The sequence below is a fragment of the Streptococcus sobrinus DSM 20742 = ATCC 33478 genome (genome assembly GCF_000686605.1).
In the GTDB taxonomy this organism is placed as follows: Bacteria; Bacillota; Bacilli; order Lactobacillales; family Streptococcaceae; genus Streptococcus; species Streptococcus sobrinus.
In genome coordinates, this window is record NZ_JMLC01000015.1 from 1 (window position 1) to 49,063 (window position 49,063).

Consider the following 49,063-nt stretch of genomic DNA (forward strand, 5'->3'; position numbering starts at 1 on the left):
CCTCAATTTCCTTTTTCAACTTTGGTGTCAAACGAGACTTCCGACCTTTTTGCTTAGCCCTGTGGTCGTACTGTTCCTGTGCTAAGGCTGCGGAATAACCATTTTGGCATCGTCTTAACTCTCTTGAAATAGTAGACTTATGGACGCCAAGTTTATTTGCAATTTGGCAAGGTTTCAAACCTAATTCTAAGTAGGTTTCTATCTTTATTCGGTCGGTTATGGTAAGATGGGAGTAGCTCATAGTTTTTCCTCGGGTTCTGTTTGTGTGGTTACTTACAGTTTACACCAATGAAACGCTATGAGTTTTTTTGTTGCACTATATTTTACAATTTATCAAATAAATTATTTATCACTCTTATGGGCTTCGTTGTTCTATTGATTGATGGTCAGTTATCAGATCTGATAACGACATTAGCGGGACGAACAGTATTATTACAAGTTCATCTGCTCTTGATTTTTTCCTTTCTCCTACTAAGGTTTTTAGACACAGACTTTTTTACCTATCTCTTGGCCTTAGTCTTAGGCTTAATCTATGATAGCTACTATCTTAATTTTATTGGGGTTGCCTTCTTTATGCTGCCTATCTTCGTCTACCTACTTAAACGGGGGAGAAGTTTTTTTATAACGCCAACAAGAAGTGCTCTGGGCTTTTTCCTCCTTATCTTTGTTTATGAAGTTGGTGCTTACGGTTTAGCATATTTATTCCATTTAACGACCTATAACCCACTTTCCTTTGTTACTTATCAGTTGGTCATCACTTTAGTTTTTAATACACTTTTATTTATATTTTTGGATAAAATAGTACATAAAATTGGTTCAAAATAATCACATAACTGTAATATATACGTAACACTAGAAGATTTAATTTCTGATATAATATAAAAGTCTTATCAATATGGGAGTAGTTTAATTATCATGAAAAAACGTATTTTATCAACAGTATTGCTTAGTGGTGTTGCTCTTACAACAACAGCTGGAACTATAAAAGCTGATGATTATGATGCAGCAATTGCGAATCAAGATTCTGTAATCAGTAACTTGTCAGCTCAGTCACAAGCAGCTCAAGCGCAATCAGCAGTTATCCAGAATCAATCAGCTGTACTTGCAGGACAAAATGCAGAACTAGAAGCTCAAAATAATGAACTTCAGGCGCAGTCTAATACACTTGCAGGTGAAATTCAGGAATTGTCAGCTAAGATTGTTGCTCGTAACGCATCAATTCAAGCACAAGCTCAAAATGCACAAAAGAACAATACAGCTACTAGCTACATCAATACGATTTTGAATTCAAAATCAATTTCAGATGCTATTAGCCGTATCGTTGCTGTTCATGAAGTTGTTTCTGCAAGTCAAAGTCAATTGGCTCAACAGCAAGCTGATCAGGCTGCTCTTGAAACAAAACAAGCAGAAAATCAAGCGGCTATGAATCAAGTTGCTGCTAACCAAGCCTCTATTCAAGCTAACCAATCAGCTCTTGCTCAACAACAAGCAGCTGTTGAATCTGCTCAACAAGCTATCACAGCTGAAATTGCTACAGCACAGGCTAACAAACAAGCGCTTGTTTCTGCTAAGTCTACTGCCGAAGCACAAGCTGCAAGTGCGGCGGCTTCCGCTTCAGCTGCAAGTTCAGAATCGGAAGCTGTAGCTGCATCTCAAGCTACTGCTCAATCAGAAGCTGCTACACAAGATCAGCAACAACAAGCAGACAATCAATCTGCTTCGGCTGAAACATCAGCTTCAGAGGCTGCGAGTGATGCACCAACTACTGAATCTTCAGAAGCTCCTGCACAAGATCAAAATCAGGATCAACAACAGCAAGATCAATCTGCTACTCAACAAGCACCAGCTGCCGATGATTCTGCTAACCAAGATTCACAATCTACTACTACTTCAGCAGCGGCTGCACCAGTTGATGGTACAAACACTTATCCAGCTGGACAATGTACTTGGGGTGTTAAATCATTAGCATCTTGGGTTGGTAACTACTGGGGTAATGCAAATCAATGGGGTTCTAGTGCAGTAGCTGCTGGTCATACAACTGGTTCAACTCCGCAAGTTGGTTCTGTTGTTGTTTGGCCAAATGATGGTGGTGGCTATGGTCACGTTGCCTATGTAACGTCAGTAAATGGTTCTACTGTTACTGTTAATGAAGCTAACTATGCTGGTAACCAATCAATTGGTGACTATCGTGGAAGCTTTGATATTAATTCTTCAGGTGAACACTACTTCATCTATCAATAATGAAATAATTCTATTGGGGAGGTCCTTAGGGTCCTCTCTTTTTCTTTTCTATTTTGCATTGAAAATGGGAATGAAAAACGTTAAAATAATAGAGGATAAAATCTTTGGAGGAAGTCATGTCGTTTAATAATTTGAAGCTTTTTGCCCTCTCTTCTAATCAAGAGTTAGCTGAAAAAGTGGCAGATTCTATCGGAATCCCTTTGGGAAAGTCTACCATTCGGCAATTCTCTGATGGTGAGATTCAAGTCAATATTGAAGAGTCTATTCGCGGTCATCATGTCTTTATTCTTCAATCAACGAGTTCACCAGTCAACAACAACCTGATGGAAATTTTGATTATGGTGGATGCTCTTAAACGGGCGAGTGCTGAGACGGTTAGCGTGGTTATGCCTTACTATGGCTACGCACGGCAGGACCGCAAGGCACGTTCTCGTGAACCAATCACTTCTAAGTTGGTTGCTAATATGCTTGAAGTAGCTGGCGTTGACCGCCTTCTGACGGTCGATTTACATGCAGCTCAGATTCAGGGCTTCTTTGATATTCCTGTTGATCATTTGATGGGGGCTCCTCTGATTGCCGATTACTTTATTCGCCATGGCTTTGTCGGTAAGGATGTCGTTGTTGTCAGTCCGGACCATGGAGGAGTAACGCGGGCCCGTAAGTTGGCTCAATGTCTCAAGACACCAATTGCCATTATTGACAAACGTCGCAGTGTTGATAAGATGAATACCAGTGAAGTTATGAATATCATTGGGAATGTTAAGGGAAAGACCTGTATCATAATTGATGACATGATTGATACAGCTGGGACCATTTGTCATGCGGCAGATGCCTTGGCAGAAGCAGGGGCAACAGAGGTTTATGCCTCTTGTACTCACCCAGTTCTTTCAGGGCCTGCGCTTGATAATATTGACAAGTCAGCCATCAAGAAGTTAGTCGTTTTGGATACGATTTATCTACCAGAAGAACGCCTCATTGATAAAATTGAACAGATTTCAATTGCTGATTTGATAGGTGAAGCTATCATTCGTATTCACGAAAAACGTCCACTTTCTCCACTTTTTGAATTTGAAGTTACTAAATAATTGAAGCCCGTAAAATTCGGGCTTTTTCTTTGTCCTTTAGACTTGGCTGGAATTTTTTAAGATTTCCTGTATAATAAAGATAATATTTTATAAGGGGTGTTCCTATGGATTTAACAAAGCGCTTCAACAAGAATTTAGAAAAAATCGAAATTTCCCTAATTCGTCAATTTGACCAGTCTATCTCATCGGTACCTGGGATTTTGAAAATGACTTTAGGGGAACCGGATTTTAAAACACCAGATCATGTTAAGGAGGCTGCTAAGGCCGCCATTGATGCGAATCAGAGCCATTACACAGGAATGGCTGGGCTACTGGAATTACGACAAGCAGCTTCGGACTTTGTCAAAGAAAAGTACAATTTGACCTATGCTCCTGAGTCAGAGATTCTCGTAACAATTGGGGCGACTGAAGCTCTGTCAGCAACCATGGCGACAATTTTAGAACCTGGCGACAAGGTCCTCCTGCCTGCACCTGCCTACCCTGGTTATGAACCTATCGTTAATCTTTTAGGGGCGGAAATTGTCGAGATTGACACAACAGCTAATGATTTTGTTTTGACGCCAGAGCAATTGGAAGCGGCAATTTTAGAACAGGGACCAGAGCTCAAAGCGGTTTTGCTCAACTATCCAAGCAATCCTACCGGTGTGACCTATTCTCGCCAACAGATTAAAGACCTAGTAGCTGTTCTGAAAAAATATGAGATTTTTGTGGTCTGCGACGAGGTTTATTCTGAGCTAACCTACACTGAGGAAGGCCATGTTTCTCTGGCAGAATATCTCCGGGACCAAACCATTGTGGTCAACGGTCTTTCTAAATCTCATGCTATGACAGGTTGGCGGATTGGCTTTATCTTCGCTCCTGAGAAAATGACCGCTCAGCTGATTAAGAGTCACCAATATCTAGTGACTGCAGCGACGACTAATGCCCAATTTGCTGGTATTGAGGCCTTGACAGTTGGTAAGGATGATGCTCTACCGATGAAGGCTGAATATATCAAGCGTCGGGATTATATTATTGATAAAATGAATGAGATGAATTTCAAAATCGTCAAACCGACTGGAGCCTTTTATATTTTTGCTAAAATACCTGTAAAAGAAGGTCAAGATTCCTTCCAATTTTTGAAGGATTTTGCTAAACAAAAGGCTGTGGCTATGATTCCAGGGGTAGCCTTTGGTAAGTATGGCGAAGGCTACTTACGGATTTCTTATGCAGCCAGTATGGAGACTATCCAGGAAGCTATGAAGCGATTGAAGGAATTTATGGAGCAGTATGCAGACTAAGGAATCACGTGGTCTGGTCCTCTTTAACCGCAACTATCGTGAGGATGATAAGCTGGTTAAGATCTTTACAGAGACAGCAGGCAAACGAATGTTTTTCGTGAAACATATCAGCCACTCTAAGTTGGCATCAGTCATCCAGCCCTTGACCCTTGCGGATTTTTTCATGAAAATCAATGATTCTGGGCTTTCTTATATTGATGATGTTAAGGAGGTCCAGACCTTCAAGACCATCAATGCGGATATTTTTCGCTTATCCTATGCCTCTTATATCGTTGCTCTGGCGGACGCTGCTATTGAAGATGGTCGTCATGACGCTCCCCTTTTTGCCTTCTTGGTTAAAACTTTAGAATTGATGGAGCAGGGGTTGGATTATGAGATTTTGACCAATATTTTTGAAATTCAAATTTTGGACCGCTTTGGGATTCAATTGAATTTTCATGACTGTGCTCTTTGTCACTGCGCTGGTCTTCCTTTTGATTTTTCTTACAAGTATTCGGGACTTCTCTGTCCACAACACTATGAAAAAGATAGCTATCGCAGTCATTTGGATCCCAATGTTCCTTATCTTCTAGATCGTTTTCAATCGATTTCTTTTGAGGATTTACAGACGATTTCAGTCAAACCTGAGATGAAGCAGAGGTTGCGGAGATTTATTGATGGTATTTATGATAATTATCTCGGCCTACATTTGAGGTCCAAAAAATTTATTGATGACTTGTCTAAATGGGGAGATATTATGAAATAGGAAGGGGACCCAGGGCCACTACTAGGCCTAGGTCTTTTTGTTTGGCTTTATAAACTTGATGACCTTCACGAAGTAGTTTTGGGATACCTTGCATAGCGAGATTGGCTTGGAAAATTTAACCTTGGTTTATCGGTTTGACTGTTAGGTACTTGTCACTAACTGGGGATGAAAAGCGAGTTGAATTATGCTATAATACTGACACTAAAGAGACGAAAAAGGGGATTGATAATGAAGACAATTGCTATGGATGCTATGGGCGGAGACAACGCCCCCCAGGCTATTGTAGAAGGGGTTAACCAAGCCCTTGCAGAATTTAGCGACATCAAAATCAAGCTTTATGGTCATGAAGAAAAAATCAAGCAATATTTGAAAGCTAACGAGCGTGTTTCTATTGTCCATACTGATGTAAAAATCAATTCAGATGATGAACCTGTCAAGTCCATTCGTAAAAAGAAAGAGGCTTCTATGGTCTTAGGGGCTCAGGCTGTTAAGGATGGTAAAGCCGATGCTGTTATCTCTGCTGGCAATACGGGGGCCCTTTTAGCGGCTGGTCTATTTGTGGTCGGCCGCATTAAGGGAATTGATCGACCAGCCCTCCTATCGACCCTGCCAACCATTGATGGGAGGAATTTTGTCATGTTGGATTTGGGGGCCAATGCTGAAAATACAGCTCATCACCTGCATCAGTACGCTATTCTTGGTTCCTTTTATTCAGAAGCTGTCCAAGGAGTTGCTAAACCTCGGGTTGGTCTTTTAAATAATGGAACCGAAAGCAGCAAAGGTGATCCTTTGCGCAAGGAAGTGTACGAGCTCCTATCGCAGGAACCCGCCGTCAATTTTATCGGTAATATTGAAGCGCGTGAACTTCTTAATGGAGTAGCTGATGTTGTCGTCACCGATGGCTTTACTGGTAATGCTGTCTTGAAGACCATTGAAGGTACAGGACTTTCTATTTTTTCTGCTTTGAAGTCTGCAATTAAGGACGGTGGAACAAAGGCAAAATTGGGAGCCTTCTTTCTCAAGGATTCTCTTTATGGCCTACGCGATCTTATGGATTATTCATCAGCTGGGGGTGCTGTCCTGATTGGCCTGCAGGCTCCTGTTGTGAAGTGTCATGGTTCTAGTGATGCTAAATCTGTTTATTATACCATCAAGCAAGTTCGTACTATGTTAGAAAATCAAGTTGTGGACAAGATTGTGGATGAATTTTCTAAGAAAAATCATTGATAAGAAAGGAGAAGGATAGAAGTCTTGTAAAAGAAAATTGAATATAACTCCTATAATACCCCTTACTAAAATAGTTTATGAATCTTCTCGAAAGGAGAGCAAATGACCAGAAGTGAAATTTTTGATAAGATTAGTCAGATGATTAAGGAACAAATGCATCATGAGGATATGGAGGTGACGGAAGAGACCTCTTTAAAAGATGAACTTGGTGTTGATTCTATTGATTTAATGGAATTTGTCGTCAATCTTGAAGATGAGTTTTCTATTGAGATTCCTGATGATGATATTGAGACTATCGAGCAATTGGGGGATATGTTGGACTATCTGGAAGGTCGTCTGGTTAAATAAGATAAGTTAAGCTCTTAACCCGAGTAGGGTGAGAGCTTTTTAATTATTTAGAAGTAGCTAATCGCAAATTGTTGATAGTAGGCTCGTGACGATTGGTTCTAGGCTAGGTCGAAGATTTAGTTTAGAGTAGAGGGTTTGAGAGCGATAGAAAAGGAGCTGTTATTAAAGATGCGACATTAATGTCAGGTGACACTAATGTCTCTAGTTTTTTTAGATAGCTTTTTCTATAATAAGACCATAGCGATAGAGGAAACGCTATCGCTACTAATTTCGAAATTAAATTATAACTGAAAGGGGATAAGCATGCTTAAGAAAAAGAAAGGTTCAGAAGCGCTGGTAGGCCAAGAACTTGCTAAAGTTTAAGGAGATAATTTTTTGGAGACTTAGGTTGGTAGAGGCTTCTAGGCCCCCAATATCCTAAGTGCTTTCGGAAAATTTAATAAGGTCTTTGATTTTATTGCTGCCAGGGTAATGATTATTTAGGAAACTCTTATCAAAAGGAAACTTTTGTAAGGCAGTCCTTAATCTATAGGTTTAGGACTAAAGTAAAACTGAAAAAGGAAAAAGGTGAAAATTATGAATTATGTTGAATTGACAACTGACGAATTGGCAGCTATTGAAGGAGGAAACATCCTTCATTCTATCGGAAATGCTTTCAGCAGTGCTTATCATGGTCTTGTTGATGGCTGGAACAACCACTAATTAGAAGCAATTAAGAAAGGATTAATAACATGGATACAACAGTAGAATATAGTACATTAACAGTAGAAGAATTGTCTGAACTTATCGGTGGTAACGTTTTTTATGATGCTGCTTACCAAGTTGGTAGCTTTGCTCGTGGCGTTTGGGACGCATTCTAATTAAATTAATTTTATAAAATTAAATTATCAAATCATTTTATTGGAGGAAAAATCATGGAAACTAAGACTTTTGAAAAATATGAAACAGTAAATGTTGAAGAACTTGCAGAACTTGTTGGTGGTAACACTGCATATGATGCTGGTAAAGTAGTAGGAAAAGTTGGCCAGATCGCTGCTGTAATTGCTGCATTTTTCTAATGAGAAGGCTAGCTATAATCGTTGCCTTCCTAGTAGTTGTTAGTGTTTTGCTAGTAAAGTTACTATGGGGACAAGCAATAAACCCAGCGAAAATCGTTGTATTGGTTTTTGCTGGTATAGGGTTAGGTAAACAGGTCTTCAAGCCTCAAGCTTAATTATAAGCCGATTCCGTCGGCTTTAATATCCAAGGGAGAAGACTCTCTTGGATATTAAAGCTTATTGTCAAGCTTTACCACTACTTTTAAACCCGAAAGGAAAATCATGAGTGTTTTAGAGGTCAACCAGCTTTATTTTAAGTATGGTAAAAAAACGATTTTGGAGGATGTGACCTTTTCTTTAGATAAGGGAGATATTGCCGGTCTTGTCGGTAGCAACGGTGCTGGTAAGACGACTTTGATGAAAATTATCTCAGGGATTCTTCCAGGTGCTATAGGTAAGGTAACTCTCAAAGCATCTAGTGTGGGAGCTTTGATTGAAGAACCAGCTCTCTATCCCCATATCAGTGTTTTAAGAAATTTACAGTTTTACTGTCGTCTTTATGGACAGGACTATGATATTATTGATAAATTCAAGGACGACCTGGATGTGGCAGGTTATCTAAATAAAAAGGCCTCTAAACTCTCACTTGGGATGCGGCAGAGGGTCGGGCTTTTTATTGCCCTCATTGCCTCAAATGAATTTATTCTTCTGGATGAACCAACCAATGGGTTGGATCCTAAAGGGATTAATAATCTCTTGAATTTGATTAAGGATTTGGCTCACAAGTATGGGATTACCTTTGTTGTCTCCAGTCATATTTTGGCCAACTTGGATCAAGTCTGTAACAAGAACTTTATGATTGCTAATCAGAGGCTGACTAGTCTTGATGACGGACAACATGCTAAATATAGCCTTTATAGCTTTGACACTAGTCCCAAGGATTTACTAGGCTTATTAGATCAGTATCAGCTGACTTATGAACATAAGGGTCGGGATATTTTGGTAACTGATCCTGCTGCTATTGAGGCTGGTTTAGCTAGTCAAGGAATTGATTTACAGTTTGAAAAAGTTGGACTGAGTGAGGTGATTTTTAATGAAGACTAAGTTACGGCCGATTTTTTTGAGGCAAGAACTTTTTACAAAGGGTAGTTTCGTCCTGTTAGCTATTACTCTATTAGCAGGTGGAGCAATCATTTTTTCAGATGTTTATGCTGATACTCATATGGGAGCCCAAGCCATCGTTGCTGCCTATACTACCTTGGCTGATATCTATCTTATTTACTTTGGTGTTGTTAGCTTTGGAAAAGAATTTCAATATCGAACGATTAATATGATTCGGTCAAGTCGTTTGTCCGGTTCGGAAGTTATTATTCGAAAGGTTTTAGACGGTGTAGTATTATCTGTGGCTTTAGCAACATTCCTTTTGGGAGAATTGGCGCTTTACAAATACGTCTTCCATCACCCAGAGGTAGATTTTCGGCACTTTGCTAAATTCCTTTATGCAAACTTTATTATTTACGGTGTCTTCATTTATGCTCTTGCTAACTTAGTTATTTTCTTTGTTAAAAACATCTTAGGTTCCTTCTTATCAGTTTACTTCGGTTTACCACTTTTGACGTTTTTGACAGCCTATTTCCATGATTTTGATAATGTTTTTGGAAAGGCCATGAAATATGTTCCTTTTGAATATGTACACGGCAAGTTTGATCATGGTCTAGTTTACACGAGTCATGAGTTCTGGGTATTGCTTGTTTGGACAGTTGGTCTGGTAGCTTTGTTACCTCTTGTCTATAAGAAGAAAGGCTTTGTTTAAAAAACTTGGAATGTGAGTGATGCAAGAACTCCAATCAATTATCCGATTGGAGTTTCGTTTTGTTTTCTGCAGAAGATGGACCTCTTGATAAAGCGTGTTTCTTATGAAGGGGGACATTAATGTCAGGGTGACATCAATGTCACTAGTCTTTTTCATTGACTTCTCCTATAATGTAACAATAGTGATAAAGAAAACATATCACTAATTTATTTAAATTAAGTATAGTGGAAAGGAGATTGTTATGTCGAAAGAAAATAAGAATCCACAGACATTGACAGATCAGGACCTTGCGAAAGTGCAAGGAGGTAATTGGATCAATGTTTTTAAATCTGTTGTTGACATCGCTCGTCGGGGTGTTATTGTTTATTAGGTATTCTCTGGTAGATAGATTACTGGTTTTAAAATCAGTTTCTAGTTAGTAGAAGGTTGAAATAAAATTAGAGAAGGGAAAGGCTGAGAGAAAGAAAGTCCCATCAGAGCAGCTAATCATATCTGTGCAAATGATGGTATTGATTATTTTCTCCGAGAGGATAGTGGTTTCTTCCTTGGCCTCAGGTTTTATAATGAAAAAAATGGGTAGTGTTATTGCTTTCTTATTGGTAGCGATAATGGCAGTATTGTTAACGTTAAAATTCTTTTCTGGACAAGTGAGTCATTCAGCTCCTTTAGTTTTAGTGCTTATAGCGCTAATAGTTTTAGGGAAAAAAGCTTTGGCAAACATCAAATCCTAGTTGTGGGACATTCAGACTTTGTCTTGAAAAGTCAGCTGAGTTTGTTCAGTTAATCCTTAGAATCCCCAATTGTACTTTATTCAGTTGGGGATTTTGTTATGACATTAAATTGGTTTTGGAAGTGAAATGTTGAAGCTCCTAGAGGTTGTTCGTCCGATAAAAGGAAAGGGGTGACATTGATGTCGTTCCTCTTTTGGATAATATCTTTTATAATAAGGCCATAAAAAAGGTTATCTTATACCGAATTAATTGGAAGGAAAATAATGAAGTACACATTACACAAGGTAAAAAAACAATGGCTTACGATTACTCTAACGGCTATGGCAGGGGTTGTCCTACTAGTAGGAGGAGCAAATACTGTCAGTGCGGATGACCAATCGGTTACTGACCAGCCGACTCAGACCCTAGAACAGGTTCAAGATGATGAAGCTACTGTTACTTCGGACCAGTCAGGAGCAAATGAATCTCAACTTCAACAAACAGGTGTTCCTCAGGCTGATTCTGCTACTGTCAGCCAAGAGCAACAGACTGCTGGCCAAGATACGACAGAAGCTTCTCAAAATTTACAAGCATCTACTACGGTAACTGATGTCACTAAGACTAGTGATCAGTCAGTGAAACAAGTGGAAGTTACGCCGGTATCACAGGTATCTGTTCAACTTGCTACTGACGGAGCTGTTGTTGAGTCAGCTCCATCTCAAACAGCTCCTACTCAAGAAGGACAGAATGACTCTGAAGCGGACCTTGTTCAAGGGGTTAATAATCTTGATTCACAAGCGATTGTTACTACAGCCTTGCCTCAGGATATCAACAAGGTCATTGATGGACATTCGTCAGGTATTTCAACTCTTGATGCTGCAGCCTTGACTCTTGAGTTTGAAAAGGCTCGTCTCAGAGGAGCGACTGATGCTACTATTTTAGAGGAAATTCAGAAGGATGGTCGGGCGGTTCCTAATAATCTGACCTATCTTAGCGACTTTTATGATGCTCGTACAGGAACTAGTGGAGCAGCCTTCAGAGATAAGGCTAGTCAGAAGGTCATCGTCGCTTATACAGGGACAAATAACGATGGTAATGAATTACAGGATGCCCTTGGAGCAGATCTGATAGGAATTGGCTTAGCGCGTGGACAACACTACCAACCGGCTTATGATTTCTATGACAAGATAGCCCGTCAATACGGTGCTGAAAATATTGTCGTTACCGGGCACTCATTGGGAGGAAATGTTGCTCAACGGGTTGCTCTAAAAAAGAATGTTGCAACGACGGTTGTCTATAATGCAGCTCCGCTTTACATCCCATCAGTTGCTTCTGTTGGAAATAAAATTTATGATTCGCTGCGAAAAGTGTTTGATTTGCCATCAAATAGGGAAGAGGCGAAGCAAACAATTGCTGATATTAAGGCTGATATGAAGACCTTTACAGGTCAGGTCACTCGAATCACAACCCAGAAAGACTGGCTCAATAATGCTATGCGCTTATTGGGGGCCGTTTATCTGGGTACGGAATATATTATTCCAAATTCTGGAAATCATGATTTACAGGCGATAGCCAACGATAGCCAACAAGTCGCTAGTGTAAAAGCGCAAGTTAGTCTTTAAAGATATAAAAAGGAAGGATAAAAAGATGAAAACCAAAGAATTACTTTTTTCAGAACTAAACGAGGAAGACTTAGCGGCCATTCGAGGTGGTTCCCTCTGGGATTTCAAAGGGATTATTATTGGCGATTCTTGGTGGTATCCACGTATTGGAATTCCAGAACATCCAATTCTTCTAGATAAATAAGTAAAGCAGCTTGATCTGAGAAGATCAGGCTTTTTTTTTTGCTTTTTGAAAGTGACCAAGTGCAAATTCATTGCTTGATATGTCATTAAACTGTTATTTTTTTGATATTGCACAGATATAGTATAGAAAGGTATAATTAACAGGGGACTAATTTGGAGGGGCCAGTATGACAATAAAAGCAGATTTAGGACGACGGATTAAGGCCGAAAGAAACCAGAAAAAAATATCGCAGAGTTCATTTTGCGGGGACGAAGAAAAGCTAACGATTCGTCAGTTGCAGCGGATTGAGCATGGCCAATCCCTACCAACTCTAGAAAAGTTGGAATTTATCGCTGATCGTTTGGACATTAAAATGTCTGACCTTCTGGAAGGTAGGGATATCCAATTACCGGATGACTATTGGGAAATGAAAGCACGGATTGTTAAATTTCCTACCTATGGAGATGAGGAAAGAATCCAGCAAAAACAGAATCTCATTGATGAAATTTATGATAAATACTTTGACAGTCTACCTGAGGATGAACTGCTCTTTTTGGACCTTTCAGAAAATATTCTAGGGGGTATTCATGACAAGAATATTCCTGATATTGAAGAAATTTATGATGATGCCTTCGATCAGGTTCTTAAAAAGGAGAGGTTTGATTTTAACGATTACCTTTATTTGGGCTATTTTTTGCAACAGTGTCGCAAGGATTCCGATTATGATTATAAGACTTTTAAAAAAATTGAGCAGAAATTACTAAAGCAGGAGCTATTGGCAGATGATCTCTATAATATTGAACTTTTAGCGACAGTAATGGATGCTGCTACTGTCTATGCTTTTCATGATGATTATGGAAATATCATGCCCTTGTTAGAAAAGCTGAATCGTATTATTGAGAAAGCTCAACTCCCCACCTACAAGGTAGGACTTTTAGAACTTGAGGCCAAGTACTATATTAAGGTTGTTGAAGATAAAGAAAAAGCCAAAGAACTTTACCAGCGCGCTCTGATGCTGGGAGATATTCTAGATGATCCCACCATTATTGCTGATGTTAAGATGGAAATGAAAAATGATGGGATAGATGAATAAAGTTTCTACGGAGCTTCATTGTATAGAGAAGAGTGATTTCTTTTAAGAGATTACTTTTTTAGTTTTTGGAAAAGGTGACATAAATGTCGTTTTGTTTTGAGCTGAATGGGTGTAGAATAGGTTTATAAAATGAAAGGGGGGTTAATAATGAACTTGAAAAAGATTATTGAATTAGCAATCACGCTTGTAGCTTTAATGTGTACAATTGTACGTTAATAATGAATGATTTAGATTAGAAGATATTTCGAAAGGGGCTATTTTGAAAAAGTATACCTATATTGCCCAGGTAGATGAGCGCGATTGTGGGGTAGCGGCCTTGGCCATGGTCCTTAAGCATTATGGATCGACCTATAGTTTGGCCTACCTTAGGGAACTGGCTCAGACCTCTCGGGAAGGAACCTCTGCCTTGGGCTTGATAAGGGCGGCCCAAGGTTTAGGACTTAAAACCAAGGCTATCCGAGCGCAATTAGATCTTTTTGATGATGAGCATTTGACCTATCCCTTTATCGTTCATGTTGTTAAGGATGAGAGTCTGCAACACTACTACACGGTCTTTGGGCAAGATGGAGATAAGATTATTATCGGCGATCCTGATCCTGGGAAGAAGGTTGTTAAGTTGCCACGTTCGCAATTTGAAAAAGAATGGACAGGTGTTGCTCTTTTCTTTGAACCGAGCGAGACTTATACAGTTCACAAGGAGAAGCTCAAAGGGCTCTGGTCTTTTGTACCAATCTTACTGAAAAAGAAGACCTTGATTGCCGTTATTGTTGCCATGAGTTTTATGGTGACCGTAATTAATATCGTTGGGTCATACTATTTGCAAGGGATGTTGGATAGCTTGATTCCAAGAGCCATGTACTCATTTTTGACGATTGTCTCCTTAGGGCTCTGTCTTGCTTATCTGGCTCAACAGGTCTTCCAATTTTTCCAGACCTACTTGCTCTCTCGTCTCAGCAATTATCTAGCTGCACAGGTCATCCTTCCTTATATTAAGCATGTCCTGTCTCTGCCGATGAGCTTCTTTACCTCTCGGCGGACTGGTGAGATTACTTCACGTTTTGGCGATGCTAGCACAATTATTGATGCCTTAGCTTCAACGATTTTGTCACTCTTCTTGGATTTGACGATTGTTATTACCTTGGCTGTGACCCTCTTTGTACAAAGTACACAGCTCTTTAGTTTGACTTTACTGGTGGTTCCTCTCTATGCCTTGGTGATTCTATCCTTCCTCAAATTTTTTGATCATCAGAACTATCAGGTAATGGAAGCTAATAGTAAGGTTAACACCGCTATCATTGATGATTTGCGGGGGATTGAAACGCTTAAATCCCTACGAGTTGAAAAGCGGCGTTACTCTTCAATTGAAGGTAAGTTCTCAGATTATTTGACTAAGTCTCTGAAGCGGAGTCAGTGGGAGGCTATTCAAACGAGCTTGAAGACGATTGTCCAGCTTGTCTTTAATGTCTTGATTCTTTGGTATGGGGCTAATTTGGTGATGCGTGGTCAACTCTCAATAGGGCAGTTGATTACCTATAACATGCTGCTGACTTATTTTACAACCCCCCTGACCAATATTATTAATTTGCAAGGAAAACTCCAACAAGCGCGTGTTGCTAACAACCGCCTCCAAGAAGTATATGTGGTTGATAAGGAAGAAGAGGCTAAAAATGATGTGAAAGACTTTACCAGCCTTCAGCTATCGGGTGTGGGCCATCGCTTTAGCTACCAACAAGAAACCTTAAAGGATATTGACTTATCAATTGAGCGCGGTGATAAGATTGCCCTGATGGGTAAGAGTGGTTCTGGTAAGACAACTTTGGCTAAGATTTTAGCGGGTTACTATACTGTAAACCAAGGTAAAACTCTGATTGATGAGCGGTCTGTTGGTTATCCTGAATTGAGGAGTTTGGTTACCTATGTTCCCCAACAATCCTATGTGTTCACAGGAACCATTTTGGAAAACCTCCTGCTTGGAGTGTCCGGTGATGTTGATGAGAAACGTTTGATAGAAGCTTGTACTACAGCTGAAATTTTAGAAGATATTCAAGCTATGCCGCTAGGCTTTCAATCTCAAGTTTCCGAAGATGGTGGCCTGTCGGGTGGGCAAAAGCAACGGTTAGCCATTGCTCGGGCTCTGCTTTCAGACCAGCCAATTTTAGTCTTTGACGAAGCCACAAGTGGACTTGATGGTGATACGGAAGAAAAAGTTATTAAAAATCTCAATAGTATCGATCGGACCATGATTTTTGTTGCCCACCGAGGTAGCATCTCAAATTATGCTAACCGAATTGTTAAGATTGAGGCTGGTAAAAAAATTAGCGATCAACCCAACCAAAAACTCAGGTGGTCACGTTTAGGTTTAGGCCATGTTGTTTAATGATAAAATAGCTCCTTATAGATAAGACAAGCACTCTCAACAACTTAAGATTGAGGGTGTTTTATTATCACTTTTTAAGTCACTCAATTATCATTAGTTAGTTGTGTCTGCGCTGTCATCAAACTGTTATTTTTTTGATATTGTATAGGGGCCAAAAAGGACGGTATAATGAACCAAGAATTGGAGGACGATTATGACGATGAAAGAAGTTCTAGGGCAGCGGATTAAGGAAGAAAGAGAAAGCAAGCAGATCTCACAGAAGCTCCTATGCGGGAATGGGGCAGCTCTGACTGTCCGTCAGCTGCAAAGGATTGAGCATGGCCAGTCCCTGCCGACGCTGGAAAAACTGGAGTTTATCGCCCGGCGCTTGGATTTGAAAACGTCAGACCTTTTGGAGAGCGTTGATGTCCAATTGCCAGAGGATTATTGGGCTATGAAGGCTTGAATCGTTAAGTTCCCCACCTATGGGGAGAAAGAGCGGATTCAACGTAAGCTGGACCTGATTAACGAAATTTTGGTCAAGTACTTTGATCGTCTGCCTGAGGATGAGTTGCTCTTTTTGGACCTGTCAGAAAATATCTTGGATAGGATCCACGATAAACGTATCCCCAATATCGAGGAAATCTATGATGATGCTTTCGAGCAGGTGCTCAAGAAGAAAACCTTTACTTTTAATGACTACCTTTATTTGAGTTATTTTTTACAAAAGTGTCGCAATGAAGCTAGTTATGATCGAAAGATCTTCAAACAGATTGAGCAAAAATTACTCCAACAAGAACTGAGTTCAGACGAGTTTTATAATATTGAATTTTTGGCAGCAGTTATGGACGCGGCTGCTGTCTATGCTTTTCATGATGATTATAAGGATATCATGCCATTGTTGAAGAAAATACATTGGATTATTGAGCAAGCCCAACTCCACACCTATAAGGCAGGGGTTCTAGAATTAGAAGCTAAATACTATGTTAAAATCGCTAAGGATAAGGATAGGGCCAAGAAACTTTATCAACAAGCTCTAAAGTTAGGGGAAATCTTGGAGGATCCTGCTATTATTGCAGATATTAAGATGGAAATGAAAAACGATGGGATTGAGTAAGAGCGAGTTTCTTTTATTATTTAAGTTGATTGTCAGTTTATTTACTTTGTTATTAGATAAAGGATTTCAATTCTTTGCATTGGTTAATCCTGTCAGAAAAAGACCGAACTTTTGTTCGATCTTTTTTATTTAGTCTTGAATAATGGTCAGCTCACTCTTGATACCATTGAGCTCGATTGTGTTATCTGCTTCTGGATTTGAAAAGTCGCTAGTTGGTTGACCATTTTTTTCAAAGGTCATTTTAGTGGTAAGACATCTTTTTTTGCTGGCAAACTGAAAATCTTTTGGAACATAGAGTTTGGAGCTGCAGGAAACTTGGTTGAGATCAAGTTTGCCCTTGAAATGACTTAGAAAGATTCGACTATCTAAGTTATTGTTCAGTTCAATATGACCTTGGCAGTCCTTGATGGTAAACTCTGAGGCTCGCCCATCAAACTCAATATTAACCGTTTTTATTCCAAGTAAATCTATCTTTTGGCAGTTAGCAGCAATCTCACAATTTTCTAGATATTTTTCTGGCAACTTGACTAGAATGGTTAGATCTTCTTTGGCTTGGTTCTGACTCAAGTCTTGAGATTGTTTCAGGTTCACATCAAGAGCTTTTTTTTGATCGTCAAGTTTAAGCTTACAAATCTGTTCTAGTTTTTCAATAGTATTTGATTTGAGATAGACCTCAATTTTTTCATTCTCAGCTATTTGCAGCCGGATTTCATGAGCAACTCCTAGCTTGAGATCAAATCGTTTGGGTCTGTCAATATCATAACTGGTGTAGCTTTGATAGAGAAAATCTTTGGTCGGTTGAGCAATATTTTCTTGGAGTAGTTGATCTAGAGAAATCTCAAAGAGATTAGCTAAGGCTTGCAGGTTGCCGATATCAGGCAGACCACCACCAGTTTCCCACTTGGTGATGGCTTGACGGGAAACATTAAGGTTTTCAGCTAGTTTTTCCTGAGAGAGCCCCAGCTCTTTGCGATAGTGACGAAGGGTTTGTTCAAGTGCCATAATATTATTTCCTTATTTCTAATAGTTCTGTGAATAGCTTGAGGTCTAATTTTCTGGTCTCAGCCTATTCACTCTTTTACTCTACCTTGAGTGAGACTGGAGAACCAGCAAGTTTGTTTGTCATTTAATAAAATTTTGCTACTTTTCGTAGCATAGCACTATTATAACCTATTTAGCAGGTTGAGTCAGGGTTGTTTTCGTATCAAAGAATTGCGCTACAAAGCGTAGCAAAAATAGATAATTTGTTAATCATAGTTGCTGGTCGCGATTCTATTTTCTCGTTATAGTATGAGCGACCTAGTTAAAAGGAGGATACTTATGATTAAACAGGTTATCATTTCGGCCCATCAGCTTGGAAAAAGTTTTGGTGAAAAAAATAATCAAGAGACGATCTTTTCTCATTTAAATCTTGAGATTTATCAAGGAGATTTTACAGTTATTATGGGAGCTTCGGGAGCAGGAAAATCCACCCTGCTCTATTCTTTGTCGGGAATGGACAAACCAACAGAAGGAGAAATTTATATTGATGGTACTAATATCACCCAAATGACCAGCGATCAACTGGCCAAATTTCGTAGGAAACAATGTGGCTTTGTTTTTCAGCAAATTTATCTCATGCAAGAGCAGAATCTTATGGATAATGTGCTAATAGCAGGAACCTTACTGACAAGAAAGCGAAAGGAATTGCTAGCCCAAGCCAAGAATTTGTTTGCGCAAGTGGCTATTTCAGAGCAAACTCAAGCCAAACTCCCTTCGCAAGTTTCGGGAGGGGAGGCCCAGCGGGCAGGAATCGTTCGAGCAATTATTAATCAGCCCAATATTTTATTTGCGGATGAGCCAACAGGGGCTTTGAATTCAGCAAATTCAGATGCTGTTTTAGATGTTTTCTCTTCGCTTCATCAAGGAGGGCAAAGCATTGTGATGGTGACGCACGATAAAAAGTCGGCCTTACGAGGAAACCGGATTATCTATCTCAAAGATGGCAAGATTTTTGGTGAATGTCAGTTTGATGAGGCATTAGGTGACAAGGAGCGTCAGAAAAAATTTGATCAGTTTCTTTTAGAAATGGGGTGGTAAGTATGTTTCTTGCTTTTCAAAATCTCAGGAAGCAAAAGCGTCACTATTTTTCTTTCGCTTTGATGCTCTTTTTGACAGCGGTCATTGTCAATCTATCCCTCGTTCTCTCTTTTCAAACATCAAAAGCCTATGATCAGAACTTTAACAGATTAAAGACTGCTCAGTTGAATGTTTTGATTTCCCAGAAACAAGACAGTAAAGACCTATTAAAAGAGATTGATAAAATTCAGGGGGTGACTCTTGTAGAGCGTCATCAAGGGATTTTTACCAAGGCTAAGGTTCATCATTTTGCAGGGACAGACTTTGAAATGACAACAGTTTTCTACGACAGTAGTCAGAAAAGGAATTTGAATCGCTTTGAGTTGTCAAAATCTAGTAAAGTGGCCAGTCAGAGTGTCTATATCCCTAATTATATCTCCAAACTAGGAGGCTTTCCCCTTGGTTCTAAAATACGCTACACTATAGGCAAAAAGGACTACACCTATTCTGTCGCTGGGACCGTGGAAGAGATGCAGTACGGCAATTACGGTACTAATGTTATTGGGATCTATCTTCCCCATAATGCTTATCAGTCTCTATTCAAGGAAGAAGAGGCACATTCAGTTGCGGAATATTCTCTAAAGGTAAGTTCGTCATCAGATCTTAGTGTGGTGAAGAAAAAACTGACTTCGCTCTTGTCTGACAAAGGTATTGCAGCTGTGCTTATTAAAGATAGTAAAACCGTCAAGCAGGCGAGAACCATGATGAGCACCTTATTGATTGCTATTTTTATAGCAGTAGCTGGGATAGTTTTTATCATTAGCTTATTCTTGAGTGCTTTTCGAATTCAAAATCACCTTAAATCAGAAGTGGTTAATATGGGGGTGCTTAAGGCAATGGGTTATACCAGTGCTAAGATTATCTTTTCAGAAGTGCTTCCTTATCTATTGGTGGCTATGATAGCTACGGTTACGGGGGTTCTAACCTCCTATCTGGTTCTTCCTTTTCTCGCTTCCTTTTTAGCAGTTCAATCGGGATTCTCCTTTCAGCCGACCTTTGATAGCTATGCTCTGTGTCTGATTGTGGTGTTTGTGACTGGAGTAGCAGGTGGGTTAACTTATCTTTGTGCTAGAAAAATTCATCGCTTCAACCCTATTGATGCTGTTAGGAGAACAGACTCTACTCGGCGATTCTCGAATCATTTTTCCCTAGCAAATTCTAAGCTAGGAATCTCGGGGGCTTTAATCTTAAAGCAAGTATTTGCGTCTTTTTGGCAAAATATGCTACTGTTTGTTTTAACCGTAGGACTCATGATGTTACTCGCTTTCTCAGGGACACTGCTTTATAATACCGCCGGTAAGCCCGACAATTTTTTAAGAACCCTTTCAGAAGAGCTCCCTTCTGCTATTTTTACTGTAGACAAACCTCAAGAGTTACAAAATATAAAAAAGGAGCTTAAAAGCGACTCCAGAGTTAAACAAGTTTTAGACTATTCTACTCAGTCTGTCAATGGTCCTGATGGAGGTCTAACAGCATTTGTAACACCAGACTTCTCTAAGTTGACTAATGATATTATTTATAAAGGTAGAAACCCCTCGACCAGTGATGAGGTGGCAATTGGCAGTGCCTTAGCTCATCATTATAAAATTGGTGATTGGATTAGACTGGATAATAATGGCAGGTCTCACACCTATAAAGTTACAGGCTATGTCCAAAGTGTCAACAATCAAGGACAGGTTTGTGAATTGACGGCGGCAGGCTATCATAAGATTACTGAAACGAGACTGAATCATTTGAATGTTTATCTGAAGAAAGGAGCGTCTGTCAGGCGTTTCATAAAAGAATACAGGAAGAACCATTCGAATAGTTCTTTAAAGGTTACTAATTACGATCAAGTTATTAAGACTGGTAGTAGGCTCTATACGGGAGTTATTGCTCTTGTCTTAGGTGCTGTCTTTACACTTTCCATATTTATGATTAGCTTAGTTTTGTTTGTGGTTATTAATTCACTGATTACCAGACGCAAGCAGGAGCTAGGCATCTATAAGGCTCTAGGTTGGTCCAATAAGCAACTGATTTTCCAGTTAATTTTTGGCTTTATTCCTGTTATAATACTGGCCGCATTTTTATCCATTCTGCTAGCTATCTCTCTCATTCCCTTACTAAATCAGGAAGTTTTAGGTCTGGTTGGAGTTTATAAAAACCATTTTCAAGTTTCATTAGGAGTTTTGTTTCTTCTTGCTTTAGCTTTTGTTGGGTTAAATTTTGCAATTAGTTTGTTTTTATCTCGGTCAATAAAAACGATTGTCCCTTATTCTCTTTTAACAGAATAGCAAAACAAAAATAGTTCGTGAATAGCGAACTATTTTTGTTTTTGTTTTTTGTATTGTCTGTAAAACATTGAACCTTCTTCCTATATATGTTAAAATTTAGGAGAACAAAAAGGGAAGGCGAACATTTTCATGAAAAAAGAACTCATTTACACTGGTAAAGCCAAGGATATTTATACGACTGAGGATGAGAACGAGATTGTATCGGTCTACAAGGACCAGGCAACCATGCTCAATGGGGCTCGCAAGGAGACCATCAAGGGCAAGGGCGTGCTGAACAATCAAATCTCATCCTTAATTTTTGAAAAGTTAAATGCGGCTGGTGTGGCGACCCACTTTCTTAAGCAGTTGTCGCAGACAGAACAACTCAATAAAAAGGTCAAAATCATTCCTTTGGAAGTGGTCCTGCGGAACTATACGGCGGGCTCTTTCGCCAAGCGTTTCGGTCTGGAAGAGGGCATCAAGTTTGAGACGCCGATTGTTGAGTTTTACTATAAAAATGATGAGCTGGATGATCCTTTTATCAATGATGATCACGTCAAGTTTTTGGATATTGCCGATGATCAGCAGATTGCCTTTCTTAAGGAAGAAACTCGTCGGATCAACGGTCTTTTGAGCGACTGGTTCAGTCAAATTGGTCTCAAGTTGATTGACTTCAAGTTGGAATTTGGTTTCGACAAGGATGGCAAGATTATTTTGGCGGATGAATTTTCACCAGACAACTGTCGCCTTTGGGACAAGGAAGGCCATCACATGGACAAGGATGTTTTCCGCAGAGACTTGGGTAATCTGACCGATGTCTACGAAGTTGTTTTGGAAAAACTGCAAGGGGTAGACTAAGGAAATTAATTGTCGTTGAAAATCAAAAGTGGGCGGGAGCAGAAACTCCGCCCATCTCACAAAGATGGCAAAACCAACCGACCTCGCAAGGCATGGCCGTGCAAGGAGTGGATGGCGGAAGCTTTTGATTTTTGAAGAGTATGCGTTAAGAAATTAAGACAAAGGAAATAAAGCATGAATAAGCGAATTTTTGTGGAGAAGAAGGCCGATTTTCAGGTTAAGGCTAGCTCTCTGGTGGCGGAATTGAGGCATAATTTACAGTTGTCAAGCTTGAAAGACTTGCGTCTAATCCAGGTCTATGATGTGTTCAATATCCCAGCAGACCTTTTGGAAAAGGCCCAGGCTCACATCTTTTCTGAACGGGTGACCGATCAGGTCTTGGACCAGATCGACATTGAAAAGACCTTGGCAGCTTCTGCCTATTTTGCTATCGAAGCTCTGCCTGGCCAGTTCGACCAAAGGGCGGCCAGTGCCAAGGAAGCCCTCCTGCTCCTTGGGGGCAGTTCAGATGTTCAGGTCAACACAGCCCAGCTTTATCTGGTCAATCAGGATATTGCCCAGGATGAATTGGCGGCCCTCAAGCACTACCTGCTGAATCCGGTTGATTCTCGCTTTAAGGATATTGATGCAATCTTGGCTCCTCAGGCCTTTGCAGCTTCTGACAAGACCATTCCCAATCTCGACTTCTTTGCCAGCTACTCAGCTGAAGATTTCAAGGCCTATAAGGCCAAGGAAGGTCTGGCTATGGAAGTGGATGACCTGGTTTTCATTCAGGACTACTTTAAAAAATTGGGGCGGGTGCCAACAGAAACCGAGCTCAAGGTCTTGGATACTTATTGGTCTGACCACTGTCGTCACACGACCTTTGAAACTGAGCTTAGAAATCTTGACTTTTCTCAGTCCAAATTTCAGGAGCAGTTGCAGGCAACCTATGATAAGTATTTGGCCATGCGACACGAATTGGGGCGTGATGATAAGCCTCAGACCTTGATGGATATGGCAACGATTTTCGGTCGTTATGAGCGGGCCAATGGCCGTCTGGACGACCTGGAGGTTTCTGATGAAATCAATGCTTGCTCGGTAGAAATCCAGGTGGATGTCAATGGGGTTAAGGAGCCTTGGCTCCTCATGTTCAAGAATGAGACCCACAATCACCCAACAGAAATCGAACCTTTTGGTGGAGCGGCAACCTGTATCGGTGGTGCCATTCGTGACCCACTTTCAGGTCGTTCTTATGTTTATCAGGCCATGCGGATTTCAGGAGCGGGTGATATTACGACTCCGATTGCTGATACCAGAGCTGGGAAGTTGCCGCAACAGGTTATTTCGAAAACGGCTGCCCATGGTTATTCCTCCTACGGGAACCAAATCGGCTTAGCGACGACCTATGTTAAAGAATACTTCCACCCAGGCTTTGTTGCTAAACGGATGGAGCTGGGAGCAGTTGTCGGTGCAGCTCCTAAGGAAAATGTTGTCCGTGAAAAACCAGAGGCTGGCGATGTTGTCATCTTGCTTGGTGGTAAAACCGGACGTGACGGCGTCGGTGGTGCGACGGGTTCTTCCAAGGTGCAGACGGTTGAGTCCGTTGAAACCGCTGGTGCAGAAGTACAAAAGGGGAATGCCCTTGAGGAACGTAAGATTCAACGCCTCTTCCGCAAGAAGGAAGTAACCCGCCTGATTAAGAAGTCTAACGACTTTGGAGCTGGCGGTGTCTGCGTGGCAATCGGTGAGCTGGCGGATGGTCTGGAAATTGATCTGGATAAGGTTCCGCTCAAGTATGCTGGTCTTAACGGTACCGAAATCGCTATCTCTGAAAGTCAAGAGCGGATGGCTGTTGTCGTTCGTCCAGAAGATGTGGACACCTTCATTGCTCAATCCGCCCAAGAAAATATTCAAGCTGTCGTTGTGGCGACAGTTACGGAAAAACCAAACCTCATCATGACCTGGAATGGTAATACTATTGTCAATATTGAACGCTCCTTCCTCGATACCAACGGTGTTCGGGTCGTAGTGGATGCCAAGGTTGTCGATAAAGAGCTGGACCTGCCTGAGGTTCGTCAGACTTCGCCAGCCAGCTTGGAAGCTGATACCCTGGCAGTTCTTGCCGACCTCAACCACGCTAGTCAAAAGGGTCTGCAGACCATCTTTGATAGTTCGGTTGGTCGCTCAACTGTCAATCATCCTCTAGGAGGTCGTTACCAAATCACGCCGACAGAAAGTTCTGTGCAAAAATTGCCGGTTGAACATGGTCTTACCAAGACGGCCTCGGTTATGGCTCAGGGCTACAACCCTTACTTGGCTGAATGGTCTCCCTACCACGGAGCAGCCTATGCTGTTATCGAAGCGACCGCTCGCCTAGTGGCGACTGGTGCCGATTGGTCTAAGGCAAGATTTTCTTACCAAGAGTATTTCGAGCGGATGGACAAACAGGCCGACCGCTTCGGCCAACCGCTAGCAGCCTTGCTGGGTTCTATTGAGGCTCAGAGCCAATTAGGCCTACCATCTATCGGTGGTAAGGACTCCATGTCTGGTACCTTTGAAGAATTGACGGTTCCGCCAACCCTGGTAGCCTTTGGGGTAACCACAACTGATAGCGATAAGGTTCTCTCACCTGAATTTAAGGCAGCTGGAGAAAATATCTACTATATTCCTGGTCAAGCCCTCAGTCAAACCATTGATTTTGATCTAATTAAGAGTAACTTTGCTAGCTTTGCCAGCCTCCAGGATAAGCATCAGATTACAGCGGCCTCTGCTGTTAAATATGGCGGCCTGCTGGAAAGCCTAGCCTTGATGACCTTCGGTAATCATATCGGGGCAGAAGTTGAACTTGACAAGCTTGACACCAGCTTGACAGGTCAACTGGGAGGCTTTGTCTTTAGCTCTCCTGCTGAGATTGACGGACTTGTCAAGTTGGGTCAAACTAGCGATAACTTTACACTTCTTGTCAATGGTGTCAAGTTATCTGGCGACAAGCTTCTGTCAGCCTTTGAAGGCAAACTTGGGGAAGTTTACCCAACAGAATTTAAGCAAGAAACCAACCTTGAGAGTGTTCCAGCCGTCTCGACAGATGCTGTCAAAGAAGCGAAAGTCAAGGTTGCAAAACCTCTGGTTTACATTCCAGTCTTCCCAGGTACCAATTCCGAATACGATTCGGCCAAGGCCTTTGAGGCAGCTGGTGCCCAAGTTGAATTAGTGCCTTTCGTCACCTTAGATGCGGCAGCTATTGAAGCTTCTGTTGACACCATGGTTGACAAGATTGACAAGGCTAATATCATCTTCTTTGCCGGTGGCTTCTCGGCCGCCGATGAACCAGATGGTTCTGCCAAGTTTATTGTTAACATTCTGCTCAATCAAAAGGTTCGCCAAGCAATTGACAGCTTTGTTGAACGAGGCGGCCTCATCATCGGCATCTGTAATGGTTTCCAAGCCTTGGTTAAATCCGGACTGCTTCCTTATGGTAATTTTGAAGAAGCTGATGAAGACAGTCCTACCCTCTTCTACAACGATGCCAACCAGCATGTGGCTAAAATGGTAGAAACACGGATTGCCAATACCAATTCACCATGGCTGGCGGATCTTGAGGTTGGCGACATTCACGCTATCCCTGTTTCCCACGGGGAAGGGAAGTTCGTTGTCAGCGACCAAGAGTTCAAGGAGCTGCGGGACAATGGCCAAATTTGGAGCCAATATGTTGACTTTGACGGGCAACCAAGTATGGATTCCAAATACAATCCAAATGGCTCTAGCCATGCTATTGAAGGTATTACCAGCAAGAATGGCCAAATTATTGGTAAGATGGGTCACTCAGAACGCTGGGAAGCCGGACTTTTCCAAAACATCCCTGGTAACAAGGACCAAAAGCTCTTTGAATCAGCGGTTCGCTACTTTACTGGCAAATAATACTCTTCGAAATCAAAACGATCTAACGGACAGGCAAGCCCATAATTTTTACAACTGAGCCTGCTACAAGAACTGCCATGCAGCTCTTTATGTCCCTTACTAATTTCGTACAAGCCATAGTATCGACAGTTTGTACGAAATGTCGCATCGGTAACTCACCTTACCCTATCTCAGTACTGCCTGTGGTTCGTTTTATGGGGGATACCTCACAAAGCTGGTCGGTTTCATCAACTTTGCTCCCTCCAATTTTGTCAGGCATTTTCAGCTGGCGATGGCAAAACCAGTAAGTTTGTTGCAAGTGCTTTCCGCCCTGATCAACCGTCTAAAACTGAGACTGTATGTTTGCTTTTCGTGATAGAAGGCAGGTAAGGACTTGCGTCCGCTAGCACTTAAAGAGGATAGCATAAAAGAAACGTTAGGAAAAACAATGACGTACGAAGTAAAATCTTTAAATGAAGAATGTGGAATTTTTGGAATTTGGGGACATCCTCAAGCTGCCCAAGTGACCTATTTTGGTCTCCACAGTCTACAACATAGAGGTCAGGAAGGGGCTGGAATTCTGGTCAATGATGCGGGCAACCTCAAACGTCACCGCGATGTTGGCCTGGTTTCAGAAGTCTTTCGAAACCCTGATGACCTAGCAAAATTAAAAGGAACGAGTGCCATCGGTCACGTTCGCTATGCGACAGCTGGTGAAGCGACCATTGATAATATCCAACCCTTTCATTTCCGCTTTCACGACGGCCATTTAGGTCTGGCCCACAATGGGAATCTGACCAATGCCCAGACTTTGAGGGCTGAGTTGGAAGATAAGGGGGCTATTTTCTCCAGCACCTCGGATAGTGAAATTCTCATGCACCTGATTCGCCACATCCGCAAGAGCAACTTTATTGACAAGGTCAAGGAGGCCCTCAATACCGTTAAGGGTGGCTTTGCCTATCTGCTCATGGCTGAGGATAAGCTGATTGCTGCTCTGGACCCCAATGGTTTCCGGCCCCTCTCCATCGGCAAGATGAAAAATGGATCCTGGGTGGTTTCTAGTGAAACCTGTGCCTTTGAGGTGGTCGGAGCCCAATGGGTCCAAGATGTTGAGCCTGGACAGCTGGTTATCATTGATGACAGCGGGATTCAGTTTGATAATTACACGACTGACACTCAGCTTGCCATCTGTTCTATGGAATATATCTATTTTGCCCGGCCCGATTCCACTATTCACGGGGTCAATGTTCATACGGCCCGCAAGAATATGGGACGTTGCCTGGCTCAGGAATTCAATCACGAGGCTGACATTGTGGTCGGCGTGCCTAATTCCTCCCTATCAGCAGCCATGGGCTTTGCTGAAGAATCTGGCCTGCCCAATGAAATGGGCCTGATTAAAAATCAATACACCCAAAGGACCTTCATTCAACCGACCCAAGAATTGCGGGAGCAAGGGGTCCGGATGAAGCTCTCGGCCGTCTCGGGCGTGGTCAAGGACAAGCGAGTAGTCATGATTGACGACTCCATTGTTCGAGGAACGACCAGTCGGCGGATTGTCCAGCTTCTGCGGGAAGCAGGGGCCAAGGAAGTCCATGTGGCTATCGGTAGCCCTGAGCTCAAGTATCCTTGCTTTTACGGCATTGACATCCAGAGCCGCAGGGAATTGATTTCGGCCAACCACGATGTGGAAGAGGTCCGGCAGATTATTGGTGCGGATAGCCTGACCTACCTGTCCAAGGAAGGCCTGATTGAGTCGGTTGGTCTGGAGACCGATGCCCAAAATGGTGGTCTCTGTGTCGCCTACTTCGATGGCGATTACCCAACCCCTCTCTACGACTATGAAGAACGCTACCTGCAAAGTCTTAAGGAGAAAACCTCTTTCTTTAGAAACTAAGCGATTAACTTGTAGGCTTTGAGAAAAGTCAAATCTCTTCTTATACAATAGAAAAAAAGGAAAATCTTATGTCTAAAAATGCTTATGCCCAATCGGGTGTTGATGTTGAAGCCGGCTACGAGGTTGTCGAGCGAATTAAAAAACACGTAGCCAGGACTGAACGTCTGGGTGTCATGGGAGCCCTGGGTGGCTTCGGTGGCATGTTTGATCTGAGTCAAACTGGCATCAAGGAACCTGTCTTGATTTCAGGAACGGACGGCGTTGGCACCAAGCTCATGCTGGCCATCAAGTACGACAAACACGACACCATCGGTCAGGATTGTGTGGCCATGTGTGTCAATGACATCATCGCTGCTGGAGCAGAGCCCCTTTATTTCCTCGACTATGTGGCGACTGGTAAAAACGAACCGGCCAAACTGGAGCAGGTTGTCGCTGGCGTGGCCGAAGGCTGTGTCCAAGCCGGTGCTGCCCTGATTGGTGGTGAAACCGCTGAAATGCCTGGTATGTATGGTCAGGATGACTATGACCTGGCTGGTTTTGCGGTCGGTATCGCCGAAAAATCTCAGATTATTGATGGGTCCAAGGTGCAGGCTGGCGATGTCCTCTTGGGTCTGGCTTCCTCAGGTATTCATTCCAATGGCTATTCCTTGGTCCGCAAGGTTTTCGCCGATTATACGGGTGACGAAGTTCTGCCGGAATTGGAAGGCAAGCCCCTCAAGGGGGCCCTGCTGGAGCCAACTAGGATTTATGTCAAGGCTGTCCTGCCTTTGGTTAAGGAAGGTCTGGTCAACGGCATTGCCCACATCACCGGTGGTGGTTTTGTGGAAAATGTCCCTCGCATGTTTGCGGACAATTTGGCAGCTGAAATCCAAGAAGACCAGGTGCCAGTGCTACCAATTTTCAAGGCTCTGGAAAAATACGGCCAAATCAAGCACCAAGAAATGTTTGAAATCTTCAACATGGGTATTGGTCTTATGCTGGCGGTCAGTCCTGACAAGGTTGAACGAGTCAAGGAAATCTCGGATGAGCCGGTTTATGAGCTGGGTCGCATTGTCGAAAAGACCGAGGCTAGTGTGGTGATTAAGTAATGGGCAAAAAGATTGCAGTTTTTGCTTCGGGCAACGGCTCAAATTTTCAGGTCATCGCGGAAAATTTCCCTGTAGACCTGCTCTTTAGTGACCATCGGGATGCCCATGTTCTTGAACGGGCGAAAAAGCTGGGCGTGGCCAGTTTCGCTTTTGAGCTCAAGGAATTTGCCAGCAAAGCTGACTACGAGCAGGCTCTGGTTGACCTTCTGGTCGAGCACCAGATTGACCTAGTTGTCCTGGCGGGTTATATGAAAATTATTGGCCCGACCTTGCTTGCAGCCTATCAGGGACGAATTATCAACATTCACCCCGCCTACCTGCCTGAATTTCCTGGTGCTCACGGTATCGAAGATGCCTGGAATGCAGGCGTTGACCAGTCGGGGGTGACCGTGCACTATGTAGATAGCGGTGTCGATACTGGCCAAGTCATTCAGCAAGTTCGTGTTCCCCGCCTAGCTGATGACACCATCGACAGCTTTGAAGCAAGGATTCACCAACATGAGTACCAACTCTACCCCCAAGTCCTAGAAAGCCTGGGAGTGGAGAGGAAATGATGAATGATAACGAATTAGATGGTTATAAACTTTTTTTGAAAAAGTCTTTCCAAGTATGTCTGATACAGATATCTTAAATGAGCTGTGGAATTTTGCAAATACTTCGCTTTATAAAATTGAGTATCCAGAGGCAGAGGAAGCTTGGAAAGATTTAAAACAGTCAATTGATGAAAGAAGTAAAGGCATAAACAAGCGAGGCAATACTGTTTATGTTCGTACATTTGGTAATAAGAAAGATAGAGAATCTGAGGAATTGCTGAGGTGTTTTTATAAGCACGTTTATGGTATTGACTTTATTAAAATAGATAAAAGCAATAACCAAAAGCCAACTTCTGTTTTACAAAAATACACGGACTATAGTAAAAAGAATAGTAATAAGAAAAAGAAATTAGTAAATTACCAAATATCACATATATTTGGTAAAACACTTAATTGCTACGCATTCGCTGCCCCATGGAATGTCATCTATTTGCCCAAAATTTTAGATCCACTTACTGGCCATGAAAGCAAAGGTATTTTCACTAGAAAATTCACAAAAAATGATGCTCGAAAATTATAAGGACATGATTGTAGAATACAATGAAAAAATGGAATATACTTTTATGGACAAAATTAAGAGTTTTAAGTTTCAAAAGGAAGGTTTAATCACTGAATTTGGGGAAGATAGAGTGGAAAAATTTTTTGGCGAAATAGATAAAAACTTTTCAAAAATTGAACTACCAAAGGAGAAATCATGACAAAACGTGCACTGATTAGTGTTTCCGATAAAACTGGCCTTGTTGAATTTGCCACAGCCCTTAAAGACTTAGGTTGGGAAATCATCTCAACCGGTGGGACTAAGAAGGCCTTGGACCAGGCAGGTCTTGCCACCATTGCTATTGACGATGTGACAGGCTTCCCAGAAATGATGGACGGCCGGGTCAAGACCCTTCATCCAGCTATTCACGGTGGCCTTTTGGCCCGTCGCGACTTGGACAGCCATCTTGAAGCTGCAAAGGCCAATGGTATTGAGCTGATTGATTTGGTGGTGGTTAACCTCTATCCTTTCAAGGAAACCATTCTCAAACCTGATGTGACCTATGCTGATGCTGTGGAAAATATCGACATCGGTGGACCATCTATGTTGCGCTCAGCAGCTAAGAATCACGCCAGCGTGACCGTGGTCGTTGACCCTGCCGACTATACCAAGGTCCTAGAAGAGTTGCAAGCAGATGGTCAAACCAGCTATCCAACTCGCCAAGCCTTGGCTGCCAAGGTTTATCGCCATACAGCTGCCTATGATGCCTTGATTGCAGACTACTTCACCAAGCAAGTTGGCGAAAGCAAGCCGGAAAAACTGACTATCACCTACGACCTCAAGCAGGCTATGCGTTATGGGGAAAATCCGCAACAGGATGCTGATTTCTACCAAAAGGGTCTGCCAACCGATTACTCTATCGCTTCTGCCAAGCAACTCAATGGTAAGGAACTTTCCTTCAATAATATCCGCGATGCCGATGCAGCCATCCGGATTATTCGCGACTTCAAGACCCGTCCAACTGTCGTCGCTCTCAAGCACATGAACCCTTGTGGCATCGGTCAGGCCGATGACATTGAGACAGCCTGGGATTACGCCTTTGAAGCCGATTCCGTTTCCATTTTTGGCGGCATCGTTGTCCTCAACCGTCAGGTCGATGCAGCGACGGCTGAGAAAATGCACGCCATCTTCTTGGAAATCATCATTGCCCCAAGCTATTCTCCAGAGGCTTTGGAAATTTTGACCACCAAGAAGAAAAATCTGCGGATTTTGGAGCTAGCATTTGATGCCCAAGATCAAAGTGAAGTTGAAGCAGAATACACGGGCGTGGTCGGCGGCCTTCTGGTGCAAAACCAAGACACCATCAAGGAAAATCCAGCCGACTGGCAGGTCGTGACCGAGCGTCAACCGAACCAACAAGAAAAAGAAGCCTTGGAATTCGCCTGGAAGGCGATCAAGTATGTCAAATCTAACGGTATCCTTGTTGCTAATGACCACATGACCCTGGGTGTCGGCCCTGGTCAAACCAATCGGGTTGGTGCCGTCAAGATCGCTTTGGAACATGCAGCTGGTCGCCTGGACGGAGCAGTCCTAGCCAGCGATGCCTTCTTCCCCTTTGCCGATAATGTGGAAGAAATCGCAGCCAGCGGTATCAAGGCCATCGTTCAACCAGGTGGCTCCATCCGTGACCAAGAAGTCATTGACGCCGCCAACAAGCATGGCCTGGCCATGGTCTTCACCGGCGTTCGCCACTTTAGACATTGATGAAAAGGGGAGTAGAACAAACTTGGTAAGGTTTGACTCTAGAGTTAGCTCACCCATAATGGTGTTTGCCGTTAATCATCAACTGCTGCATAAAATTGTTTATTGATAAAAGAAGAGATTGGAGTTTTCCCCAATCTCTTCTTTTATCGTCATTTTAATGCAATCGGTCCAGTGCTGAGTGTTTTGTAGGTCTAATTTTCATGTCACCGCATCCGTTTGCTGGCATTGAGGGCTAATCTGGTGATTTCCTCAACGCCCATTTCTGGGTAGTCCTCCCGCAGCCATTCATCTAGGATACTGTAGAGGCCACCCACCAGATAGCGACTGTCGTAGAGTAGTTGCTTTTGGTCTTGCTTGGCGGGATGCCAAGGGGCTGTCTTGATAATATCTCGGAATCTTGGCAGGGACTTGTAAAACTGGTTGGGAACCAGGCCCAGCAAATTCGCCTCTTGTAAAACCTTCATTCGTTCGGCTTCTCTGGTCCAATAGCCGATGAAAAAGCGGATAAGGTCTTCAGGACTTGCAAGTTCTATGGTCTGGATCTGTCTAAAGTAATCGTCCATCAAGCGGTCGATATAAGCCCTTAGAACCTGCTCCTTGGACCTGTAGTAGCGGTAAAAGGTTCGTCGTGAAACCTGAGCATGCTCGCTGAGTTCAGCGATACTGATGGCCTTGAGTGATTTTCTAATAGCCAATAAGTCAAACAGGGCTTCCTCAATTTCTTGCTTAATGTCTAATGGCATCATCTCATCTCCTTTGCTTGCTGGCAGCTGTCACACTTTGCTGCAAACTGTGTCAAATGCTTTAAACCTCTTGTTTTTGCCGGGTCATTTTTCTATACTACAGTCAACTTATTTCTATTATAAGTTAATTTAGTTCAAGTAAAGGAGAAAAAATGTCTTTAATTATGACCTACTGGTTTCTACCAATTTTATTTATTATCCATGATTTTGAGGAAATCATCATGATGCCCTTGTGGAAACAACGAGAAGCTCGCAAATTGGAAAAATTCAAGATCCGTTTCTTTGGTGCTGTCACGGATGGCTCAGCATTTTCTATTGGGGTGCTGGAGGAATTGCTCCTTCTAGTACTGGTTGCTCTCTATTGTCAGGCCAGTGGGAATCAACTTTTTTATCTAGCTGTTCTAGCGGGATACAGTCTCCATTTTATTCCCCACTATCTTATCTGTTTTAGCTTTAAGGGTTATGTCCCAGGTGTCGTCACTGCTCTCATAGAATTACCCTTGGTAATCCCTATGCTGCTTCATTATGGACAGGCGGTAACAAGCCCTGGGCTATTTCTTCTCTACCTAGTGATAGTGGTGCCCCTCATTTTCCTTAATGTTATTTGGCTCCATGGCCTCATGCCAAAAATTCAAGTTTTCTTTGAACAGTATAAGCAGGGGCCAAGCGACTAAACCTGCTATCAGACAGAGTCTCGTCCGAGAGGTCGGGTCTTTTTGTTAGCTGTTTTTTAATCCTGCTACCCAACAGAAGCTTCCCCCCAGCCAGTAAAAGTTAATATTTTTAGGCGATTCAAAACAGGGGGGTGGTTTAGTTGCAAATGTTACTAACTAGTACTGTGTAACGAATATTACAGCCAGACTAATCTTTTGTTAAAGTGAGCCGATGGGATGGATTTTCCAAAAATCTATGATAGGATGGATACCATATTGAAAAATATATTGAGAGTGACGGCTGATTTAGCCGAAGATTTTGTTTAAAATAAGAAGGGACTATAACATGAAACTCAACAAGAAAATGCTACTAGCCTCAACCCTTGCCTTATCTGTCTTTGCAGCAACTCAAGTGCAAGCTGAAGAAGCAAATGCCAACCAAAACTGGACACCTCGTTCAGTTGAAGAAGTTAAGGCTGACTTGGCTAACCAAGGTGATACCACAACTTATACCGTTAAATCGGGCGATACCCTCAGCACGATTGCTCAAGCAATGGGGATCGATGTTAACGTTTTGGCCAAGGTTAATGCCATTGCTGATATCAATGTGATTTACCCTGATACAGTCATCACAGCTACCTACGATGCTAACCACAATGCTACTGGCGTGACCATTCAAGCGGCCGATCAATCAGCACCGCAAGCTTCTGTTGACCTGTCTAACAACCAAGTAACCGTTGGTGATACAACCACATCCTTAGATGCCATCGAAACACCTGCTTCTAGCGAAGCTCCAGCTACTGATAATAGCCAAGCAATGCCAGCTCCTGAGGCGCCGGCATCTGAAGGAGCTCAAACCTCTGAAGTAAGTGATCAAGCTGCAGCAACATCAGAAGTAGCTGACCAAGGTCAAGCGCAATCAGCAACAGCTGAACAAGTTGCACCAGTAGCGGACCAAGGCCAAGGAGCCCAAGCCGCTCCTCAAGCTGCTCCTCAAGCAAACGACCAAGCAGCAAGTTCAGAACTGCCAGCTGCTTCATCAGAAGACAATCAATCTGGGGCTCCAGCACCAGCATCTGAGAGTCAGGCTCAGGCAGTAGAAGCAACTCCAGTCGAAGCTGAGTCGGTTCAAGCAGACCAAGCCCCTGCAGCTCAAGAAGCAGAGCAACCGTCAGCAACCGAGCAAGCGGCGCCACAAAATTCATCAGTCAACACAGATGGTATGTCTCCGTCAGCCGCTAACTTTGCTAATAACGTAGCTAACCAATATGGAACAACTGACATCGGAGGCTACCGTGAAGGTGATTCAGGCGACCACGGTACAGGTAATGCTGTCGATGTTATGACTTACGATAACACCCAACTCGGTCAAGAAGTCGCTGATTACGCTACTTCAAACATGGAAGCTAATAACATCTCTTACGTGATTTATCAGCAAAAATTCTATGCTCCAACTGATAACAAATACGGACCAGCTTATACTTGGAATGAAATGCCAGACCGCGGGGATGCCACAGCCAACCACATGGACCACGTCCACGTTTCCTTCAACAACTAAGAAAATCATAACACCCAGCCAGCCGGTTGGGTGTTTTTGGCATAAAATACGAATAAGGAGATGGTCAGAGGTTGACTATCTGCCATAAATGTATTACAATGAAATACAAAGAAGAGGAGGAAGATATTATGGCTGTTGTATCATTACGTTTAAATCAAGAGGAGGAAAGTTTCTTTAAAAATTATGCTGATTTTACAGGTAAAAGTCTATCTAGCTTGTTTAAAGAAGCTCTTGCTCAAGAAATTGAAGATGAGTTAGATTATAAACTGGGTGTTGAAGGTGTTAGAGCCTTTGAAGCTGACGGTGGACAAGGATACTCTATTGCAGAAGCTCGCAAGGAATTGGGGCTAGAGAATGTATAGGTTAGTTCTCTCGAAGCGATTTATCAAACAAATAAAAAAATTTGATAAATATACTGTTAATTCTATTCTTGTTTGGTTAGAAAAGAATATTGATGGTTCAGATAATCCTAGACAACATGGTAAGGCTCTTGTAGGAAATCTAAAGGGACTATGGCGTTATCGTATTGGAAATTATCGAGTAGTTTGTCGCATTCAAGATGAAGAATTAGTTGTTGTTGCAGTATCAGGTGGTCATCGAAGAGATATTTATAAGAGGTGAGGAGAAAATCTTTCATAAAGACCATCCAAATAATTTTTGGATGGTTTTTTGCGGATTCTTAATAAACTTATTGCTTACCGGCTAGTAATTCTCGGAATAAAGCGTTCTCAACTTTTGAATAGTTGTTAGACCAAATTGATGTATTTTTCCCAGCATCCTGAGGATTATTTCTTGAACTCTCTAAGGTATTCTTGACCAATTCAGAACCGATTTTATTCCACAACTCAAATGGATTGCTCTTCCAGGTGAGTGTATCTTTGTCTAATAAAACTCGAAATGCTGCGAAAACGGGGAGTATATATCCAACTGATACTTTGTATTCCATGTCTTCTTCGAGGTATAAACTTTTGAATGGTTTTTTTCCATCCTTTCTTTTTTCGATACCTCGTACAGCTCCAAACCTTCCCGAAGGTGAATATTCCAGATATTTATTTTTATATTCAGTTTCAACAGTGTTATAGAGCCGAACTAATTCTGGTAGAAGTTTCGCTAAATTAAAGTAGTCATTTTTCTTGCTTTCGAGATCCTTTTTAAGATCTTTGAGTACAGCCATTTTGCTTGAGTAAGCTTTGATAGGAATTTCGTTAGCAGTTGTAAATTCGTAAACGTTGTAGATATATATCAATTTTAGAAGTTCATTCACTCTCAGACGTTCGGGGGAGTTATCCTTAAAGGCTATATCTTTTGCATAAGATTCGTTTTTTACCGCTTCTTTGATAAAGTCAAATTTATCATCTAATTCAAGAAGTGCCTCATCAGAAACATTTGCAGAAGTGTTTCTAGCATCAGCAATTCTAGAAACAGTTAGATTTTCTCCCACAATGATTTCTAATCGTACATACTTATTGATGTCATCATTAAGTGCATCTCTCTTTTCCTTGATAGCAGTATATGTGTGTCCTCCATCTAAGATACCAAATTCTTTAGGGTCGTTACCTAAATCCAAGGTAATCATTGATTTTGATGTATCAAATTTAAAACCTTTTGCAACTAGAACGATACCTCGGTTATTGATATCGAAATCAGTATCAGAGGATTCGACTGCCTCTTTCAAAGTTTTCCCCACATTAGTGGTCATTTTAGGTTCTCTTGGATTGACTTCTAATGGTAAATTGTCAGGTAAATCTCTGAAATTGATATAAGCAAAATAAGTTGTTACACCTTCTTGAGATGGAGATGGGATTGTTCGAACTGCCTTAGCAGTAAAATTGTAAATATTAGTCATATTGTATGACTCCTTTCTGTTTTCTAACTTGATGGATTACCATAAGTTATACTGTAAGTGTATATGTTTTATTGAAAAAATAAAAGGAACCAAGGTTCCGAATTAATGATATAATTTAAGTATGACGATAAGAAAATTGAATAACTTCAATTACGATATTGGAAATTTGTTATATGATTATAGAAAAAGGTTGACAGACCTTCCAAAATCTAGACAGGGATTTATAGATAATCGTAGTAAGGCTTATTTTAATGGCGAAGAGTGGATTAGTGAAAAAACATTAATAAACTATGAGAATGGAAAGAATGTCCCTTCATTACAGAATTTAAAGAAACTAGCTCTAGCTTTAGAAGTGGATGAATCGGAACTTGTAGCCGAAATACTAAAATTAATATAAAAATATTTTGAATCTACGGTAGCTATCGTTCGCCTACTGCTACCAATAGGCGAACTTTTTTGTTATAATAATCCTGTATAATTCGTGAAATAGTTGGTTTTTCCGAAAAATCGGCTCTTTAAGTAAAGAAGGCTTCTTCTGAGAATTTGTGAGGTAATTAGCTTTATGAAATTGTTGGTTGTTGGTTCTGGCGGTCGCGAGCATGCGATTTCTAAGAAGTTGTTGGAGTCTAGCGGGGTTGAGGCTGTCTATGTGGCGCCGGGCAATGACGGGATGACGCTTGATGGTCTGCAACTGGTTCCTATCGGAATTTCCGAACATTCTGCGCTGATTGATTTTGCCAAAGCAAATGACATTGCCTGGACTTTTATCGGTCCTGATGATGCGCTAGCGGCTGGGATCGTTGATGATTTCAATGCAGCTGGGCTCAAAGCCTTCGGTCCGTCTAAGCTAGCCTCCGAACTGGAGTGGTCCAAGGACTTTGCCAAATCCATCATGGCCAAGTACGGCGTACCGACTGCACGCTACCAGACCTTCTCCGACTTCGAGCAAGCCAAGGCCTACATCGAGGCGCAGGGTGCGCCTATCGTGGTCAAGGCAGATGGGCTAGCACTGGGCAAGGGCGTGGTCGTGGCGGAAACCGTGGAGCAAGCGGTAGAAGCAGCCCATGAAATGCTCTTGGACAATAAGTTTGGCGACTCAGGTGCGCGCGTGGTCATCGAGGAATTTCTGGACGGGGAAGAATTCTCCCTCTTTGCCTTTGTCAATGGCGACAAGTTCTACATCCTGCCGACTGCTCAGGATCACAAGCGGGCTTATGACGGCGACAAGGGGCCAAACACAGGCGGCATGGGCGCTTATGCGCCAGTTCCTCACCTGCCTCAAAGCGTGGTGAATAGGTCGGTGGAAACCATTGTCAAGCCAGTGCTGGAAGGCATGATGGCAGAAGGCCGGCCTTATCTGGGGGTTCTCTATGCGGGGCTCATCCTGACGGCTGACGGTCCTAAGGTCATTGAGTTCAACTCGCGCTTCGGCGACCCTGAGACCCAGATTATCCTGCCTCGCCTGACCTCCGATTTTGCGCAAAATATCAGCGACATTCTGGATGGCAAAGAGCCAACCCTCACTTGGATAGAACAAGGCGTGACGCTGGGCGTTGTGGTTGCCTCTGAGGGCTATCCTCTGGCTTATGAAAAAGGCGTGGAGCTGCCAGCTAAGACTGACGGCGACATCATCACCTACTATGCAGGCGCTAAGTTCGCTGAAAATGGCAAAGCTCTGCTGTCAAATGGCGGCCGTGTCTACATGCTGGTCACCACAGCAGACACTGTCAAAGCAGCCCAGGACAAAATCTACCAAAAACTATCTGAGCAAGCTACTCAAGGTCTATTCTATCGCAAAGATATTGGAACTAAAGCTCTATGACAGATAAAAAGTGTGTACTCGTCAGTGCCTGCCTTCTAGGTGAAAATTGTAAGTATAATGGTAAAAATAATTATAATCAAGATGTTATTGATTATGTTGCTGACAAGGAAGTTATACCGATTTGTCCGGAAATATTAGCAGGTTTACCAACACCTCGCGAACCAGCTGAACTAAAAGACGGTTGTGTTTATGATATTTCAGGTCAAAACATCCATGAAATTTATGAAAAGGGCGTCACCACAGCAATGGACATTATTGTCGACCAAAAAATTGACCTAGCGATTCTTCAATCTAGAAGTCCTTCTTGTGGTGTTAATCAAGTTTATGATGGCACATTTAGAGGAAAAAAGGTAGCAGGACGTGGACTTTTTGCACAAGTGCTGCTAAAAGAAGGTTACCATGTCGTTGATGCAGAAGACATAAATAAAATGAAGCATTAGCAAAAAGGCGAGCTTTAGCGATCCTATACAGCTAATCACCGCCGTTGTGTAAGTAAGGGTTAGCGGATCTCATTCGACAAGGATAATTAGAGGACCTTTTAGTGTAAAAAGAGACGAAAAAAAATGAAAGATAGATTGCTATTTTTAGAAGGGGCCAGTCTAACTTCAAGGGAAACACTCACAGTATTGCTGGCGGAGAAGTATAAGGTAGACGTGCTATCTCCTGATAGATTTTCTATTGCGGCATTCAGTCGCTTGACGCACATGCTTACAGCCGTTGATGTCAATCGTTCTCCTTTGACCTATTTAAAGCAGCTTGATCAGTTGCTAGAAGAGAAGGACTATAAGGCTATCTTGCCAACCCATGAAGAGGGCTGGCTCTTAGCGAATGGGAAATCCCTATTATCATCCGATTTACCGCTTGTTCTTTCTGAAGCAGAGACGTTTCAGGAGGTGGCAGGGAAAATTGCTTTTGCGGAACTTGCAGATAAGTTAGATATACCAATTCCTAAGTGGGAGTATGTGACAGACTTAGAATCTATCCATTTACCCTACCCTTATTGGCTCAAAGCCGATTACGGAACAGCTGGTCGTTCAGTTTATAAAGTGACGAGTGACCTTGATTTAAAAAACCTAGTAAAGCGTCAGCTGTTTGGCAATGAGAGATGGATGGCACAGCAAGATATAGCAGGGCAGTACGGTCAAGTTCAAGCCGTATTTAACCATGGGAAATTACTTGCTGTGCACTCTAGTATAAAGATTGGATCTGGTGCTGGTGGTTCGGCAGCCGCCAGATTAAGTATAGAATCTGTAGCAACAAGAGAACATATCGAAAAGATAGGACGTCATTTAAAATGGCATGGCGGTCTAACCTTAGACTTCATATCTGTTAATCATGCGTTCTATTACATCGAATGTAATCCCAGGATGGTTGAGCCAGCCAATGCTTATAAAGCGGGAGTGAATTTCCCGAAAATCTTGATAGAATTAGCCAAGGGCAACGATTCTCAAACGGATATTTGTGTCGGTAAGCCAGATGTAAAAACACACAGTTTGTTAGCCTTAATTATCGGGACTGCTGAAAGAACCCAGAGCAGAAGAAAAATTTGGCAAACAATAAGAGAATGGCTTTTTAAAAGCGACAGCGCTGAGGTGTTGACTCCGATTAGGCATGACTTTCCAAGTGTCATTCCCTTGGTCGTGATTACGATTCGCCTATTGCTAAATCCCAAGAGTGTGAAAAAGCTTGTTGAGCATACCGTTGGCCACTATAGTGTGGCTCCTGCCACGATAAAAGCTGTTGAACAGCAGGCGTCAATGAAAACTAGTTATTAAAGGAGAAATAAATGCAACCAATCATTTCCATCATTATGGGCTCCAAATCCGACTGGGCCACTATGCAAAAAACCGCCGAGGTCTTGGACAAATTCGGCGTTGCCTATGAAAAGAAGGTCGTCTCTGCCCACCGCACACCAGACCTCATGTTTAAGCATGCTGAGGAAGCACGCGGCCGCGGCATCAAGGTTATCATCGCAGGCGCGGGCGGTGCGGCCCATCTGCCAGGAATGGTAGCGGCCAAGACCACCCTGCCTGTCATCGGGGTTCCCGTTAAATCTCGGGCCCTCAGCGGATTGGATTCCCTCTATTCTATCGTGCAAATGCCAGGTGGTGTGCCTGTTTCTACCATGGCTATCGGCGAATCAGGTGCTATCAATGCTGCCCTGACCGCCCTGCGCATTCTCTCTATTGAGGACGAAAAAATCGCTCAGGCGCTAGCTGATTTCCACAAAGAACAAGGCAGAATCGCCGAGGAGTCCAGCTATGAACTCGACTAAAACCATTGGCATTATTGGCGGCGGCCAGCTGGGGCAGATGATGGCGATTTCCGCCATCTACATGGGCCACAAGGTGGTGACACTGGATCCTGCTGCGGACTGCCCGGCCTCCAAGGTCAGCGATATGATTGTAGCCGACTATGACGATGTGGCTGCCCTGCAAGAGCTAGCCCAGCGCTGCGATGTCCTGACCTATGAGTTTGAAAATGTGGATGCAGACGGCCTTGACGCTGTTGTCAAGCCAGGTCAGCTACCGCAGGGCACAGACCTGCTCCGCATTTCCCAAAACCGCATCTTTGAAAAAGATTTTCTGTCAAATAAGGCTGGTGTCACTGTGGCACCTTATCAGGTCATCAGAAGCAGCAGTGACTTGGAGGGCCTTGACCTGTCAAAAAATTATGTCCTCAAAACCGCGACAGGTGGCTATGATGGGCATGGACAGGTGGTTATCAAGTCTGCAGAAAATCTGGCTGACGCGCGCCAATTAGCGAAGTCAGCTGATTGTGTCTTGGAAGAGTTTGTCAGCTTCAACTTAGAAATCTCGGTCATCGTATCGGGTAATGGCAAGGACGTGACGGTTTTTCCTGTTCAGGAAAATATCCACCGCAACAACATCCTTTCAAAAACCATCGTCCCAGCCCGCATTTCTGACGAGTTGAGCAAGCAAGCGCAAGCCATAGCGGTGCAAATCGCTAAACAGCTGGAGCTCTCTGGCACCCTCTGCGTGGAAATGTTTGCGACAGACGATGCCATCATTGTCAACGAAATCGCACCGCGCCCCCACAACTCAGGTCACTATTCTATCGAGGCCTGCGACTTTTCACAGTTTGACACTCATATCTTAGGTATCTTAGGCGCACCACTTCCAGCTATTCACCTGCATGCCCCAGCCGTCATGCTCAATGTCCTCGGCCAGCACATGGAAAAAGCCCAAGCCTATGTCCGCGCTAACCCTAGCGCTCACCTCCACCTTTATGGTAAACGAGAAGCCAAGCACAACCGCAAGATGGGGCATGTCACGGTGTTTAGTGATAAACCTGATGAGGTTGAGGAACTAGGGAAAGGGATGGATTTTTAGTGAAAATAAGGGTAAAGGAATATGGTTTATCTATTTTTAGGAGATTTGGAGATTTCTTTAAGAGTAGAACGATAGATTCTGAGCATATAATAGGGATGGGATATGCATTAGCTTATATATTGCCATTTTTGATCAATAGTTTAGTATTAGCTATTTTTAGTTTAGTTTTAAGCTATGCACCACTTTCAAATCTCACAGTACCTTTTGGGATGTTTTTAATTAATATAGTATTGTTAATTAAATTCACAAAAAGAATTATTGCATTGGTGAAAGAAAAAAGAATTCTATTACCATTAATACTAATTTTTATAGTTTTTTCATTTTTACTGGCTACGATTTTTTGGTTCGGATCTATATTTTTGAGTCTTACAGTTATTATGGCTCATTTCTTTCCTGATAATACTAATGTTGCTGAATTAAGAAATATGATAAGAGACTATAGTGAAAATTACCAAAAAATGAGAGCTGGTTTTGAGTCAAATGCAAGGCTAGTTACACCAGTATTACAAATTCTTGGTTTATCCTATTTTCTAAATCTGTTTATCCCTAAAAAATATCAGACTATTGACATTTCTGTAAAAAATAAAATTTTTCGGATTTTGATAAAGATCGTTGTTTTGATACTTCCAGTGGTAGTTTTTATTATTTTTTCGAAGGTTGATAGAGATTCTTATACAATTATTGCTGGCGTTGGACTTCTTATAATTTGGTTCTCAAAACCTGAGAATATAATTGGCTTAATAAGTCCTAGTGTTAATATTACTGATGAAGATGTGAAACCGGAAATATTAAATAAAATAAGAATTTTACAATTGTTTTTGACGGCTATTGAGGTGTCTTGGGGAATAAGCACCTTTTGCTTTTATAACTATAATGCTATTGTGAGATTTTACATTACTTCTGGAATTTTATGTTTTAGCCTATTACCATTAGTCATTTGGCAGATTCATTTGAAATCTCATAAAGAAGAGTGGGTAAGTAAAACTTTAAAGGAGAATTCTGCTAAAAAGGTTCTTGATGAAATGGATAGTAAGAGGTAGGTTAGGTAAGAAAATGAAAACAATCGGTTTAATCGGTGGGATGAGCTGGGAGAGTACAACCACTTATTATCAGCTCATCAACGAGACAATCAAAAAGAAACTTGGCGGTCTGCATTCGGCCAAGATTCTGCTTTACAGCGTGGATTTTGCCGAGATTGAGCGTTATCAGGCGATTGGGATAAAAGCGCTCAAGTCTTGGGCGATGCTGCCTGTAAGTTAGAGCAGGCCGGTGCAGATTTCATCGTGATTTGCACCAACACCATGCACAAAGTGGCGCCGCAGATTCAGGAACGCCTCAGCATCCCTATTTTGCACATTGCCCAAGCAACGGCGGATATTTTGCTGGAGCAAGGAATCCGCAAAGTCGGACTTTTGGGAACCAAATACACCATGACTCAGGATTTTTATAAAGAAAAGCTCTTTGAGTCTGGTTTGGATGTTCTTATTCCAGACGCTTCAGGTGTTGAAACAGTTAATACAATCATCTATGACGAACTTTGCCTTGGAACCATCCGCGAAGAATCCAAACAAACCTACCTTAACATCATTGAACAGCTCAGAGGTGCAGGTGCCCAAGCTGTTATTCTAGGCTGCACCGAAATCGGTCTCCTAGTAAAACAAACCGATACCGACATGCCCCTCTTTGACACAACCCTAATTCATGCAGAGAAAGCAGCGATGGCGGCGGTAAATAGATAGGAGTTTGGTTGAAATGACAGATTTTAGTAGCTCTGAATATGAACAAATGATTGGCGATCTAATCCATGATACCTTTTATGTTGAACTTTCAAGAAGAGGAAAAATAAAAGGGATTAGACAGTTTTCGGAAGTTTTAATAAGAAAAATTCTTAATGTCGGAAGTGATAAAAAGTTGATGCTAGGACAAGTTCAACGAGATTTCAGAAGGGAATTAAATTTTTTGCAGGAGGGCAGAAAAGACGATTTATTGGAAATAATTGAAAAAATACGTCCATTAGGGAACGAGGGTACTCATACACAGCATACAGCAGAATTTTCTGATGATGAATTAAATCAAGTAAAAGATGGATTATTTGATTTATATGCTTATCTTTTTATTGATTACTTCCTTAAATATCCGATGGATTTACTATCTCCTGCAGAAGTTATGTCTGATTTTTCATTACTGCCTCCAATTGTTAGATATAAGGCTTTAAAGTATCTGTACGAGAAAGAGCCCAATTTACAAATCGTAAATAGGTACTGTTTATCAATTATAAAAACTTATGATAAACCTACTGCTTTTAGGTGGTTAGAAGAGGAAAGGGAAAGGCTTTATCAGATACATTATCCAACTCAAGAAGAAGCTAAGGAATACTATATTAATCGAGGAGTTCAAATTTCTCCAGATCAAATTCGAGTAAGCATTCAATTATGGAGGTACAGTAACGTATATGATTTATTAAAAGATAAGATTACAGACTCTAGGACTTCTGTTAATGAATCAGGTAAAATGTATTCAACTTTTGAGGAAGCAAAGTCATATTATTTAGCAAATAGAAGCGAAGGGGAAAGCAAAGAAATAAATGAACTACGTGAAATAATTGATTTTGTTTATTTGGGTAGAGAAGCGCTCGTATGAAAATTTAACAATTATTATTTATAGGCGTAAATTTAATATATGATATCCCCAAGAAAGGTGGCAAATGATGGGATTATTCAATTTCTTTAAGCATAGTAATACAGATAAAAGTTGGGAAGAAGAGAATATATACACAGGAGATACTCCGCCGTGCCCAAACTGTGGAGAACCCCTATACAAAAGATATGTCTTCAGTGAAATGTATTGTACAAATTGTGGATATGGCCTAGAAGATGATAGTGATGAAGAATATGATGAATCATTAGATGTATATGATGCTGCGGATATTTGGTTATCTAACGGAATGGATGAAGATTACACATTTGGTTATTCGGAAGAAGAACTTAGACGTGCCTTGGAAGATTAGTTTATACAATATAAAGGATACACAATGTCAAAAGAAATTTTTAATTCTAAAGAAACTCTTCTTGCTGCGGGAGAAATTATTACCATTTCAGAAAAAATTGCTCAAGGCAAATTGACTAAGATAACTGAAATTGAAGATGAAAAAATTCGTGAACTCATTGAGAATGGAATGAAATATAGTAAATCTAATGCTGATAAAATTGGTGGTGCTTTAGGTGCCACTGCTGGAGGAGGTTTAGGTGTTGTTAGTGGGTTTGGTCTTATTACTTTAATGGCTGCTGAAGGAACAGCTGGGGCAGCAGTAGTTACTAGTGGTTTAGCGGGTATAGGAGCTGTATTTGGCGGAGGAATGTTAGCAGGTCTGGGAACGATATTGGTTATTCCAGCTGCATTAGCTGCAGTCGGAGGAATAGTTGGTTTGATACTTTCTTCTAAAAATAAAGTTAGTAGAAATGAGGCAAAAAAAGAACTTCTTTCTGAGGCAGAAAGGATTTTAATAGATTTGAAAATAAAAGTTCAGGAAGTGAATAGTGAGTTTGTGCTAGGTGCTCTATTAACACTTAAAGCATTGATAAATGATTTGAATAGAGATTTAGAAAATTAGAACAAAGCAGTAGTGACCGTAAGTCAACTCACCAGATGTTTCACGCCGTGAGAAAAGTGTAAGCGACGGAAATCTTGAGACTTTAGGCTCAAGATTTAGTCATGAGATTCCGAAGGAAGCTGCTGACGTCCGTCCCACTTAAGTGAAACATCAAAAGAAAGGAAAATAAAACAATGATCAACCGTTACTCTCGCCCTGAGATGGCGAACATTTGGAGTGAAGAAAATAAATACCGTGCTTGGCTTGAGGTGGAAATCTTGGCTGATGAAGCATGGGCTGAGTTGGGGGAAATCCCTAAGGAAGATGTAGCTTTGATTCGCGAGAAGGCGGACTTTGACATCGACCGTATTTTGGAAATTGAGCAGCAAACTCGTCACGATGTGGTTGCCTTCACACGTGCAGTTTCTGAGACTCTCGGTGAAGAGCGTAAGTGGGTTCACTACGGTTTGACCTCGACCGATGTGGTCGATACGGCTTATGGCTACCTCTACAAGCAGGCCAATGCCATCATTCGCCAGGATTTGGAAAATTTCACTAAAATCGTGGCAGACAAGGCTAAAGAACACAAGTTCACTATCATGATGGGTCGTACCCACGGGGTTCACGCTGAGCCAACGACTTTTGGCCTTAAATTGGCCACTTGGTACAGCGAAATGAAGCGCAACATTGAGCGTTTTGAACATGCTGCCGCTGGCGTGGAAGCAGGGAAAATCTCTGGTGCTGTTGGGAACTTTGCCAACATTCCGCCCTTTGTGGAAGCATATGTCTGTGAACATTTAGGTATCCGTCCGCAGGAAATTTCTACTCAAGTTTTGCCGCGTGACCTGCATGCCGAATACTTCGCTGTTTTGGCTAGCATCGCTACCTCTATCGAACGCATGGCAACGGAAATTCGTGGCCTACAAAAGTCCGAACAACGTGAAGTGGAAGAATTCTTTGCCAAGGGTCAAAAGGGCAGCTCTGCTATGCCCCATAAACGCAACCCTATCGGTTCGGAAAACATGACCGGTCTGGCTCGGGTCATCCGCGGTCACATGATTACCGCCTACGAGGATGTTTCCCTCTGGCACGAACGCGACATTTCCCACTCCTCTGCAGAGCGGATTATCGCACCGGACACCACCATCCTGATTGACTACATGCTCAATCGCTTCGGCAATATCGTTAAGAACCTGACCGTCTTCCCAGAAAATATGCTTCGCAATATGGGTTCAACCTTCGGTCTCATCTTTAGCCAAAGGGTCATGCTCAAGCTGATTGAAAAAGGCATGACCCGAGAAGAAGCCTACGATTTGGTTCAACCCAAGACCGCCTATTCTTGGGACAACCAAGTAGATTTCAAACCGCTCCTTGAGGCTGACGAAGCTGTCACTTCCCGTCTAACCCAAGACGAAATCGATGAACTCTTCAACCCAGTTTATTACACCAAACGGGTAGACGACATCTTCAAACGCATCGGCCTAGAAGATTAAGACCCACTTGCAAATTTGACGAGCTCTTTAAAGCTCGCAATCCCCCAAAAGTCTTTTTAACAGATAGAAAAGAGAGATTGGACTTCCAACCTCTCTTTTATTGGCTCTTGGAGAGCCTAATACTCAATGAAAATCAAAAATAGGATGGAGCAAAGACATCAGCCACTAAAGTGGCGAGGTCTAACGACAATCTCTATAGCGATTGTCTAACTCCCTCACTAACCTCACGAAGTTGGTAAAATCGACCAACTTTGTGGGGCATCGCCGTGCAACAAGCTGCAGGCTATACTGAAGTACGGCAAAGTGAGTTAACGAAGTATCTTTTTGATTTTCGAAGAGTAAGCTATTTCTTAGGCGTATAAATCAAATGCTCATTAGTAAAGGTATCAAAGCCTAATTGGCTCAGTTCCCGACCGTAACCAGAATTCTTGATACCACCAAATGGCAGTTCAGGCAGGGATGCCCAGCCATCATTGATGAAGGACATACCGGTTTCAACCTTAGCAGCTACGCTTTCGGCATGCTCAGGATTGCTGGAGAAGACCGTACCGCCCAGACCATAGCTAGAATCATTAGCCAGAGCGATCGCTTCTTCTTCGTTAGCAACCTTATAGACAGATGCCACAGGGCCGAAGATTTCTTGATTGTAGATAGGATTGTCCTTAGTGATGTCGGTCAAGATGGTTGGCTTGACGAAGTAGCCAGGATGGTCAATGGCTTCATTGCCGAAGGCAACCTTGGCACCATTATCGACAGCCATCTTGATTTGACCCAAGACCTCTTCCTTGGCAGAAGCAGATGAGAGGGGAGCCAGCGTCGTGTCAGCCTGCATTGGGTCGCCCCACTTAGCGGTCTTGAAGGCCTCCACTAACATTTCCAAGAATTTATCATAATCCTTTTCCAAGACGATGAAGCGTTTGGATGAGGTGCAGACCTGACCAGAATTATAGAGGCGAACATCAGGCAGAAGTTCCTTGAGTTGGTCCCAATCAGCATCATCCAGAATGATGAAGGCATCGTTGCCGCCCAATTCCATAGAAGATTTTTTCAGATTCTTACCAGCCTCAGCGGCGATGGAAGCACCGCCCCGTTCAGAACCGGTCAGGCAGACGCCTGTTACCCGAGGGTCGGCGATAATATCAGAAACTTGAGAGTAGCTGGCAAAAAGATTCTTGAAAGCCCCCTTTGGTGCACCAGCTTCATTGACCAAATCTTCAAAGGCTTGGCCAGAGCCTGGACAGATAGAAGCGTGCTTGAGCACCATGATGTTTCCTACCATAAAGTTAGGAGCGAAGACCCGCATAACTTGATAGAAAGGGAAGTTCCAAGGTTCAACAGCCAGGAGAACCCCAGTAGCCTGCTTGATGTAGTAGGCATCGCCGGTATCGGTTTCCAAGGGCTGTGGTTTGAGAAATTCTTCCGCCTTATCAGCATAGTAGTCAGCGATTGCTGCACAGAGGTCCACTTCCCCTTGGGCTTCAAGGAAAAGTTTACCCATGTCCTTGGTCATGACTTCGGCATATTTATCACGGTCCCGCCGCAAAAGGTCAGCCACCTTGTGTAAGATAGCCTTGCGTTCTTGCAGCTGATCCTTTTCCCGCCAAGCCTTATAAAGAGCGTGCCCATCGGCCAGAGCATTTTCGATGTCTTGATCCGTGACATTATCATAGGATTTCAAGACCTCGTCGGTGTAGGGGTAGGTAGTTTTGTAAGCCATATTAGTATCCTCCTTTTTATACATCTTCATTATAACATCAAAGAAACCGTTTTCAAGATTTTACTATAAAAATCTTCCCCAGTTCTTTCACTGGAGTAGTAAGCAAAAAGTAAAACATGGCTTTGTAAATTTTCATGCAATAAAAATTTTTAATAAAAACCTATTGACAAGGGAATGAGTGTTTGCTAGAATAAAGAAGCTGTCCTCGAGAGGGGACAAAGACCTTTGAGAACTGAATAGCGAAAGCAACCAAGACGTGCGGGTTAAGGAATTAACCTGTCAAAAAAGCAATAAATCTGTCAGAGACGGATTGAGTAAAGATTAAATGAGAGTTTGATCCTGGCTCAGGACGAACGCTGGCGGCGTGCCTAATACATGCAAGTGGAACGCATTGGTAACACCGGACTTGCTCCAGTGTTACTAATGAGTCGCGAACGGGTGAGTAACGCGTAGGTAACCTGCCTGATAGCGGGGGATAACTATTGGAAACGATAGCTAATACCGCATAAGAGGAGTTAACTCATGTTA

At 42.2% G+C, this 49,063-nt stretch carries 48 protein-coding genes, 1 rRNA gene and 2 pseudogenes; 46 read left to right on the forward strand and 5 right to left on the reverse strand.

Annotated features, from left to right (window positions below):
* Positions 1 to 241: helix-turn-helix domain-containing protein (locus BS63_RS0106135; RefSeq protein WP_028798492.1), on the reverse strand; the 241-nt coding region annotated here is incomplete at its 3' end.
* Between the two features lie 47 nt (positions 242 to 288).
* Between BS63_RS0106135 and mreD the strand changes: the two genes are divergently transcribed.
* The 19 genes and pseudogenes from mreD to BS63_RS1000000111360 all read left to right on the forward strand — a co-directional run bounded on the left by mreD (position 289) and on the right by BS63_RS1000000111360 (position 16,837).
* Entirely contained in the window at positions 289 to 825 is a 537-nt protein-coding gene (gene mreD / locus BS63_RS0106140) for a rod shape-determining protein MreD (protein WP_050585021.1), read from the forward strand.
* A gap of 90 nt (positions 826 to 915) precedes the next feature.
* Positions 916 to 2,241, forward strand: a complete 1,326-nt coding sequence (locus tag BS63_RS0106145; protein ID WP_002959628.1) for a CHAP domain-containing protein — start codon at positions 916 to 918, stop codon at positions 2,239 to 2,241.
* A 116-nt stretch (positions 2,242 to 2,357) separates the two neighbouring features.
* A complete protein-coding gene (locus tag BS63_RS0106150) occupies positions 2,358 to 3,326 on the forward strand; it encodes a ribose-phosphate diphosphokinase (RefSeq protein ID WP_002959627.1) in 969 nt (322 codons plus the stop codon).
* A 104-nt stretch (positions 3,327 to 3,430) separates the two neighbouring features.
* A complete protein-coding gene (locus BS63_RS0106155) occupies positions 3,431 to 4,606 on the forward strand; it encodes a pyridoxal phosphate-dependent aminotransferase (protein WP_002959625.1) in 1,176 nt (391 codons plus the stop codon).
* Complete coding sequence (gene recO, locus BS63_RS0106160; RefSeq protein WP_002959622.1) at positions 4,596 to 5,351, forward strand: DNA repair protein RecO; 756 nt, start codon at positions 4,596 to 4,598, stop codon at positions 5,349 to 5,351. Before BS63_RS0106155 ends, recO begins: the two co-directional genes overlap by 11 nt.
* 228 nt (positions 5,352 to 5,579) lie before the next feature.
* Positions 5,580 to 6,578 carry a phosphate acyltransferase PlsX gene (gene plsX / locus BS63_RS0106165; protein ID WP_002959620.1) on the forward strand — a complete coding sequence of 333 codons (999 nt, stop codon included), beginning with the start codon at positions 5,580 to 5,582 and terminating at the stop codon, positions 6,576 to 6,578.
* A gap of 102 nt (positions 6,579 to 6,680) precedes the next feature.
* On the forward strand, positions 6,681 to 6,926 hold the full coding sequence (locus BS63_RS0106170) for an acyl carrier protein (RefSeq protein WP_002959619.1): 246 nt from the start codon (positions 6,681 to 6,683) through the stop codon (positions 6,924 to 6,926).
* 567 nt (positions 6,927 to 7,493) lie between these two features.
* The gene (locus tag BS63_RS1000000111815) at positions 7,494 to 7,628 is read left to right on the forward strand and encodes a ComC/BlpC family leader-containing pheromone/bacteriocin (protein ID WP_021674295.1); all 135 of its coding nucleotides are present in this window, start codon (positions 7,494 to 7,496) and stop codon (positions 7,626 to 7,628) included.
* Positions 7,629 to 7,657: 29 nt separating this feature from the next.
* The gene (locus tag BS63_RS1000000112375) at positions 7,658 to 7,786 is read left to right on the forward strand and encodes a hypothetical protein (protein WP_019768929.1); all 129 of its coding nucleotides are present in this window, start codon (positions 7,658 to 7,660) and stop codon (positions 7,784 to 7,786) included.
* 54 nt (positions 7,787 to 7,840) lie between these two features.
* A complete protein-coding gene (locus BS63_RS1000000112145) occupies positions 7,841 to 7,984 on the forward strand; it encodes an uL15 family ribosomal protein (protein ID WP_002959617.1) in 144 nt (47 codons plus the stop codon).
* 261 nt (positions 7,985 to 8,245) lie between these two features.
* A complete protein-coding gene (locus BS63_RS0106190) occupies positions 8,246 to 9,067 on the forward strand; it encodes an ABC transporter ATP-binding protein (protein ID WP_019768928.1) in 822 nt (273 codons plus the stop codon).
* Positions 9,057 to 9,776, forward strand: coding sequence for an ABC transporter permease (locus tag BS63_RS0106195; RefSeq protein WP_002959613.1), 720 nt, complete (start codon positions 9,057 to 9,059; stop codon positions 9,774 to 9,776). Before BS63_RS0106190 ends, BS63_RS0106195 begins: the two co-directional genes overlap by 11 nt.
* A 241-nt stretch (positions 9,777 to 10,017) precedes the next feature.
* Positions 10,018 to 10,146: a hypothetical protein gene (locus BS63_RS1000000112380; RefSeq protein WP_019768926.1), complete on the forward strand. Its 129-nt coding sequence runs from the start codon at positions 10,018 to 10,020 to the stop codon at positions 10,144 to 10,146.
* Positions 10,147 to 10,276: 130 nt separating this feature from the next.
* On the forward strand, positions 10,277 to 10,507 hold the full coding sequence (locus tag BS63_RS0106205; RefSeq protein WP_002959611.1) for a hypothetical protein: 231 nt from the start codon (positions 10,277 to 10,279) through the stop codon (positions 10,505 to 10,507).
* Positions 10,508 to 10,770: 263 nt separating this feature from the next.
* On the forward strand, positions 10,771 to 12,108 hold the full coding sequence (locus tag BS63_RS0106210; RefSeq protein WP_028798494.1) for a lipase: 1,338 nt from the start codon (positions 10,771 to 10,773) through the stop codon (positions 12,106 to 12,108).
* A 25-nt stretch (positions 12,109 to 12,133) separates the two neighbouring features.
* Positions 12,134 to 12,292, forward strand: coding sequence for a bacteriocin (locus BS63_RS1000000111820; protein WP_002959605.1), 159 nt, complete (start codon positions 12,134 to 12,136; stop codon positions 12,290 to 12,292).
* 166 nt (positions 12,293 to 12,458) lie between these two features.
* Entirely contained in the window at positions 12,459 to 13,364 is a 906-nt protein-coding gene (locus BS63_RS0106220) for a helix-turn-helix domain-containing protein (protein WP_002959603.1), read from the forward strand.
* A 259-nt stretch (positions 13,365 to 13,623) separates the two neighbouring features.
* Positions 13,624 to 15,741, forward strand: coding sequence for a peptide cleavage/export ABC transporter (locus BS63_RS0106225; protein ID WP_002959601.1), 2,118 nt, complete (start codon positions 13,624 to 13,626; stop codon positions 15,739 to 15,741).
* A gap of 193 nt (positions 15,742 to 15,934) precedes the next feature.
* Positions 15,935 to 16,837, forward strand: a pseudogene (locus tag BS63_RS1000000111360) (helix-turn-helix domain-containing protein).
* 129 nt (positions 16,838 to 16,966) lie between these two features.
* Here BS63_RS1000000111360 and BS63_RS0106235 read toward each other — a convergent pair.
* Entirely contained in the window at positions 16,967 to 17,839 is an 873-nt protein-coding gene (locus tag BS63_RS0106235; RefSeq protein WP_002959599.1) for a helix-turn-helix domain-containing protein, read from the reverse strand.
* 318 nt (positions 17,840 to 18,157) lie between these two features.
* Between BS63_RS0106235 and BS63_RS0106240 the strand changes: the two genes are divergently transcribed.
* From BS63_RS0106240 to purH, 10 genes are all read left to right on the forward strand, one after another.
* On the forward strand, positions 18,158 to 18,916 hold the full coding sequence (locus BS63_RS0106240) for an ABC transporter ATP-binding protein (RefSeq protein WP_002959597.1): 759 nt from the start codon (positions 18,158 to 18,160) through the stop codon (positions 18,914 to 18,916).
* A 2-nt stretch (positions 18,917 to 18,918) separates the two neighbouring features.
* Entirely contained in the window at positions 18,919 to 21,228 is a 2,310-nt protein-coding gene (locus tag BS63_RS0106245) for an ABC transporter permease (RefSeq protein WP_002959594.1), read from the forward strand.
* A gap of 129 nt (positions 21,229 to 21,357) precedes the next feature.
* Positions 21,358 to 22,065 carry a phosphoribosylaminoimidazolesuccinocarboxamide synthase gene (gene purC, locus BS63_RS0106250; protein WP_002959592.1) on the forward strand — a complete coding sequence of 236 codons (708 nt, stop codon included), beginning with the start codon at positions 21,358 to 21,360 and terminating at the stop codon, positions 22,063 to 22,065.
* A gap of 174 nt (positions 22,066 to 22,239) precedes the next feature.
* Positions 22,240 to 25,965, forward strand: coding sequence for a phosphoribosylformylglycinamidine synthase (locus BS63_RS0106255; RefSeq protein ID WP_028798495.1), 3,726 nt, complete (start codon positions 22,240 to 22,242; stop codon positions 25,963 to 25,965).
* Positions 25,966 to 26,392: 427 nt separating this feature from the next.
* Positions 26,393 to 27,838 (forward strand): amidophosphoribosyltransferase, encoded by a 1,446-nt coding sequence (gene purF / locus BS63_RS0106260; RefSeq protein WP_002959590.1) that lies wholly within the window; start codon positions 26,393 to 26,395, stop codon positions 27,836 to 27,838.
* A 68-nt stretch (positions 27,839 to 27,906) separates the two neighbouring features.
* Complete coding sequence (gene purM / locus BS63_RS0106265; RefSeq protein WP_002959589.1) at positions 27,907 to 28,926, forward strand: phosphoribosylformylglycinamidine cyclo-ligase; 1,020 nt, start codon at positions 27,907 to 27,909, stop codon at positions 28,924 to 28,926.
* A complete protein-coding gene (gene purN, locus BS63_RS0106270) occupies positions 28,926 to 29,480 on the forward strand; it encodes a phosphoribosylglycinamide formyltransferase (RefSeq protein ID WP_002959587.1) in 555 nt (184 codons plus the stop codon). Before purM ends, purN begins: the two co-directional genes overlap by 1 nt.
* Before the next feature lie 55 nt (positions 29,481 to 29,535).
* Positions 29,536 to 30,039, forward strand: coding sequence for a hypothetical protein (locus BS63_RS1000000112190; RefSeq protein ID WP_002959586.1), 504 nt, complete (start codon positions 29,536 to 29,538; stop codon positions 30,037 to 30,039).
* On the forward strand, positions 30,020 to 30,217 hold the full coding sequence (locus BS63_RS0106280; RefSeq protein WP_002959584.1) for a hypothetical protein: 198 nt from the start codon (positions 30,020 to 30,022) through the stop codon (positions 30,215 to 30,217). Before BS63_RS1000000112190 ends, BS63_RS0106280 begins: the two co-directional genes overlap by 20 nt.
* Positions 30,214 to 31,761 carry a bifunctional phosphoribosylaminoimidazolecarboxamide formyltransferase/IMP cyclohydrolase gene (purH, locus tag BS63_RS0106285; RefSeq protein WP_002959583.1) on the forward strand — a complete coding sequence of 516 codons (1,548 nt, stop codon included), beginning with the start codon at positions 30,214 to 30,216 and terminating at the stop codon, positions 31,759 to 31,761. The genes BS63_RS0106280 and purH overlap by 4 nt, the downstream gene beginning before the upstream one ends.
* 203 nt (positions 31,762 to 31,964) lie before the next feature.
* Here purH and BS63_RS0106290 read toward each other — a convergent pair whose 3' ends face one another.
* Positions 31,965 to 32,504 carry a TetR/AcrR family transcriptional regulator gene (locus BS63_RS0106290; protein ID WP_002959581.1) on the reverse strand — a complete coding sequence of 180 codons (540 nt, stop codon included), beginning with the start codon at positions 32,502 to 32,504 and terminating at the stop codon, positions 31,965 to 31,967.
* Positions 32,505 to 32,656: 152 nt separating this feature from the next.
* Between BS63_RS0106290 and BS63_RS0106295 the strand changes: the two genes are divergently transcribed.
* The 4 genes from BS63_RS0106295 to BS63_RS0106310 all read left to right on the forward strand — a co-directional run bounded on the left by BS63_RS0106295 (position 32,657) and on the right by BS63_RS0106310 (position 35,336).
* Positions 32,657 to 33,178, forward strand: a complete 522-nt coding sequence (locus tag BS63_RS0106295; RefSeq protein ID WP_002959580.1) for an HXXEE domain-containing protein — start codon at positions 32,657 to 32,659, stop codon at positions 33,176 to 33,178.
* A 325-nt stretch (positions 33,179 to 33,503) separates the two neighbouring features.
* Positions 33,504 to 34,715: a VldE C-terminal domain-containing protein gene (locus BS63_RS0106300; protein ID WP_028798497.1), complete on the forward strand. Its 1,212-nt coding sequence runs from the start codon at positions 33,504 to 33,506 to the stop codon at positions 34,713 to 34,715.
* 128 nt (positions 34,716 to 34,843) lie between these two features.
* Positions 34,844 to 35,077, forward strand: a complete 234-nt coding sequence (relB, locus tag BS63_RS0106305; RefSeq protein WP_002959577.1) for a type II toxin-antitoxin system RelB family antitoxin — start codon at positions 34,844 to 34,846, stop codon at positions 35,075 to 35,077.
* Positions 35,070 to 35,336 carry a type II toxin-antitoxin system RelE family toxin gene (locus BS63_RS0106310; protein ID WP_002959575.1) on the forward strand — a complete coding sequence of 89 codons (267 nt, stop codon included), beginning with the start codon at positions 35,070 to 35,072 and terminating at the stop codon, positions 35,334 to 35,336. Before relB ends, BS63_RS0106310 begins: the two co-directional genes overlap by 8 nt.
* Positions 35,337 to 35,403: 67 nt before the next feature.
* Here the strand turns inward: BS63_RS0106310 and BS63_RS0106315 are convergent, their stop codons facing one another.
* Positions 35,404 to 36,561 carry an AIPR family protein gene (locus BS63_RS0106315; protein WP_019776570.1) on the reverse strand — a complete coding sequence of 386 codons (1,158 nt, stop codon included), beginning with the start codon at positions 36,559 to 36,561 and terminating at the stop codon, positions 35,404 to 35,406.
* A 121-nt stretch (positions 36,562 to 36,682) separates the two neighbouring features.
* Between BS63_RS0106315 and BS63_RS0106320 the strand changes: the two genes are divergently transcribed.
* The 12 genes and pseudogenes from BS63_RS0106320 (at position 36,683) to purB (ending at position 46,818) form a co-directional block, all read left to right on the forward strand.
* The gene (locus BS63_RS0106320; RefSeq protein WP_002959570.1) at positions 36,683 to 36,958 is read left to right on the forward strand and encodes a helix-turn-helix domain-containing protein; all 276 of its coding nucleotides are present in this window, start codon (positions 36,683 to 36,685) and stop codon (positions 36,956 to 36,958) included.
* Between the two features lie 165 nt (positions 36,959 to 37,123).
* A complete protein-coding gene (gene purD / locus BS63_RS0106325; protein ID WP_002959569.1) occupies positions 37,124 to 38,383 on the forward strand; it encodes a phosphoribosylamine--glycine ligase in 1,260 nt (419 codons plus the stop codon).
* The gene (locus BS63_RS0106330; RefSeq protein ID WP_002959567.1) at positions 38,380 to 38,823 is read left to right on the forward strand and encodes a 2-thiouracil desulfurase family protein; all 444 of its coding nucleotides are present in this window, start codon (positions 38,380 to 38,382) and stop codon (positions 38,821 to 38,823) included. Before purD ends, BS63_RS0106330 begins: the two co-directional genes overlap by 4 nt.
* Before the next feature lie 123 nt (positions 38,824 to 38,946).
* Positions 38,947 to 40,158, forward strand: a complete 1,212-nt coding sequence (locus tag BS63_RS0106335) for an ATP-grasp domain-containing protein (RefSeq protein ID WP_002959564.1) — start codon at positions 38,947 to 38,949, stop codon at positions 40,156 to 40,158.
* A gap of 11 nt (positions 40,159 to 40,169) precedes the next feature.
* On the forward strand, positions 40,170 to 40,658 hold the full coding sequence (gene purE / locus BS63_RS0106340) for a 5-(carboxyamino)imidazole ribonucleotide mutase (RefSeq protein WP_002959562.1): 489 nt from the start codon (positions 40,170 to 40,172) through the stop codon (positions 40,656 to 40,658).
* The gene (gene purK, locus BS63_RS0106345) at positions 40,645 to 41,736 is read left to right on the forward strand and encodes a 5-(carboxyamino)imidazole ribonucleotide synthase (RefSeq protein WP_002959560.1); all 1,092 of its coding nucleotides are present in this window, start codon (positions 40,645 to 40,647) and stop codon (positions 41,734 to 41,736) included. The genes purE and purK overlap by 14 nt, the downstream gene beginning before the upstream one ends.
* Positions 41,736 to 42,776: a hypothetical protein gene (locus BS63_RS0106350; protein WP_002959559.1), complete on the forward strand. Its 1,041-nt coding sequence runs from the start codon at positions 41,736 to 41,738 to the stop codon at positions 42,774 to 42,776. Before purK ends, BS63_RS0106350 begins: the two co-directional genes overlap by 1 nt.
* Before the next feature lie 13 nt (positions 42,777 to 42,789).
* A pseudogene (locus tag BS63_RS1000000111365) lies at positions 42,790 to 43,475 on the forward strand (aspartate/glutamate racemase family protein).
* Between the two features lie 13 nt (positions 43,476 to 43,488).
* On the forward strand, positions 43,489 to 44,376 hold the full coding sequence (locus BS63_RS0106360) for a hypothetical protein (RefSeq protein WP_002959557.1): 888 nt from the start codon (positions 43,489 to 43,491) through the stop codon (positions 44,374 to 44,376).
* A gap of 64 nt (positions 44,377 to 44,440) precedes the next feature.
* On the forward strand, positions 44,441 to 44,743 hold the full coding sequence (locus BS63_RS0106365) for a hypothetical protein (RefSeq protein WP_019786746.1): 303 nt from the start codon (positions 44,441 to 44,443) through the stop codon (positions 44,741 to 44,743).
* 24 nt (positions 44,744 to 44,767) lie between these two features.
* Positions 44,768 to 45,346: a hypothetical protein gene (locus BS63_RS0106370; RefSeq protein ID WP_028798498.1), complete on the forward strand. Its 579-nt coding sequence runs from the start codon at positions 44,768 to 44,770 to the stop codon at positions 45,344 to 45,346.
* Between the two features lie 173 nt (positions 45,347 to 45,519).
* Positions 45,520 to 46,818, forward strand: a complete 1,299-nt coding sequence (gene purB / locus BS63_RS0106375; RefSeq protein ID WP_019786744.1) for an adenylosuccinate lyase — start codon at positions 45,520 to 45,522, stop codon at positions 46,816 to 46,818.
* 343 nt (positions 46,819 to 47,161) lie between these two features.
* Here the strand turns inward: purB and BS63_RS0106380 are convergent, their stop codons facing one another.
* Positions 47,162 to 48,535 (reverse strand): NAD-dependent succinate-semialdehyde dehydrogenase, encoded by a 1,374-nt coding sequence (locus BS63_RS0106380; RefSeq protein ID WP_019775704.1) that lies wholly within the window; start codon positions 48,533 to 48,535, stop codon positions 47,162 to 47,164.
* A 321-nt stretch (positions 48,536 to 48,856) separates the two neighbouring features.
* Between BS63_RS0106380 and BS63_RS0106385 the strand changes: the two genes are divergently transcribed.
* A 16S ribosomal RNA gene (locus BS63_RS0106385) occupies positions 48,857 to 49,063 on the forward strand; the annotation flags it as partial.

What these genes read in the sequence shown, in the direction of transcription:
- BS63_RS0106320 (WP_002959570.1), top strand. Translation starts at nt 36,683, where the DNA reads ATGACGATAAGAAAATTGAATAACTTCAATTACGATATTGGAAATTTG.
- purN (WP_002959587.1), top strand. Translation starts at nt 28,926, where the DNA reads ATGGGCAAAAAGATTGCAGTTTTTGCTTCGGGCAACGGCTCAAATTTT.
- BS63_RS0106255 (WP_028798495.1), top strand. Translation starts at nt 22,240, where the DNA reads ATGAATAAGCGAATTTTTGTGGAGAAGAAGGCCGATTTTCAGGTTAAG.
- purC (WP_002959592.1), top strand. Translation starts at nt 21,358, where the DNA reads ATGAAAAAAGAACTCATTTACACTGGTAAAGCCAAGGATATTTATACG.
- BS63_RS0106335 (WP_002959564.1), top strand. Translation starts at nt 38,947, where the DNA reads ATGAAAGATAGATTGCTATTTTTAGAAGGGGCCAGTCTAACTTCAAGG.
- BS63_RS0106145 (WP_002959628.1), top strand. Translation starts at nt 916, where the DNA reads ATGAAAAAACGTATTTTATCAACAGTATTGCTTAGTGGTGTTGCTCTT.
- BS63_RS0106150 (WP_002959627.1), top strand. Translation starts at nt 2,358, where the DNA reads ATGTCGTTTAATAATTTGAAGCTTTTTGCCCTCTCTTCTAATCAAGAG.
- BS63_RS0106240 (WP_002959597.1), top strand. Translation starts at nt 18,158, where the DNA reads ATGATTAAACAGGTTATCATTTCGGCCCATCAGCTTGGAAAAAGTTTT.
- purE (WP_002959562.1), top strand. Translation starts at nt 40,170, where the DNA reads ATGCAACCAATCATTTCCATCATTATGGGCTCCAAATCCGACTGGGCC.
- plsX (WP_002959620.1), top strand. Translation starts at nt 5,580, where the DNA reads ATGAAGACAATTGCTATGGATGCTATGGGCGGAGACAACGCCCCCCAG.
- BS63_RS0106315 (WP_019776570.1), bottom strand. Translation starts at nt 36,561, where the DNA reads ATGACTAATATTTACAATTTTACTGCTAAGGCAGTTCGAACAATCCCA.
- BS63_RS0106310 (WP_002959575.1), top strand. Translation starts at nt 35,070, where the DNA reads ATGTATAGGTTAGTTCTCTCGAAGCGATTTATCAAACAAATAAAAAAA.
- BS63_RS0106205 (WP_002959611.1), top strand. Translation starts at nt 10,277, where the DNA reads ATGATGGTATTGATTATTTTCTCCGAGAGGATAGTGGTTTCTTCCTTG.
- purH (WP_002959583.1), top strand. Translation starts at nt 30,214, where the DNA reads ATGACAAAACGTGCACTGATTAGTGTTTCCGATAAAACTGGCCTTGTT.
- BS63_RS1000000112190 (WP_002959586.1), top strand. Translation starts at nt 29,536, where the DNA reads ATGTCTGATACAGATATCTTAAATGAGCTGTGGAATTTTGCAAATACT.
- BS63_RS0106370 (WP_028798498.1), top strand. Translation starts at nt 44,768, where the DNA reads ATGTCAAAAGAAATTTTTAATTCTAAAGAAACTCTTCTTGCTGCGGGA.
- BS63_RS0106360 (WP_002959557.1), top strand. Translation starts at nt 43,489, where the DNA reads ATGACAGATTTTAGTAGCTCTGAATATGAACAAATGATTGGCGATCTA.
- BS63_RS0106295 (WP_002959580.1), top strand. Translation starts at nt 32,657, where the DNA reads ATGTCTTTAATTATGACCTACTGGTTTCTACCAATTTTATTTATTATC.
- BS63_RS0106280 (WP_002959584.1), top strand. Translation starts at nt 30,020, where the DNA reads ATGATGCTCGAAAATTATAAGGACATGATTGTAGAATACAATGAAAAA.
- purB (WP_019786744.1), top strand. Translation starts at nt 45,520, where the DNA reads ATGATCAACCGTTACTCTCGCCCTGAGATGGCGAACATTTGGAGTGAA.
- purD (WP_002959569.1), top strand. Translation starts at nt 37,124, where the DNA reads ATGAAATTGTTGGTTGTTGGTTCTGGCGGTCGCGAGCATGCGATTTCT.
- BS63_RS0106190 (WP_019768928.1), top strand. Translation starts at nt 8,246, where the DNA reads ATGAGTGTTTTAGAGGTCAACCAGCTTTATTTTAAGTATGGTAAAAAA.
- BS63_RS0106195 (WP_002959613.1), top strand. Translation starts at nt 9,057, where the DNA reads ATGAAGACTAAGTTACGGCCGATTTTTTTGAGGCAAGAACTTTTTACA.
- BS63_RS1000000111820 (WP_002959605.1), top strand. Translation starts at nt 12,134, where the DNA reads ATGAAAACCAAAGAATTACTTTTTTCAGAACTAAACGAGGAAGACTTA.
- BS63_RS1000000112375 (WP_019768929.1), top strand. Translation starts at nt 7,658, where the DNA reads ATGGATACAACAGTAGAATATAGTACATTAACAGTAGAAGAATTGTCT.
- recO (WP_002959622.1), top strand. Translation starts at nt 4,596, where the DNA reads ATGCAGACTAAGGAATCACGTGGTCTGGTCCTCTTTAACCGCAACTAT.
- mreD (WP_050585021.1), top strand. Translation starts at nt 289, where the DNA reads ATGAAACGCTATGAGTTTTTTTGTTGCACTATATTTTACAATTTATCA.
- BS63_RS0106300 (WP_028798497.1), top strand. Translation starts at nt 33,504, where the DNA reads ATGAAACTCAACAAGAAAATGCTACTAGCCTCAACCCTTGCCTTATCT.
- purF (WP_002959590.1), top strand. Translation starts at nt 26,393, where the DNA reads ATGACGTACGAAGTAAAATCTTTAAATGAAGAATGTGGAATTTTTGGA.
- BS63_RS0106235 (WP_002959599.1), bottom strand. Translation starts at nt 17,839, where the DNA reads ATGGCACTTGAACAAACCCTTCGTCACTATCGCAAAGAGCTGGGGCTC.
- BS63_RS0106330 (WP_002959567.1), top strand. Translation starts at nt 38,380, where the DNA reads ATGACAGATAAAAAGTGTGTACTCGTCAGTGCCTGCCTTCTAGGTGAA.
- BS63_RS1000000112380 (WP_019768926.1), top strand. Translation starts at nt 10,018, where the DNA reads ATGTCGAAAGAAAATAAGAATCCACAGACATTGACAGATCAGGACCTT.
- BS63_RS0106290 (WP_002959581.1), bottom strand. Translation starts at nt 32,504, where the DNA reads ATGCCATTAGACATTAAGCAAGAAATTGAGGAAGCCCTGTTTGACTTA.
- BS63_RS0106220 (WP_002959603.1), top strand. Translation starts at nt 12,459, where the DNA reads ATGACAATAAAAGCAGATTTAGGACGACGGATTAAGGCCGAAAGAAAC.
- BS63_RS0106380 (WP_019775704.1), bottom strand. Translation starts at nt 48,535, where the DNA reads ATGGCTTACAAAACTACCTACCCCTACACCGACGAGGTCTTGAAATCC.
- purK (WP_002959560.1), top strand. Translation starts at nt 40,645, where the DNA reads ATGAACTCGACTAAAACCATTGGCATTATTGGCGGCGGCCAGCTGGGG.
- BS63_RS1000000112145 (WP_002959617.1), top strand. Translation starts at nt 7,841, where the DNA reads ATGGAAACTAAGACTTTTGAAAAATATGAAACAGTAAATGTTGAAGAA.
- BS63_RS0106155 (WP_002959625.1), top strand. Translation starts at nt 3,431, where the DNA reads ATGGATTTAACAAAGCGCTTCAACAAGAATTTAGAAAAAATCGAAATT.
- BS63_RS0106210 (WP_028798494.1), top strand. Translation starts at nt 10,771, where the DNA reads ATGAAGTACACATTACACAAGGTAAAAAAACAATGGCTTACGATTACT.
- BS63_RS0106245 (WP_002959594.1), top strand. Translation starts at nt 18,919, where the DNA reads ATGTTTCTTGCTTTTCAAAATCTCAGGAAGCAAAAGCGTCACTATTTT.
- purM (WP_002959589.1), top strand. Translation starts at nt 27,907, where the DNA reads ATGTCTAAAAATGCTTATGCCCAATCGGGTGTTGATGTTGAAGCCGGC.
- BS63_RS0106365 (WP_019786746.1), top strand. Translation starts at nt 44,441, where the DNA reads ATGATGGGATTATTCAATTTCTTTAAGCATAGTAATACAGATAAAAGT.
- relB (WP_002959577.1), top strand. Translation starts at nt 34,844, where the DNA reads ATGGCTGTTGTATCATTACGTTTAAATCAAGAGGAGGAAAGTTTCTTT.
- BS63_RS0106170 (WP_002959619.1), top strand. Translation starts at nt 6,681, where the DNA reads ATGACCAGAAGTGAAATTTTTGATAAGATTAGTCAGATGATTAAGGAA.